Origin of the sequence: Vibrio sp. V23_P3S9T160, assembly GCF_963886625.1 — a bacterium.
Classification (GTDB): Bacteria; Pseudomonadota; Gammaproteobacteria; order Enterobacterales; family Vibrionaceae; genus Vibrio; species Vibrio anguillarum.
In genome coordinates, this window is sequence record NZ_CAWPDB010000171.1 from 1 (window position 1) to 56,279 (window position 56,279).

General features: G+C 45.9%; 60 protein-coding genes and 1 other RNA gene (1 of these 61 running past the window's edge). 23 read left to right on the top strand and 38 right to left on the bottom strand.

The features are described from left to right. The 4 genes from AACU59_RS16060 to AACU59_RS16075 all read right to left on the bottom strand — a co-directional run. The coding region (locus AACU59_RS16060; RefSeq protein WP_237666622.1) for an MCP four helix bundle domain-containing protein at positions 1-337 on the bottom strand (337 nt) is incomplete at its 3' end. 437 nt (positions 338-774) lie between these two features. Beyond that, positions 775-1,638 carry a DMT family transporter gene (locus AACU59_RS16065; protein ID WP_094145135.1) on the bottom strand — a complete coding sequence of 288 codons (864 nt, stop codon included), beginning with the start codon at positions 1,636-1,638 and terminating at the stop codon, positions 775-777. A gap of 159 nt (positions 1,639-1,797) precedes the next feature. Continuing rightward, positions 1,798-2,406 carry a bifunctional 4-hydroxy-2-oxoglutarate aldolase/2-dehydro-3-deoxy-phosphogluconate aldolase gene (locus tag AACU59_RS16070; RefSeq protein ID WP_094145134.1) on the bottom strand — a complete coding sequence of 203 codons (609 nt, stop codon included), beginning with the start codon at positions 2,404-2,406 and terminating at the stop codon, positions 1,798-1,800. A gap of 26 nt (positions 2,407-2,432) precedes the next feature. After that, complete coding sequence (locus tag AACU59_RS16075; protein ID WP_161437730.1) at positions 2,433-3,809, bottom strand: GntP family permease; 1,377 nt, start codon at positions 3,807-3,809, stop codon at positions 2,433-2,435. A gap of 160 nt (positions 3,810-3,969) precedes the next feature. Here AACU59_RS16075 and AACU59_RS16080 point away from each other — a divergent pair, with 160 nt between their 5' ends. Continuing rightward, positions 3,970-4,503, top strand: coding sequence for a gluconokinase (locus AACU59_RS16080; protein WP_013856467.1), 534 nt, complete (start codon positions 3,970-3,972; stop codon positions 4,501-4,503). Next, the gene (edd, locus tag AACU59_RS16085; protein WP_094145484.1) at positions 4,500-6,311 is read left to right on the top strand and encodes a phosphogluconate dehydratase; all 1,812 of its coding nucleotides are present in this window, start codon (positions 4,500-4,502) and stop codon (positions 6,309-6,311) included. The genes AACU59_RS16080 and edd overlap by 4 nt, the downstream gene beginning before the upstream one ends. 70 nt (positions 6,312-6,381) lie before the next feature. Here edd and AACU59_RS16090 read toward each other — a convergent pair whose 3' ends face one another. Beyond that, positions 6,382-7,389 (bottom strand): substrate-binding domain-containing protein, encoded by a 1,008-nt coding sequence (locus AACU59_RS16090; protein ID WP_026027817.1) that lies wholly within the window; start codon positions 7,387-7,389, stop codon positions 6,382-6,384. 321 nt (positions 7,390-7,710) lie between these two features. Between AACU59_RS16090 and AACU59_RS16095 the strand changes: the two genes are divergently transcribed. Beyond that, on the top strand, positions 7,711-8,199 hold the full coding sequence (locus tag AACU59_RS16095; protein ID WP_010319103.1) for a hypothetical protein: 489 nt from the start codon (positions 7,711-7,713) through the stop codon (positions 8,197-8,199). 69 nt (positions 8,200-8,268) lie between these two features. On the opposite strand, the gene AACU59_RS16100 is transcribed toward AACU59_RS16095, so the two are convergent. Continuing rightward, positions 8,269-8,835: a phosphoribosyl-AMP cyclohydrolase gene (locus AACU59_RS16100; protein ID WP_094145483.1), complete on the bottom strand. Its 567-nt coding sequence runs from the start codon at positions 8,833-8,835 to the stop codon at positions 8,269-8,271. A gap of 176 nt (positions 8,836-9,011) precedes the next feature. On the opposite strand from AACU59_RS16100, the gene AACU59_RS16105 reads away from it, so the two are divergent. The 3 genes from AACU59_RS16105 (at position 9,012) to AACU59_RS16115 (ending at position 13,250) form a co-directional block, all read left to right on the top strand. Continuing rightward, positions 9,012-10,607 (top strand): sensor histidine kinase, encoded by a 1,596-nt coding sequence (locus AACU59_RS16105; RefSeq protein WP_094145482.1) that lies wholly within the window; start codon positions 9,012-9,014, stop codon positions 10,605-10,607. Next, positions 10,604-11,305 (top strand): response regulator transcription factor, encoded by a 702-nt coding sequence (locus AACU59_RS16110; protein ID WP_094143215.1) that lies wholly within the window; start codon positions 10,604-10,606, stop codon positions 11,303-11,305. Before AACU59_RS16105 ends, AACU59_RS16110 begins: the two co-directional genes overlap by 4 nt. A gap of 286 nt (positions 11,306-11,591) precedes the next feature. Further along, positions 11,592-13,250: a putative transporter gene (locus tag AACU59_RS16115; protein WP_094125281.1), complete on the top strand. Its 1,659-nt coding sequence runs from the start codon at positions 11,592-11,594 to the stop codon at positions 13,248-13,250. 107 nt (positions 13,251-13,357) lie between these two features. Here AACU59_RS16115 and AACU59_RS16120 read toward each other — a convergent pair whose 3' ends face one another. Then, on the bottom strand, positions 13,358-13,942 hold the full coding sequence (locus tag AACU59_RS16120; protein ID WP_013856459.1) for a LysE family translocator: 585 nt from the start codon (positions 13,940-13,942) through the stop codon (positions 13,358-13,360). Between the two features lie 105 nt (positions 13,943-14,047). Here AACU59_RS16120 and AACU59_RS16125 point away from each other — a divergent pair, with 105 nt between their 5' ends. Together AACU59_RS16125 and AACU59_RS16130 are read left to right on the top strand one after the other, a co-directional pair. After that, positions 14,048-14,491: an Lrp/AsnC family transcriptional regulator gene (locus tag AACU59_RS16125; protein ID WP_094125280.1), complete on the top strand. Its 444-nt coding sequence runs from the start codon at positions 14,048-14,050 to the stop codon at positions 14,489-14,491. A 158-nt stretch (positions 14,492-14,649) separates the two neighbouring features. Next, entirely contained in the window at positions 14,650-16,287 is a 1,638-nt protein-coding gene (locus tag AACU59_RS16130) for a phosphoethanolamine transferase (protein ID WP_094145481.1), read from the top strand. Between the two features lie 29 nt (positions 16,288-16,316). Here AACU59_RS16130 and AACU59_RS16135 read toward each other — a convergent pair whose 3' ends face one another. Genes AACU59_RS16135 through AACU59_RS16165 form a run of 7 tightly spaced genes read right to left on the bottom strand, consistent with a single transcriptional unit; the run spans position 16,317 to position 22,677 of the window. After that, the gene (locus tag AACU59_RS16135; RefSeq protein ID WP_094145480.1) at positions 16,317-17,729 is read right to left on the bottom strand and encodes a sensor histidine kinase; all 1,413 of its coding nucleotides are present in this window, start codon (positions 17,727-17,729) and stop codon (positions 16,317-16,319) included. Beyond that, on the bottom strand, positions 17,719-18,375 hold the full coding sequence (locus tag AACU59_RS16140) for a response regulator (protein ID WP_013856454.1): 657 nt from the start codon (positions 18,373-18,375) through the stop codon (positions 17,719-17,721). Before AACU59_RS16140 ends, AACU59_RS16135 begins: the two co-directional genes overlap by 11 nt. 3 nt (positions 18,376-18,378) lie before the next feature. Next, complete coding sequence (locus AACU59_RS16145; RefSeq protein WP_176212345.1) at positions 18,379-19,008, bottom strand: tetratricopeptide repeat protein; 630 nt, start codon at positions 19,006-19,008, stop codon at positions 18,379-18,381. Between the two features lie 27 nt (positions 19,009-19,035). Beyond that, entirely contained in the window at positions 19,036-19,833 is a 798-nt protein-coding gene (locus AACU59_RS16150; RefSeq protein ID WP_094145479.1) for an SDR family oxidoreductase, read from the bottom strand. Continuing rightward, positions 19,823-20,557, bottom strand: a complete 735-nt coding sequence (locus AACU59_RS16155) for a TenA family transcriptional regulator (RefSeq protein WP_094145478.1) — start codon at positions 20,555-20,557, stop codon at positions 19,823-19,825. Before AACU59_RS16155 ends, AACU59_RS16150 begins: the two co-directional genes overlap by 11 nt. Before the next feature lies 1 nt (position 20,558). Then, the gene (locus tag AACU59_RS16160) at positions 20,559-22,058 is read right to left on the bottom strand and encodes an AMP-binding protein (RefSeq protein ID WP_081245310.1); all 1,500 of its coding nucleotides are present in this window, start codon (positions 22,056-22,058) and stop codon (positions 20,559-20,561) included. A 10-nt stretch (positions 22,059-22,068) separates the two neighbouring features. Further along, positions 22,069-22,677, bottom strand: a complete 609-nt coding sequence (locus AACU59_RS16165) for a thermostable hemolysin (RefSeq protein ID WP_094145477.1) — start codon at positions 22,675-22,677, stop codon at positions 22,069-22,071. A gap of 377 nt (positions 22,678-23,054) precedes the next feature. On the opposite strand from AACU59_RS16165, the gene AACU59_RS16170 reads away from it, so the two are divergent. After that, on the top strand, positions 23,055-23,540 hold the full coding sequence (locus tag AACU59_RS16170) for a VOC family protein (protein ID WP_013856448.1): 486 nt from the start codon (positions 23,055-23,057) through the stop codon (positions 23,538-23,540). Between the two features lie 127 nt (positions 23,541-23,667). Here the strand turns inward: AACU59_RS16170 and AACU59_RS16175 are convergent, their stop codons facing one another. The 4 genes from AACU59_RS16175 to AACU59_RS16190 form a co-directional block, all read right to left on the bottom strand. Next, the gene (locus tag AACU59_RS16175) at positions 23,668-24,567 is read right to left on the bottom strand and encodes a LysR family transcriptional regulator (protein WP_161437731.1); all 900 of its coding nucleotides are present in this window, start codon (positions 24,565-24,567) and stop codon (positions 23,668-23,670) included. 177 nt (positions 24,568-24,744) lie between these two features. Further along, an RNA gene (gene ffs / locus AACU59_RS16180) (signal recognition particle sRNA small type) lies at positions 24,745-24,841 on the bottom strand. 173 nt (positions 24,842-25,014) lie between these two features. Beyond that, on the bottom strand, positions 25,015-27,081 hold the full coding sequence (locus AACU59_RS16185) for a GGDEF domain-containing protein (protein WP_094145255.1): 2,067 nt from the start codon (positions 27,079-27,081) through the stop codon (positions 25,015-25,017). Positions 27,082-27,164: 83 nt separating this feature from the next. Continuing rightward, positions 27,165-27,908, bottom strand: a complete 744-nt coding sequence (locus AACU59_RS16190) for a hypothetical protein (RefSeq protein ID WP_013856445.1) — start codon at positions 27,906-27,908, stop codon at positions 27,165-27,167. A gap of 69 nt (positions 27,909-27,977) precedes the next feature. Here AACU59_RS16190 and AACU59_RS16195 point away from each other — a divergent pair, with 69 nt between their 5' ends. Then, a complete protein-coding gene (locus tag AACU59_RS16195) occupies positions 27,978-28,280 on the top strand; it encodes an MGMT family protein (RefSeq protein WP_013856444.1) in 303 nt (100 codons plus the stop codon). Positions 28,281-28,391: 111 nt separating this feature from the next. On the opposite strand, the gene AACU59_RS16200 is transcribed toward AACU59_RS16195, so the two are convergent. Beyond that, positions 28,392-28,823 carry a YbaY family lipoprotein gene (locus AACU59_RS16200; RefSeq protein WP_047687881.1) on the bottom strand — a complete coding sequence of 144 codons (432 nt, stop codon included), beginning with the start codon at positions 28,821-28,823 and terminating at the stop codon, positions 28,392-28,394. A 146-nt stretch (positions 28,824-28,969) separates the two neighbouring features. On the opposite strand from AACU59_RS16200, the gene tesB reads away from it, so the two are divergent. Continuing rightward, positions 28,970-29,830: an acyl-CoA thioesterase II gene (gene tesB, locus AACU59_RS16205; protein WP_013856442.1), complete on the top strand. Its 861-nt coding sequence runs from the start codon at positions 28,970-28,972 to the stop codon at positions 29,828-29,830. A 19-nt stretch (positions 29,831-29,849) separates the two neighbouring features. Here the strand turns inward: tesB and AACU59_RS16210 are convergent, their stop codons facing one another. Next, positions 29,850-30,311: an Lrp/AsnC family transcriptional regulator gene (locus AACU59_RS16210; RefSeq protein WP_010319994.1), complete on the bottom strand. Its 462-nt coding sequence runs from the start codon at positions 30,309-30,311 to the stop codon at positions 29,850-29,852. A 119-nt stretch (positions 30,312-30,430) separates the two neighbouring features. On the opposite strand from AACU59_RS16210, the gene AACU59_RS16215 reads away from it, so the two are divergent. Further along, the gene (locus AACU59_RS16215; RefSeq protein WP_094145256.1) at positions 30,431-31,498 is read left to right on the top strand and encodes a PLP-dependent cysteine synthase family protein; all 1,068 of its coding nucleotides are present in this window, start codon (positions 30,431-30,433) and stop codon (positions 31,496-31,498) included. Positions 31,499-31,555: 57 nt separating this feature from the next. On the opposite strand, the gene AACU59_RS16220 is transcribed toward AACU59_RS16215, so the two are convergent. Further along, a complete protein-coding gene (locus AACU59_RS16220; protein WP_013856439.1) occupies positions 31,556-32,425 on the bottom strand; it encodes a Tim44 domain-containing protein in 870 nt (289 codons plus the stop codon). A 178-nt stretch (positions 32,426-32,603) separates the two neighbouring features. On the opposite strand from AACU59_RS16220, the gene AACU59_RS16225 reads away from it, so the two are divergent. From AACU59_RS16225 to AACU59_RS16240, 4 genes are all read left to right on the top strand, one after another. After that, on the top strand, positions 32,604-33,200 hold the full coding sequence (locus AACU59_RS16225) for a TetR/AcrR family transcriptional regulator (protein ID WP_013856438.1): 597 nt from the start codon (positions 32,604-32,606) through the stop codon (positions 33,198-33,200). A gap of 9 nt (positions 33,201-33,209) precedes the next feature. After that, complete coding sequence (locus AACU59_RS16230) at positions 33,210-35,081, top strand: MFS transporter (RefSeq protein WP_094145257.1); 1,872 nt, start codon at positions 33,210-33,212, stop codon at positions 35,079-35,081. 98 nt (positions 35,082-35,179) lie between these two features. Further along, complete coding sequence (locus AACU59_RS16235; RefSeq protein ID WP_094145258.1) at positions 35,180-35,578, top strand: thiol-disulfide oxidoreductase DCC family protein; 399 nt, start codon at positions 35,180-35,182, stop codon at positions 35,576-35,578. Positions 35,579-35,583: 5 nt separating this feature from the next. Continuing rightward, positions 35,584-35,799, top strand: coding sequence for a hypothetical protein (locus AACU59_RS16240; RefSeq protein ID WP_237666623.1), 216 nt, complete (start codon positions 35,584-35,586; stop codon positions 35,797-35,799). Between the two features lie 171 nt (positions 35,800-35,970). Here the strand turns inward: AACU59_RS16240 and AACU59_RS16245 are convergent, their stop codons facing one another. Genes AACU59_RS16245 through AACU59_RS16255 form a run of 3 tightly spaced genes read right to left on the bottom strand, consistent with a single transcriptional unit; the run spans position 35,971 to position 38,544 of the window. Next, a complete protein-coding gene (locus AACU59_RS16245) occupies positions 35,971-36,891 on the bottom strand; it encodes a hypothetical protein (protein ID WP_094143067.1) in 921 nt (306 codons plus the stop codon). Beyond that, positions 36,891-37,997: a phage tail protein gene (locus AACU59_RS16250; protein ID WP_094143069.1), complete on the bottom strand. Its 1,107-nt coding sequence runs from the start codon at positions 37,995-37,997 to the stop codon at positions 36,891-36,893. The genes AACU59_RS16245 and AACU59_RS16250 overlap by 1 nt, the downstream gene beginning before the upstream one ends. Positions 37,998-38,001: 4 nt before the next feature. Further along, complete coding sequence (locus AACU59_RS16255) at positions 38,002-38,544, bottom strand: phage tail protein I (protein WP_237666624.1); 543 nt, start codon at positions 38,542-38,544, stop codon at positions 38,002-38,004. Between the two features lie 124 nt (positions 38,545-38,668). Between AACU59_RS16255 and AACU59_RS16260 the strand changes: the two genes are divergently transcribed. From AACU59_RS16260 to AACU59_RS16280, 5 genes are all read left to right on the top strand, one after another. Beyond that, positions 38,669-39,097 (top strand): hypothetical protein, encoded by a 429-nt coding sequence (locus AACU59_RS16260; RefSeq protein WP_094143071.1) that lies wholly within the window; start codon positions 38,669-38,671, stop codon positions 39,095-39,097. A 138-nt stretch (positions 39,098-39,235) separates the two neighbouring features. Continuing rightward, complete coding sequence (locus AACU59_RS16265; protein WP_094143073.1) at positions 39,236-41,446, top strand: phage tail tape measure protein; 2,211 nt, start codon at positions 39,236-39,238, stop codon at positions 41,444-41,446. A 50-nt stretch (positions 41,447-41,496) separates the two neighbouring features. Continuing rightward, on the top strand, positions 41,497-41,730 hold the full coding sequence (locus AACU59_RS16270; protein ID WP_064626351.1) for a DinI-like family protein: 234 nt from the start codon (positions 41,497-41,499) through the stop codon (positions 41,728-41,730). A 58-nt stretch (positions 41,731-41,788) separates the two neighbouring features. Next, positions 41,789-42,019 (top strand): hypothetical protein, encoded by a 231-nt coding sequence (locus AACU59_RS16275; protein WP_044144328.1) that lies wholly within the window; start codon positions 41,789-41,791, stop codon positions 42,017-42,019. A gap of 14 nt (positions 42,020-42,033) precedes the next feature. After that, positions 42,034-42,381: a hypothetical protein gene (locus AACU59_RS16280; protein WP_001900867.1), complete on the top strand. Its 348-nt coding sequence runs from the start codon at positions 42,034-42,036 to the stop codon at positions 42,379-42,381. Between the two features lie 56 nt (positions 42,382-42,437). Here the strand turns inward: AACU59_RS16280 and AACU59_RS16285 are convergent, their stop codons facing one another. Together AACU59_RS16285 and AACU59_RS16290 are read right to left on the bottom strand one after the other, a co-directional pair. Further along, complete coding sequence (locus tag AACU59_RS16285; RefSeq protein WP_064626350.1) at positions 42,438-43,493, bottom strand: DNA-methyltransferase; 1,056 nt, start codon at positions 43,491-43,493, stop codon at positions 42,438-42,440. 178 nt (positions 43,494-43,671) lie between these two features. Continuing rightward, positions 43,672-43,875, bottom strand: coding sequence for a hypothetical protein (locus tag AACU59_RS16290; protein ID WP_094143075.1), 204 nt, complete (start codon positions 43,873-43,875; stop codon positions 43,672-43,674). Positions 43,876-44,049: 174 nt separating this feature from the next. On the opposite strand from AACU59_RS16290, the gene AACU59_RS16295 reads away from it, so the two are divergent. Beyond that, positions 44,050-45,075 (top strand): hypothetical protein, encoded by a 1,026-nt coding sequence (locus AACU59_RS16295; protein WP_237666625.1) that lies wholly within the window; start codon positions 44,050-44,052, stop codon positions 45,073-45,075. Further along, positions 45,072-45,479 (top strand): hypothetical protein, encoded by a 408-nt coding sequence (locus tag AACU59_RS16300; RefSeq protein WP_064626347.1) that lies wholly within the window; start codon positions 45,072-45,074, stop codon positions 45,477-45,479. The genes AACU59_RS16295 and AACU59_RS16300 overlap by 4 nt, the downstream gene beginning before the upstream one ends. A 40-nt stretch (positions 45,480-45,519) precedes the next feature. Here AACU59_RS16300 and AACU59_RS16305 read toward each other — a convergent pair whose 3' ends face one another. From AACU59_RS16305 to terL, 12 genes are all read right to left on the bottom strand, one after another. Continuing rightward, positions 45,520-46,860, bottom strand: a complete 1,341-nt coding sequence (locus AACU59_RS16305; RefSeq protein WP_094143077.1) for a phage head morphogenesis protein — start codon at positions 46,858-46,860, stop codon at positions 45,520-45,522. Further along, the gene (locus AACU59_RS16310; protein WP_254917421.1) at positions 46,848-47,972 is read right to left on the bottom strand and encodes a phage portal protein family protein; all 1,125 of its coding nucleotides are present in this window, start codon (positions 47,970-47,972) and stop codon (positions 46,848-46,850) included. Before AACU59_RS16310 ends, AACU59_RS16305 begins: the two co-directional genes overlap by 13 nt. Then, on the bottom strand, positions 47,911-48,342 hold the full coding sequence (locus tag AACU59_RS16315) for a hypothetical protein (protein WP_094130215.1): 432 nt from the start codon (positions 48,340-48,342) through the stop codon (positions 47,911-47,913). Before AACU59_RS16315 ends, AACU59_RS16310 begins: the two co-directional genes overlap by 62 nt. A gap of 9 nt (positions 48,343-48,351) precedes the next feature. Further along, entirely contained in the window at positions 48,352-49,353 is a 1,002-nt protein-coding gene (locus AACU59_RS16320; protein ID WP_064626345.1) for a major capsid protein, read from the bottom strand. Positions 49,354-49,411: 58 nt separating this feature from the next. Further along, a complete protein-coding gene (locus tag AACU59_RS16325) occupies positions 49,412-50,041 on the bottom strand; it encodes a hypothetical protein (RefSeq protein WP_094143079.1) in 630 nt (209 codons plus the stop codon). Next, positions 50,038-50,421: a hypothetical protein gene (locus AACU59_RS16330; RefSeq protein ID WP_094143110.1), complete on the bottom strand. Its 384-nt coding sequence runs from the start codon at positions 50,419-50,421 to the stop codon at positions 50,038-50,040. The genes AACU59_RS16325 and AACU59_RS16330 overlap by 4 nt, the downstream gene beginning before the upstream one ends. An 11-nt stretch (positions 50,422-50,432) precedes the next feature. Continuing rightward, positions 50,433-51,401: a hypothetical protein gene (locus tag AACU59_RS16335; RefSeq protein WP_094143081.1), complete on the bottom strand. Its 969-nt coding sequence runs from the start codon at positions 51,399-51,401 to the stop codon at positions 50,433-50,435. A 9-nt stretch (positions 51,402-51,410) separates the two neighbouring features. Further along, positions 51,411-51,923, bottom strand: coding sequence for a phage major tail tube protein (locus tag AACU59_RS16340; RefSeq protein ID WP_094143083.1), 513 nt, complete (start codon positions 51,921-51,923; stop codon positions 51,411-51,413). Between the two features lie 8 nt (positions 51,924-51,931). Beyond that, positions 51,932-53,725: an Ig-like domain-containing protein gene (locus tag AACU59_RS16345; RefSeq protein ID WP_094130227.1), complete on the bottom strand. Its 1,794-nt coding sequence runs from the start codon at positions 53,723-53,725 to the stop codon at positions 51,932-51,934. A gap of 72 nt (positions 53,726-53,797) precedes the next feature. Continuing rightward, positions 53,798-54,139 (bottom strand): GPW/gp25 family protein, encoded by a 342-nt coding sequence (locus tag AACU59_RS16350; protein ID WP_094130230.1) that lies wholly within the window; start codon positions 54,137-54,139, stop codon positions 53,798-53,800. Positions 54,140-54,260: 121 nt separating this feature from the next. Beyond that, entirely contained in the window at positions 54,261-54,983 is a 723-nt protein-coding gene (locus AACU59_RS16355; RefSeq protein WP_094130233.1) for a phage baseplate assembly protein V, read from the bottom strand. 8 nt (positions 54,984-54,991) lie between these two features. Then, positions 54,992-56,279, bottom strand: partial view of a phage terminase large subunit gene (terL, locus tag AACU59_RS16360; RefSeq protein ID WP_094130236.1) — the 3' portion only. The gene runs 365 nt beyond the window's last position; the window shows 1,288 of its 1,653 coding nt (coding positions 366-1,653); the start codon falls outside the window, past its right edge; it ends in the stop codon at positions 54,992-54,994.

Here is a 56,279-nt window from a genome sequence, read left to right on the forward strand (position 1 = left end):
GCGTTTGAGCGGTTTGACTTTTAACTATTAGGCTAATATCGGCTTCATTCTTATTATATTCTTTTGTTAAACTATTAATCGTGTTTTTGACATTTAGCTGCTGCTCGGCCGATTTGGCGTCAGATAATTCTGCTATAGAAATTTGTGAAAGTAGAACCATGCGCCGCATTTTTTCAGCAGTAACAATTGCTGGCATTCTTTGTAGGGCTAATTCATCTGTAACGTCATTCAATTTAGAAAGTTGTGCTATCGAAAAAAGGCCAAGCAATAAACATATAAATCCTAGTAAACCAAATGAAATGGTTGTTCGGGCAGTTATTTTGATATCCCTAATCATTTTTATTTCCACACTAAATCAAGTATCAACTATGAAAAAAGTTATACTCATAAATGGATGATTTTTAATCATCATCTGTCAATTAATTTTGATGTTATGAGCAAAGTCAAGTGTAGTTAAGGGAATGATGCTTGCAAGTAATAGTTTTAATATTTTAATAACCTTGTATTTACCTTTTTATCGTCTACGTAGTTGGCCTTTCTGAATCAACACATTGAGAGAAAAGGCATTTATCTGAAAATTCATCGATAGCAGTATCTTGTAAGGTTTAAGATCTAACTACTTCTGTTCAAACATCATTTATCAACCGAATCACTCATCATGTTCCCCGCGCTATCTACGAGCGCAAAATCAGTTCCCTCCCTCTAAAAGGCAAAGAAACTCAATACTTCTTAGAGCTCTCTAGCAACTTAATTTCGCTTCACGCTTTGGCTCTTTTAACGATGACGAAAATGGCCCATTCGATAGAAGAGAAGCGAACAGAGCAGCAAGCCGCAGCCGAAAATCTTATTCGCTGGCATCGATTCATCATAAATCAGCACGCTCAGAACCAGTGTCCAGATTGGCTCAAGCAGCATTAATATGGCCGCATTGGTGGGGTTGGCGTGCTTTTGACCTACGGTTTGCATCAAATACCGCAAACTGGTGGCGAGTAATACGCTCAGAGCAAGCCACTTCCATGTCATCAAACTTATTTGATCTGGCCATGACTCAAACAGTAAAGAGAGTAATACCCCAAGGCAGCCGCCGACAAACAGTTGTAATGTGGTGAGCAACATCGGCGGTAGATTAGCCGAAAAACGACTGTTAAAGTTAAAATGCAATGCCAAGCTAAAGGCCGCAGCAATAAACCACAGCTGGCTGGTCGCGACGACCCACTCCCCATTCCACGACAGTAAAAAGAGCCCAATCAGCGCAATGGGTAGCGACAACCAAAATGCGCGCACCGGTTTAGTGCCAAACAGCGGCCATGCTAATAACGGAACAAACAGCATAGAGAGACTCATGATGAATGCCCCCTCGCCTAGCGTGTCGCTAATGGAAATCGCGTGGATCCAGCAAAAAATCGAGCCACCTAGCAACACGCCCACACCCATCGATTTTAAACAATCGTGCAGTGAGGCTTGGCGCAGCGCTTTAAGACAAAATGGCAGTAGGCACAGCGACGCTAAAAGAAAGCGCACGCCAATAAAGCCAAAAGGCGGTAGGCCTTGAATGGCTTGTTTGGAAAACACCCAGCCCGCAGCGGCCAATAACGTTGTGATAACTAAAATTAATTCTGCGCGTCGGTTTGCGTACATAGCTTGGCTTATCGTGAAATGAGTAGGAGAACGATTGTAACGAGATTTTTGATCGCGCGTTACTCTCGATTATTTTTATCGTTAATGGTCGGAGGTGCGCACGGAATAAAAAGACGGCCTACCGAAGCAAGCCGTTGCTCTTAAAGAAAATAGAAAGGGTTATAGCGCTTTCACCAATTCCGCAATTCCCTGCCAATCACCTTTATCCATCAGATTTGTCGGTACCATCCACGTACCGCCACACGCCACTACAGATTTAATCGACAAATAATCTTGAACGTTACTTGGGCTAACGCCACCTGTTGGCATGAAATTGACCGGATAAACGGCCGTCAATGCTTTGAGCATTGCCACGCCACCTGAAGGCTCGGCTGGGAAGAATTTCAATGTGCGCAAACCCATTTCCATCGCTTGCTCAACCAAACTTGGGTTGTTGACACCCGGAACAATTGCCACATGACGTTGCTGACAATATCTCACCGTGTTTGGGTTAAAACCGGGGCTGACTACAAAGTCCACGCCCGCTTCAATGGCTTGGTCTACTTGCGCCGTGGTCAGTACTGTCCCTGCGCCAATCAGCATCTCTGGGTAGGCGGCGCGCATCAAACGAATCGATTCTGCAGCCGCTTCTGTTCTAAAGGTCACTTCCGCGCATGGCAACCCATTTTCAACCAATACTTTGGCCAAAGGGACCGCTTGGCTAGCATCATTAATCGCAATCACAGGGACGATTTTGATTTCTTTCAATCGTTGTTCAAGAGTTTTCATTTCATAACCTTATAGTAAAACGCTTTTTATAATAAGAAGCTTAGGACAGCGACAATCACAAACGCGATGCTACCAAGCAGTGTTTCCATCACAGTCCAAGTTTTGAGTGTGGTTTTCTCATCCATTTCCATCAAGCGAGAAACCAGCCAGAAGCCTGAGTCATTAAAGTGAGATAGTACCGTTGCACCACCAGCAATCGCAATCACGATAAAACATAAATCCAACTCACTCAAACCCGTGGTTTGTGCCACAATCGGCGCAATCAAAGCGGCGGTGGTGGTTAATGCCACGGTGGCAGAGCCTTGCGCTACACGTAAGCAAGTTGCGATAACAAACGCCGCGACTATGATAGGCATGCCGGCATCGGATAACACGTCAGCCAATGCTTGGCCAATGCCACTGGCGCGCAACACACCACCAAACATGCCGCCCGCACCCGTCACAAGAATTACCGCACAGATAGGCGCTAACGAGTCACTGCACAGTTTTTCCAGCTTGTTCATTCCAAAATCTTTGGCAAACACCAGTAAACAAGTTAGCAGAGTCAGCAACAGTGCCACAGGGGTTTTACCCAACATGCGTAAGAATTCAACCAATGGCGCTTTACCGTCAATCACGCCTGCTACCGCAAGGGTATTAAGACCTGTATCCATAAAAATGAGCAGCACTGGCATCACTAAAATCGCTAATACCGTGGCAAATTTTGGCAATTTATTTTCATCAATAATTTGCTCGGTATTAAAAAACGCTTTGGAGAGTGGAATATCAAATTTCTTACCCGCATACAGGCCAAAGAGGTAAGCGCCAAAATACCAAGTAGGAATCGCGACCAAGATACCAACAATCAGCAGCAGACCAAGATCAGCACCTAAAAGATCTGAAGCCGCAACTGGCCCAGGATGAGGCGGCACAAAGGCATGCATCACGGCAAAAGCACCAGCTGAAGGCAGCGCGTATTTCAATGGTGAGCCACCAAAGCGCTTCGCTACGCTAAAAATGATCGGCATCATCACGATCAATCCCGCATCAAAGAAGATGGGAAAACCAAACAATAATGAAGCAATACCCAGTGCAAACGGCGCTTTTTCTTCACCAAAGCGGCCTATCAAGGTATCGGCCAGCACTTTAGCACCGCCCGTCACTTCTAAAATTTTGCCAATCATCGCACCTAAGCCGACCAGCAAAGCAACGGACGCTAGGGTTCCACCAAAACCAGACATCATGGTTGGGACCACTTTTTCCGCCGCAACGCCGGTGGCAATTGCAGTGCCAAGGCTGACTAAGGTTAATGAAGCGAAGGCGTGTATCTTCAACTTCATGATTAAAATCAGTAGTGCTGCAATCGCACATCCCGCGATTGCTAATAGGTAAGCAGGGTTACTGCTTTGAGTCATCAATTCCATGTTCTTCACCTTATATCACGTATTGTTTTGTTTGTGTTTCAGTTCACAAATCTCTAAGTTACGGGTAACATGTTACCGATAACATGGATAAGATAAAGTCATATTTCCAAGTGAATTTAAAAAATGAGATCCAGCTCAGAATACCACTCAAGGAGTCCGTATGACTGGTAGTAGCATTATTGTAATGGGCGTATGCGCCTGCGGAAAAAGCACTGTAGGCGCGAAACTGGCCCAGAAATTAGGGGCGAAATTCATCGACGGTGACGACCTTCATCCAAAAGCCAATATTCTCAAAATGGCAGGCGGAGAGCCGCTAAATGATGACGATCGCAAACCTTGGTTAGAGCGCATCCGTGACGCGGCTTTTAGCTTAGAGAGTAAAAATGAGCACGGCGTGATTGTTTGCTCTGCGTTGAAAAAAACCTACCGCGATCAAATCCGTGACGGTAACCAAAATGTGACCTTTCTCTTTCTCGATGGCAGTTTTGATTTAATCATGAAGCGCATGCAAGCGCGTAAAGGCCACTTTATGAAAGCGAACATGGTGGAAAGCCAGTTCAATACGTTAGAGCGCCCCGACAACGAAGTGAAAGTCGCTATCGTTGATATCGATACGGATATTGATGAGGTTGTAGAGCGCGCCCTAGTGGCATTGCGCGAGCTCACTTTAGATGGTCAAAAGGTGTCAGCATGAGTACAGCCTTAAACCCAACCATCACAGCCGTCACCGAACGAATTATTCAGCGTAGCCGTACTTTGCGTGATGAGTTTCTCAACCGCGCCAAGGCACAGCAGCACAGTGGCAAGGGTAAAGCATCACTCTCTTGTGGTAATTTGGCTCACGCCGTCGCCGCCTCTTGCTCTCAAGAAAAAGCGCACATTCTCGATTTAACGCGTTCTAACTTAGCCATTATCACAGCATACAACGACATGCTTAGCGCGCACCAAGTGTATAAAGATTACCCTGAGCAAATCAAAAAAGTGCTCGCCCCATTTGGCCACACGGCACAAGTTGCTGGCGGCGTTCCTGCGATGTGTGATGGCGTAACGCAAGGCCAAGCGGGCATGGATATGTCGTTGTTCTCACGCGATTTGATTGCACAAGCCACGGCATTTTCACTCAGCCACAATATGTTTGATGGCACATTACTGCTCGGTATTTGCGACAAAATTGCGCCCGGGCAACTGATGGGCGCGCTGGCGTTTGCGCACCTACCAACGGCTTTTATTCCCGCAGGGCCAATGTCCACTGGCATTACTAATGATGAGAAGGTCGATGTTCGCCAAAAACACGCGGCAGGTTTGGTTGATGATAGCGCGCTGCTGAATATGGAGTGCGCTTCGTATCACTCCCCGGGCACTTGCACTTTCTACGGCACCGCCAATACCAACCAATTAGTGTTTGAGGCGATGGGTTTAATGCTGGCAGGGTCAGCGTTTGTCGCTCCCTTTTCCCCACTGCGCCATGCATTGACGCAACATGCCGCAATCCGCCTTGCCGCCATGAGCGATGGCACGGCGCATTTCCGTCCACTTTATGAGGTGGTGACCGAAAAAAGTGTGGTCAACGGCTTGGTGGCTCTGCTCGCCTCTGGTGGCAGTTCAAACCATACCATTCATTTACTGGCTGTTGCTCGCGCGGCGGGTATTGTGCTGACTTGGCAAGATATCAGTGATCTGTCTGACGTCGTTCCTCTTGTGGTGAATGTTTACCCCAATGGTTCGGCGGATATCAATGAATTTGAGCTCGCAGGCGGCGTACCCATGTTGATGACGCGTCTGCATCAAGCGCAGTTACTTCACAGCGACGTAAAACCCGTGTTTGGTGAATTTGCAGATCAGCTAAAATCACCGCAATTAGTGGGCCATACATTAGAATGGCAAGCCTGTACTCAAACTAAAAACCCCTCAGTAATCGCCCTGCCTGATAAGGTATTTCAGCGCTCTGGTGGTATTAAAGTGTTATCGGGTAACCTTGGGCAAGCGGTGATCAAAGTCTCTGCCGTGGCTGAGCAACATCGCATTGTTGAAGCGCCCGCCAAAGTGTTCGCTTGCCAACATCAGGTTGAGCAGGCGTATCAACGCGGCGAGCTCAATCAAGATTGCGTGGTTGTAGTCCGCTTCAATGGGCCAGCAGCCAATGGCATGCCTGAGCTGCATAAGTTAATGCCGATTTTAGGCAACTTACAAAAAGCGGGCTATCAGGTTGCGTTAGTGACCGATGGTCGTTTGTCCGGCGCTTCTGGTAAAATTCCTGCGGCTATTCACGTCTCACCGGAAGCATTAAGAGGCGGCGCAATTGCGCTTATTGAAGAGGGAGATAGGATCCGCGTCGATGCGGTGACAGGCCGATTAGAGAACTTAACGCCAACCGAAGGCCGCGATATCGCCACTTGTGATACTGAACTCACACAGCAAACTTGGGGGCGCGATCTGTTTAAAGTGTGCCGAGATAATGTCTCTGCCGCCAATCAAGGGGCTTCGTTCCTCTACCCTAATTGATACAACATGAGCTTAATGTAGCCATTGAAGTGAAAAACCCAACCACTTCAATGGCTGAATAACAAGCTGACTACAGGCTCTCGCCATCGGTGACACTAAAGCCTAAGTCGAACACTTTCTGCTCAATCACTTCACCAGCCAGTGCGGACAATAATAGCTCAGCGCTTTTCTTGCCAATCTCAAACCGAGGCGTTTCTACGCTGGTTAGCTTTGGCGAAATCGCTTGACCTATATCGAGCGCGTTATACCCCACGATTGCAATATCTTGAGGAATCTTCAGCCCTCGATGTGCACACTTCATCATGGCACCAATTGCAATGTCATCATTAGTACAGAAGATGCCGTTGATCTCTGGCCTCTCTTCTAAGGCTTGTTCGAGTAAATCACCGCCGAGAGTAAAACTTGAATGCTCTTGAGTTAGGATATGAACTGCGGTTAAGCCTGCATCTTGCATTGCACGATCATAGCCATTCATCCGCAACTGCGTTCGAGTATCAAGACGCGCACCGAGATAGGCAATATGCTGTTTGCCACTATCAATCATCTGCGTCACCACATGATACGAGGCCTGTTCGTGATCCAACCCCACAGCCATATTGATCGGCTTGTCTGGCAGCTCCATCGTTTCAACCACTGGCACACCCGCCGCTTTTAGCATTTGGATGGTACGTTCGGAGTGGTGCGTTTCGGTCAAAATAAGACCATCGACTTGATACGACAGCAACGAGGCAATTTTCTCCTCCTCTTCTTGCACGTTATAACCAAAGTGGGCAATAAGTGTATCGTAACCTCTTGCTTTGGTTACCGACTCAATCCCTTGAACTAAATTGGCAAACACTTGGTTTGACAAGGAAGGCAGAAGAATACCAATCGCCTTACTTGACGATTTCGACAACATCGCCGGGGCGCGATTTTGTATATAACCTAATTCTTCAATCACTGCGGCAATTTTTTCTTGGGTTGCCAATGCGACCGAATTGGGGTCGCGTAGAAAACGGGAAACGGTCATTTTCGTCACACCCACGCGGTCTGCGATATCTTGCAGGGTAGGCCTAGTTTTACGTTGCATACTGCTCATTTTTATTCTGTTTTCCAACTGAATGTTACCGTAACATTAAACCTCATGACGGCTGTGCATTTCAATCTTTATATCACCTCGCTAAGCTCATACACACAGAGGCAATCGCATAATTTGTGTGACCAACTCGCACAATTATCAACAAACTCATTAATAATCCCTAAAATGGGCTTGCTTTCTTGCCTCCTCACCCCAAAAAGAGAGTAATGTGAGGCAGAAGCTCTCCTTTTCATGGATCTTTGATTCATCGCAAGGCGCTTTTCCCCCTGCCAGATTAATTAATAGCTTCTGATTTTGAAGCTGCATTCTAAGGAAATAATAATGTCTGATACACCCACTACCGTTGAATATACCGTTGAAACCCTAAAGCCTGTTGTTGAATCTTCCGGTTCTATTTGGGGTTATGTGGCGGGCGGTGTCGTGCTTGCAGTCGTTCTTGGTTACTTTGCTTTTAAAAAGCTCAACAAACCGGCCTTTGTCATTAAGCAAATGCGTAAACGTAACCGCAAAGAGATGAAAAAACATGGTGTGGAAAGTGCCGAGGCGATGGTCGATCTCGATCTTCTACTCGATGCAGTACAAGAGTACGCCACCCAACAAGCGATGAGTGGCACAACCATGGTGCAACTGTTAGCACCATTAAATGACGCCAATAAAATGAAATCCGCAGGAGATTTCTATCATTCAATGGCCTACATTGCCAAAAGCATCAATAACCCAACGCTGGCTAAAACATTACAGAACAAATCAAAACAGGTTCGTTCAAGCTCGCCACTGATGGCTGGCCTACTCAAGCGTGCTGGCGTTTAACTGGCACAACAGAAAGGTCTGCGATGTGGGTGTATTACCATCACCCACATCTAAAAGTTTTCCCCTCAATTAAGGTTGAAAAGGCAGTGATGAATGGTGCAGAACAATTCGCAGTTGGCCCTGTTCATCTTTCTTAAATGCCCAGCTTTTATCCACCACGGTTTTCTTTCCTTTATTGTCGATGAGCTTAACGTGCCCCATGGTTAAGGCCACATCGCCGTTGATGTAGACTGCTGCGTTATCAAAGCTATACTCCTTCCAACCTTTTAGTGCAAAGCCAGAATCTTGTGGGTATTGCTTATCACTGCCGACAAAATACGATAGTGCTCCGTCCGCTTCTGTACGAAAGGTTTGCTCCCCACTGGCAAGCGTAGGTTTGAAAAGCACCGCACCTTGTTGATAGCCATACGCTTGGTCTAATACTTGCTTTGCCAACTTCTTCGCTTCAGCATGACCTTTTTGCTCATAAGTCTGGCTTATCTTGATTAACGCTTCTCCCCAAGCTTGCTGGGCATCAAGCACCTCTTGATGGCTAATATTGTTATTAACCAATAAGTCAGAAGCCTGAGCGGACAGCGGTAACAACCCGCAGAGTAATAATGCTGAAATAGAAATTCTTTTATGTGTACGTTGCATGATGAAGACCTTATCTAATTATCTAGTTGATGGGAGTAATGTGGTTGATGGGAGTAATTTACAGCCTCTCGATGAACCTAAAGCATGCGCTTAGATTAACTTCAGATGAATATTCTTTACCCAATACCAACGGATCGCTTACTCTGCTCATCTATTGAATTTATGCGGCGATCATTATGTTTCGTTATCAATTATCTCTCGTACTGGCTCTGTTACTCACCCTAATCTTAGCCCAAGCTGGCACCGCTTTATGGTCAAATAACGTCGCTAATGAGCACATTCAGCGCGGACAGATCTCCAATCAAATCTTGCAAAGCTTTATGCAGTTGAGCACGGAAAAACAGCAGTTGAAAATTTGGCTTGCCGAGTATTTATTGACGAAAGATGGCAGCACGCTCAAACGAGACATGCGCTTTTCAAAGATTGAAGATTTGCTCAGCGAGCTCTATTTGCTAACCGAGCAAGCACAACAACACGGTATCACCAACCAAGACTTTGCCGAGATCACTCAGCAAATCAAAGTCATTTCTCTCTTTGAAACTAACTTTGGACGATTAAAAACAGCGCTTCGATCCTGGGAAATCGCAAAAATCACAGACAATAATGATCGCTGGCTTTTACTCAGTGACACCTTTGATAAAGTGGATAATACCGACCTACGCCAGCTGCTGAATCAAGCTATTTCTCTACAGAAACAACGTACTGCACGCTATGAAGCCGCAGCGATGAAATCATTATCTGATGTAGAAAATGTCATTGTAACCTTATCATTACTAGGGGTAGTCTTTGGCTTGCTACTCGGAGGCTGGTTACTGCGCACCTTATCCAAACCGTTAGCGGAACTGCTAAAAAGCACTTCAGCTTTAGAACAAGGCCATCTTAACCATCGAGTATCGGTCAGCGGGCCAAGTGAGCTCAGAACCCTAGCGCAGCATTTTAATTACATGGCACAAAGCCTTGAAAATGCGCAGCAAAAAGAGATCGCTTCGCGTCAACTCATTGAGCGAGAAGTTACTGCACGCACCCAAGAACTCGCCAATGCACTCGAAACATTGGAGCAAGCTAAACGCCAGCAGAAAGAGTTTTTTGCGAACGTCAGCCATGAATTGCGTACTCCCGCAACGGCCATTTTAGGAGAAGCGCAAATTACCCTTCGCAGTCGTCAAAATAGTGATGAAGAGTATCGACAAACGCTACAGCGTATCAATGAATCGGCAACCCACCTTTCCTACCGGATCGACGATTTATTGCTGCTTATCCGTCAAGATGAAAAGCTGTTCCAACCGGCTCTTAGCCCCATCACCTTAGAGAACCTATGGCAATCGGTGACGAGACAGGCCACCCTTTTAACTCACGCGCATCAAGTGCAACTTGAATGTCTTCATCCACAACAGGCAAACTGGCAAGCTCGGATCTTTCATACTGATTTAGATAAGCTACTGATGACCGTGCGAATTATCGTCGATAATGCATTGCGCTATGATCCACATCACCAGCCTATTACGCTCACTCTGCTAGTTGAGCCCAAGCAATTTCATCTTCAATTACAAGATCACGGTATTGGCATTGACCAAGAGGACCTCGCACAGATTTTCCAACGCTATTTTCGGTCCGAAAACGGCAAACGCTATCGCCCTGATGGCTTAGGGATTGGTTTAACGCTGGCTTATAACATTGTGCAACAGCAACGCGGAACCATCGCATTCCAAAGCCAATTGGCTCAAGGCACAACCGTTACACTTACCTTTGAACTGGAAGAGGAAGAATCATGAGAATTCTTTTAATTGAAGATGATGCCAGAATTGCCAACTTTATTGAGCGAGGGCTCAAAGCAGAAGGTCACCACATTCAGCGACTAAATGATGGGCAATACGCACTTGAAACACTCATAAGCGGCGAGCCCGATCTTTTAATTTTAGATCGAATGCTTCCGCACACCGATGGATTAACTCTTTGTCAGCAAATACGTGAAGCCGGTATTGATGTGCGCATTTTGATGCTTTCTGCACTGGGCGAAGTTGAAGAACGGGTTCGGGGCCTACGCATTGGTGCGGATGATTATCTGGCAAAACCTTTTCATTTTGAAGAGTTACTGGCTCGCCTAGATGCGCTGCAACGTCGACATTCTGACTCTGCGCCAATGCCCACTCTGCACATTGCAGACTTAACGCTCTGCTTATCAACCATGACCGTAACACGGGCAGGGCAAGCCATTGAGTTAACCGCCAAAGAACTCTCAATATTAGAGCTATTGATGCATAAACCTGGTCATATTTTTAGCCGAGAACGGATTCTTGCTAATGTTTGGGGCCTCCATCAAGATCCCCTAACCAACGTAGTCGATGTGTATATGCGTCGTCTACGCAAAAAAATTGATGACCCTTTCTCATCAGCACTGATTAAAACTAAACGCGGTATGGGCTATTTTCTCGATAAAAATAGTGGTGAGCAACGCACAGGAAATGGATAAATTTAACTCTTATCTAACAATTAGTTATCTGAGAAATTTAATATTCGTTCCGGTGCACAAATTTGCATACCTATAGTTAACATTTGTAGTTCATTACAGTATTACTGGTCATAAGTTCAGGGCAACCACAAAACGACATCGAGAGTTCATTTCACTAGGTGACTTCTCAATGCCGTATTTGAACCCTCCAGCTGTAGACATAACCACTAACCGAGTTCTTACGCCTACCCCTGCCGTTCATTAAGCTTGCCCACCAGCCGTTTTTAAATTGTTCAGGAGACTCATCATGAGTGACATTGCACTTTCTATCAGCATTCTCTCGCTGGTAGCTGTGCTGGGTTTGTGGATAGGGAATTGGCGCGTCTACGGTGTTGGTTTAGGGATCGGCGGGGTGCTGTTTGGCGGCATTCTCGTCGGTCACTTTACAGGAATGTGGGGTGTGGTTCTTGACTACAATACGTTGCATTTTATTCAAGAGTTCGGCCTTATCCTATTTGTGTACACCATTGGTATACAAGTCGGACCCGGTTTTTTCTCTTCACTTCGAAGCTCAGGACTAAAACTCAACGCCTTTGCCGCACTGATTGTGTTGCTGGGCTGTGTGGTGACGGTCGCGCTTTACTATCTGTTTGATGTGCCTTTACCCGTTATTCTTGGTGTATTCTCCGGTGCAGTCACCAATACGCCATCATTAGGCGCAGGGCAACAAATCCTGACTGAGTTAGGTGGCCAAGAGAACATGCTTGACCTGACGGGTATGGGTTATGCGATTGCTTACCCCTTTGGCATATGCGGTATTTTGCTTACCATGTGGCTGCTCAGAATTGCCTTTCGTGTCAGTGTTGACGCCGAAGCCGAAGACTTTGAGATCCACAACGGCCACAAAAAAGAGAGCTTACACACCATCAACGTTGCGATTAAAAACCCCAACTTAAATGGCCTGCTCTTAAAAGACATTCCCGCGCTCAGTGATGGCGATATTGTGTGCTCGCGCCTCAAACGTGGTGAACACCTTTCAGTACCCAAACCCGATTCACGAGTTGAAGTGAATGATTTGCTTCATCTGGTCGGCGATAAAAAAGCGTTAGAAAAAGCACGCTTGGTGATTGGCGAAGAGGTCGATGCATCACTTTCGACACGCGGCACTGAGCTGCGAGTACAGCGCTTAGTCGTCACCAACGAGATTGTGCTTGGTAAAAAGCTGCGCGATCTGGATTTAAAAGAGAAATACGACGTCGTCGTTTCGCGTTTAAACCGTGCCGGGGTTGAGCTTATCCCAACCAGCCAATCTACCTTACAGTTTGGCGACATTCTCAATTTAGTCGGGCGTCAAGAAGCGATTGAAGCGGTAAGTGGCATGGTCGGCAACGCGCACCAAAAATTACAGCATGTGCAGATGCTACCAGTCTTCGTTGGGATTGGACTTGGGGTATTACTCGGATCTATTCCGTTTTATCTACCGGGATTCCCCGCCGCCATTAAGCTCGGCTTAGCTGGAGGACCGCTGATTGTCGCACTGGTTTTGGCGCGTATCGGCAGCATTGGCAAAATGTATTGGTTTATGCCGCCCAGCGCGAACCTTGCTCTACGAGAAATTGGTATTGTGCTGTTTTTAGCCGTAGTCGGGTTAAAATCTGGGGGTAATTTTGTTGAAACCTTAGTGCAAGGCGATGGCGTCAGTTGGATGGGCTACGGCATGTTAATCACGGGTATTCCATTGATCACTGTCGGAATACTGGCTCGTGTTTTAGGCCATATTAACTATCTCACCATCTGTGGCATGCTAGCAGGCTCGATGACCGATCCACCCGCTCTTGCTTTTGCAAATGCGCTGCACGAAAGCAGCGGCGCTTCTGCGTTAGCATACGCCACTGTCTATCCGCTAGTAATGTGCCTACGCATACTCTCACCGCAAATATTGGCGTTAATTTTATGGGCAATATAGCGAACGGTTAATATCAAGCAAACTAGAGAAACAAAGTGGGTCGCTCAGTACCCACTTTATTTTGCTGCGTTGATAATGCTCCCACACAGCAACGTCTCACCGAATCTCTACAGCATAGGAACAACGGACAGTAGCAGCAACGCGCCCATCGCGCCGTTAAACCAGCGGACATAACTTGGGTGATTCATCCAGTGGCTCAACTGTTTACCCGCCGCAGTCCAAACACTGACCGACGGAATGTTCACCAAAGCAAACACCAATGAAATCAGCATTAGCTGCGCCCAGCTCGCACTTTGGTTAAATACACTCACCGCAGTCAGCGCCATCGACCAACCTTTGGGGTTGACCCATTGAAACAGTACAGCCGAAACAAATGACATCGGTTGATACTGCTTCTCTCCCTGCGAAGGATTACTCAGCGCAATTTTTATCGCCAAATAGACCAAATAAATGGTGCAGGCAATTTGCAAGCCTTGTTGCAACATAGGATAACGATGGAATAAACCCGTTAACCCAACACCAACCAACAGCACCATAATGCTAAAACCAAACGTTACACCAAGCATATGCGGAATAGTGCGCATAAAGCCCACATTCGCACCAGATGTCATCAGCATGATGTTGTTTGGACCCGGTGAAAAGGTCGAAACAAAAGCAAAAGCCACCAGTGGCCACCATTGTGTGTAATCCATCTTCTTTCTCTATTTAATAATGATGAACAAATAATAATGGTATCGGCTGGCAATATTGTGCTTATATTGGTCAATACCACCAATATTGAGCAATAAAAATAAGCCATGGACAGATTTGACGAGAGAATATTGCAAGAGCTACAACTTGATGGCCGAGTCGCGAATGTAGAACTGGCTGAACGCATCGGCTTATCGCCCTCCGCCACGTTGCGCCGCGTGCAGGATCTCGAGCGTAAGCAGATCATTAAAGGCTATCGAGCGGTCTTAAATAAAACCCAACTTGATGTCGGGTTTGTCGCTTATGTGGCAATTGGCTTAAACAGCCACACGAAAAAAGCGCAGCTCAGTTTCGAAGAACATGTGCGCTACGCCAAGGAGGTGGTCGAATGCCACAATATTACCGGGATGAACGAATATTTGCTGCGCGTCGAAACCAAAGATCTCAGCGCCTATAAACGTTTTCACGCCGATGTGCTTGGTGAGTGCTTAACGGTGAAATCGATCACCACCATGGTGGTCATGGACTCTCCTAAAGACGAACGGCAATAGTATTTACGCCATCACTTTTAGCATTCGGCAAGGTGCGCAAGGTACTAAGATAAGTAACTACCAAAAACTCATCTCATTCTAACGATTGAATTTCTTAAGCCTTTATTAAGAAAAGATCTTTATAAGTTCCATAACGTCTTCTCATCACACGGTATGTTATGGAACCCACAATGAAAAATCCTCGCTTCTCATACGCAAGTATTACCTTGTTGCTTGCTCTCTATTTCAGCTTGGTACTCAACATCCCTATTTATGCCAAATTGGCACAGATTTTTTCGGCTACTGAGCAGTTCAATTGGGGGTTTGCGTTCTCAATACCGATTTTTTTCTTTTTGGCGCTGAACCTTATTTTCCAACTGTTTTCGTGGCCTTATTTTCTAAAACCTTTTTTTGCGGTCTTACTCATCCTTTCTGCTGTGGTGAGTTATGCGAGTTACAATTACGGCACGATTGTCGACCGAGACATGTTGCTCAATGTCGTTGAAACCAATAGCAGTGAGGCAGGCTCTTATGTCAGTCTCTATTCCATTGTCTGGATCTCAGCGTTGGGCATCCTCCCTGCTGCTCTATTACTGCTTTCGCCACTTAAAGTAGAAAAATCCATTTCCCGCTTTTTAGGCTATAAAGCGCTATCAATATTGCTCTCTTTACTCGGCATCGTCATTATTGCGGCGCTGTATTATCAGAACTATTCGTCGGTTGGACGCAACAATAGTTACCTCAAGAAAATGATCATCCCCACTCACTTTGTCTATAGCGCTTATGGTCTTGTGAAAGATCGCTATTTTACCGAGCCCGTGGTGTATCAAATTATCGGCGCTGATGCGCAGCAGCAACCGAAAATTACCCATAGCCGTGATGCAGAAAAACCAACCTTAGTCTTATTTGTGCTAGGAGAAACGGCTCGCGCACAAAATTACCAATACTATGGCTACACACGTGATACCAATGCTTATACCGCGCCTTATCAGCCTATATTTTTCAGTGATGTCGCCTCTTGTGGTACTGCGACAGCGGTCTCTGTACCTTGTTTATTTTCCAATATGAATCGTGATAATTTTGATCGTACCAAAGCGGATAACCAAGACAACGTCCTCGATATTTTGCAGCGCGCAAGCGTCGACCTCTTATGGAAAGAGAATGATGGAGGCGATAAAGGCGTCGCGAAAAATATTCCGCAGAAAGAGTTGGATAAAACTGCGCGAGAAGGCCGATGTGACGGCAGTACTTGTTATGACATCACAATGCTAGACAATTTAGATGAAGAAATTGCCAACCAAACTGGTAACCGAATGATTTTCATGCACATCATTGGAAGTCACGGACCAACCTACTTTAAGCGCTATCCTAAAGACATGGCTAAATATCAACCTGATTACCCAAGAGCGGATATTGAAAATTGCAGCGTTGAGCAGATAGTGAATACTTACGACAACACTATTCGTTATACAGATTTTGTTTTGGCGCAGCTGATTGAAAAGCTAAAATCACTGCAAGCGCAATACAACACCGCATTGATTTATGTCTCCGACCATGGGGAATCGCTGGGAGAAAATGGACTGTTCTTACATGGCATGCCGTACAGCCTAGCACCCGATGATCAAACTCAAGTACCGCTTTTAGTCTGGTTATCTGACGGATTCGCCCGTACGAAAGGCGTGAATAAAACCTGTTTACGTCAAACAGCCACTCAGCCCTATGCTCACAGTAATCTCTTTCACTCTTTACTTGGCATTATGGATATATCAACCAATGCATACGAGAAAGCGCAAGATATTTTTGCGCCATGCCGCTAAAGAGTATGGATAAAAACAGAAGAGACCCGTTAACTTAGATGAAAACAAACCCTGAAGATGTTGCTGTCGTTGTGTCTCGGCAGCAACTCGACAGTGGCATTATGCAGCGCGGCGATATCACGGCAAATCGACATTCCAAGCCCTGCCCCATCGCCTTTTTCACTGTTAGCTCGATAAAAGTTATCAAATATTTTTTCTCGGGCTTCGTTCGTGATGTTGGGGCCGCTATCAGTCACATTCACTTGAATAAACTGATCATCGCCATGCAACGTAATATCAATGTGGCTGTGTACGCCAGAATAGCGCATCGCATTATCGATTAAGTTTTTAAACAACACGCCGAGTAATAGCTCGTCGCCTTGAACCGACAAACTCTGCCCTTCAAAGCTCAATTGTTGGTCGTGCTTTAACGCTAACGGCGCAAGGTCTGCGATAACTTGCTTAATAGAGACTGAGAGATCGACCGTTTGTGATGACAATTCCATAGTGCTTTCGACTTTGGCTAACATCAACAACTGATGAATAAGGCGGTCAGTACGCTCAATACCCTTAAGAATCATGTCCAGATCATATTTCAGTTGCTGCTCATTCTGGCTGAGCATGGCGTTTTCGGCATTTAATCTCAATACCGTCAGTGGCGTTTTAAGTTCATGAGCAGCCATACGCGTAAAGCGCTTCTCTCGCTGCCAAGCCAATTCTAATTGAGCCAACAGTTGGTTGAGTGTCTCTACTAATGGTGAAAGTTCGGTGGTTTGTTCTGTAACGTAAATGCGATCCAACTTGTGGACACTGCGAATGGCAATCGCCGATTTTAGCTCTTGCAGTGGTTTGAAACTTCGTCCAATAAGCATCACCAGCACCAAAATAACGCATGGGATCAGGATCAATTGCGGCAACGCGGTCGACAGTGCAATTTCATTGACCATTTCATCACGAATACTCTGTTTTTCCGCAACGAGAATGTATTCCGAACCGTGATCAGGATGAGGTTGCGACAACTGAAAATAGCGCCATGTTTGGCCATCAATGGTGACGCTGCCAAATCCATTATTGCTGGCATTGCTGCTAAAAGCGGGTTGCTGGCTATCGGAGCTGTACATCAACTGACCATCTCGATAAAACTGAAACAGAATGTACCGCTCATAAGGGTGACCATACTGCGTTGCCATCTCCTTGTTGGCTTGCGAAAGACGTTCAATGCTTTGCATCCACTGATCAAACTGTTGATGAAGATCGGCATTGTCTCCTTCTTTTATAGAGACAGAAGTCGCCATCAACAGTAATTTTGCCGATTGACCTAAGCGCGCATCGTACACCTCCTCAACTTCATGTTGAGCAGTAGAAAAACTGAAATAAAGAGAAATGAGCAGTAAGCCACCGCTTAACCATACCGCCGACTGTGTTAAACGACGTTTAATCGAAAAGATTTTTTTATTTTTCAATCATATACCCCACACCACGGATATTTTTGATGACATTTTCTGGCATTTTTTTACGCAAGTTATGAATGTGAACTTCGATAGCGTTGTCACTGCTGCCTTCGTCCCAGCCATGAAGCGCTTGTTGCAATAGCTCTTTGCTCATCACTCGCCCTGCTTGAGTGATCAAACTGGCGAGAATTTTATATTCATTGCGCGTCAGTTTAAGGGGTTGCTGACGATATTCAATCTCCTGTTTGGAAAGAGAGAGGCTCAGATCACCAATCGAAATCAGAGCCTCGGCGCTGCCCGAGCTGCGACGAATGATAAGCCGTAAACGTGCCAGTAGCTCTTCTAGCGCAAAGGGTTTACCTATGTATTCATCGGCTCCTCCATCTAACCCTTTGACGCGATCGCTAATATCATCACGCGCCGTTAGGATCATCACAGGCAGCGAATAACCGGCGTTTCTAATGCCACGCAACACCTCAAGACCATCCATATCCGGTAAGGTTAAATCCAAGATCACCGCCGAAAACTGTTCAGTTTTGAGCGCACACGCCACGCCGCCACCTTTTTCTAGCCAATCCACCGTATAACCTTGGCGAGTCAACGCCACCTGCATTGACTCGCCCAGTTGTTTGTCATCTTCGACTAATAATAAACGCATACGTTATTTTAAATTCTCCAACAAAAGGGCAATTTCTTGCTGACGCCCAGCATCGGCAATCGCTCTTTGTGGCCTTGCTGGTGCTTGTTGTGCTTGTAACAGGTACTTTCTTGCTTCATCGGTTCTGCCTTGCTCGGCAAGAAAATCACCGTAAAAATAGTTGGCATCAATTCCTGTCGGGTTAATCAGCAGTGCTCTTTGCAGCAACTCTTCCGCTTTAACGTCGTCGCCAAAAGCCACTGGCCAGCCGGGCACTTTGTAATATAAGGTGCCTAAACTCGTGAAAGCCGAGCCATCTAAGGTATTAGGCGCTTGATCGATAACCTCTTCGTACAATAATTTCGCCTCTTTCACTAAAGATAGCGCACCCAACCCACCTTTTACGCCCGCTAATGAGGATTTATTGATGGCAAGCCACACTTTGAGTTCTGGGCTGTTGCTTGATTGCATCTCTAAGGTGTTACGCATAATGACACGCTCAAAACAACGTTCTTGATCATCGCTCGACTTCATTTTGTATTGGCATTTGGCCCAATCAGATTGAACCTGAGCTAAAGGAGTGATCGCAAAAGCGGGTGTCGTGCTTACCGCAAAGATGACCAATGCACTGGCCCATTTAAACACAGTTTTCATATGTTGTTCTCCTTGAATTATCACGCTTTAACGGTTCAAAAAGGCAAGAATGGTCGCTTGCTGCTTTTTAATTGCCGACGAAATCACTGCTGGCCATAGTTGATTTAATCGCACCAACACTTTTTCAGGCCAGCCAATCCAGCGAGTTGTTGATTCGCTTTCGAGCATACTAAGCACATGTTGGGCAACAACCTCTGGCTCATCACAGTGGTTGCCTACGGCTTGGTTGAACTGGTTCACCGTGTCATTATTCAGCTCGGTATTGGTCGCTCGCGGCGCTAGGTAAAGTACCTTGATACCCGTCCCCTCAAGCTCACGCTGCATCGCTTCACTAAAACGGTGCAACCCTGCTTTGGTCGCGCAGTACGTGGCATAACCCGGGTAACCAATAGCCCCTAAACTTGAGCCAATATTTAAAATAATCCCCGGTTTATTCAACCAATGTATCGCCGATTGAGTCAGTTGCATCGGAGCAAGTAAATTCAAATGCAGCTCCTGCTGCACTGAAACTGCGGTTCGTCTGGCTAATAAGCGAAACTGGTTAATGCCCGCATTATTGATCACCACACTGATTCGTTTCTGGCCCATAAAAAAGCGCTGAATGAAGGTGTTGATCTGCTCTATTCCTGACTCTGTGCTTAAATCTGCACTCAAAATCAGATGCTTCTCAGGCATGGGTAGCGTTTGCCGAAGTTGCTCGAGTTTTTGACCATCACGAGCCACCAGAACTAGACTGGATCCTTGCTTAGCAAGCAGCAATGCGATGCGTTGCCCGATACCACCGGAAGCGCCGGTGAGTAAAACATGTCGATGATTAAGATCCATATTGCGACCTTACACCTTGCGAAGCTAAATCTTGCGAACCTGCATGCACCATTGACTCGCAAGGAAGCGGTAGTTCTCGCAACATCTGCCCATACAGATCAAACACCATGTTTGCAGAGCGGATGATGGCCGCTTGATCGGATACACACTGAATGTTGTTCATTAACGATTCAAAAAAACGGATGTGCCCTTGGTCAAGTTCACTGTGCGAAGTGAGATAAGTCATCGCCGCATCAGGAAGCTCCAAACGCTGTTTGACTAACCGTGCGATATTCCCACCGACACCCACACTGGTTCCTTCAAGTACCCACACCATACCAAATAAGCTCAATGGGTTGGCGCGATCAATCTGGTGATAAAGATACGCCACCATGAGTTCGATGGAAGCGCTGACGCGCCCAGCGCCCTCATTATGACGCACTGCGTCCACATCACCACCGCACGCTTTAATATCGTTCAAGATCCACTCTTGGTGGCCTTTTTCTTCATCGATGTACTCGGCAATCGCCGTTCGTACCCACTCATATTCATCGCCTAAGCGGCTGCCGCATGCCATCAGCAGTGGCACCGTATGTTTAACATGGTGATAAGCTTGAGTGAGAAAACGAATATACATCTCTAGGCTGATCTCTCCTCTTGCGCAGGCATCAAATACCGGAGCTTGCAACATCTGCTGCTGTGCTGGCTCAGTTTGTGTTTTTAAAATATGGAAAAATTTGCTCATTTTAAAGCTCCTCAGCCATTGAATAGAAGGAAGGAATAGAGATAAAAACCGTCTGTGGATTAGTGGTGTGGCGCGCCAAGCGAGCCTCTTGCAGTGCGTTTTCAATAGCTAAGCGTTTTGGGCGACCATTAGCGGTCAGCCACTTTTGCCAGCAGTGAATATCGCTCACCAACCAAAGCTGCGTGATGTGTGCGTAATCGGGCAACACGCTATTGAGCTGTTGCACGCGCGTAACGAGATCAGGTAAAGGACTGTCACTGACGGCCGTGAGGCCTGCCTGCCCGTCGCCCACCACCACAAATCGATGGTGCGCAATCAAAGCCAATGCTTGAGATTCAATCCATTCAGGGGCCACGTTACGCCCAAAACTGGTGATGATGAGGTTCTTTTTACGCCCGATGATGGTTAAAAAACCCTCATCATCGATTGTGGCCATATCGCCAGTTGACAACCACTCGTGGCTAAACGGCTCACCTAAATACCCCAAAGCCGTGTTGCCTTTAACTAACAATTCGCCATCTTGTGCCAGCGAAACCTGAAGATGAGACAGCACCTGTCCGCACGACCCCGGCTGATTTTGTTGGGGTGTATTCATACTCACGACCGAAGCACTTTCAGACAAACCATACCCTTCAAAAGCGGGAATGCCGAGCTGGCGAGCTGCGTCAATTAATTGGGGAGCCACTCGCGCCCCGCCCACGGCAACCCAGCGTAAAGGCAGCGCAAGAGCTGGGCTCTGCTTGACGACTTCAATTAATGCCAGCAATAACGCAGGCGTTAACACCAAGCTTGACGGCTGAAACTGTTGCAGTGCAAGTGCGAACGTTGCACCACAGAACTGGCTAGAACCGGTCAAGCCTACTTCGCTGCCAAAGACAACTGTCGATGTCACACCCAGAATCAAAGGAACATACACACCCGTAATATTTTCCAACAAGGTTGAGAGAGGCAGCATCACGAGGTGACGCTCAACTTGCGCGGACATTTTCTCTGCGATCGCCAGCGTGACCGCTTGCATGTTTTCGTCACTCAAACACACCCCTTTCGGCGTTCCGGTGGACCCAGACGTAAAGGTGATTTTTTGCGTCAAAGGCAACACCTGTGCTGATGGATTCGCCAAATAGACAAAAGCAGGTAGATGGCTGAGCGTTGAGAAAGGTTCACCTAGCGTTGGCCAATCACCTAAGCAAACATCAACCCCTGATTCATACAGTAAGTGTTCAACCTGTGCCTTGCTAAAGAAAGTAGGTACAGGAACGAGCACTATTTTTGCGTGCATGGCCGCAAGGTCGATGATCACCCAATCCAAACTATTTTCAGCTTTTAATGCAATACGCTGAACCTGCCACTGGCACAATGTGCGTGCTGTGGCTTCCACCTTCTCTAAGAGCTGTTGATAGCTCAGCGCTATCTTTTCTTGTTTGGCATTGTGCCCAATGAAGGCAATGCTATCTGGCTTTTGCTGCGCATGTTGATGAAGCGCCGATAAAATTCGGTTCATAGCAAAGGCCTCACGCTTGTTTCTGGTTTAAATGAAATCGGTTGAGCAACGCCAGCCCCTGCGCCAAATTTCCCGCTAAAATTCGAGGGCTGTGTTGGTAATAACTGCCCCAAATTTGGTTGGCGTTAGGAATGCAAGATGCTGACGCTTTCGCGATCAATGTCGGTTGTAAACCAAATCGACGCATCAAAGCATGCAGTGGATCCGTTGCTGTAAAAACGCACCATTCATACCCTAAATCAACCAGCTGTTGAGCGATCAAAGTAAAGTGCAGTGCCGATAAACCACGACCGAAAGAGGCCAGTTGGCCAAATTCAATCAAAGCACTTCGGGATACTCGGCAATCAAAACGCTGCGATAAAATTTCATCGGCAGGTTGGTCAAGGTATTGTTCGAGAAATAGAGGCTCTTGCTGCGCTACGCGAAAACCACATACGGATTTCATTTCGTCATGATCAAGCAAAGCTAAATAAGCCGGCATAAAAGTAATAAGGCGTGCATCAAACGCTTGCTGATAACGCTCGCGCACAAGGTGTATGGCTTCCAACCAGCGAGGATGAGAAGGATCAATTACGTCCAATTGCAGATCAGATGCTGAGCGTATGGTTTTCATCGGCATTTCCTTTTTGCTTACTCTGTAAACAAAAATAACGGACGTAACTTAAGAATCCCTTAATAAGAGATTTTTTCTTCAACTCAATGGATGAGGCGCCGTTGAATATCCGATACCACTTAGCTCACTCGCAAATGTGTGGCCAAATCTGAACGGAACGATTTTTCTAAATTAGCCTGTCACGGATTGGCTTAGATACGGAAAATTATCATTTTCTACTATCGCCATTTGTATTGGTTCTAACACGAAGACATCTTGCGTTTCGCTTATAATTATAATTTATCATTTTTATAATTACTGATAATTTTATTTAATTCATCAATCTCCATATACTCCCATCTATCGAAACGAAGCCAAAAAATCAAAGGTATTAGGAGCGAATTATGAAAATGAATCACGTCGGTATTATGGTTGGCGATATGGATAAAGCTGTTGAGTTCTACACTCAAGCTTTAGGTTTAAAAATCGTTATGAATAATACACAAGTTATTGAAGAGCGAGAGTCAGCGATTGGCCGCATGTGTATTGCTGTTTTTGGTGAGGGTTTCAAAGGTTTCAATATTGCACATCTAGTAACAACTGATGGTATTGGCGTTGAATTGTTTGAAATGAAAGAGCGCGAAGAGCGTCACGAAGTAGACTTCTCTCGCCTTGGTATCTTCCACTTCTGTCTACAAACCGACGACTTTGAAGGCGCGATTAAGCGCATTGAACAATATGGCGGTAAAGCGCGTATGGATATCATGCGTTACCACCCAGAAGATGATAACAAGCTCGCTAAAATGATTTATCTAGAAGACCCATTTGGTAACCTATTTGAGCTTTACTCGCACTCATACGAAGAAACTTATGCCTCTGATTACGAATAGTCGATCTGTGATGTATTAATAAAATTTCAAGGGCAGGTAGCACAACCAGCCCTTTTGGGTTTCTATTGCAAGGTCAGCTATGAAGCTTTAATGCCAATATCATCTGCTTATGTGAGGTTCAATCAAGTCAAACAACCTTAAAAGAGTGATCAATAACATCAATGACTTGCTCATAACGCCTAGCAAGAGGTGAGTTAAGTTTGCTAACCAAGTAAACAGGTTCTTGTATATCTGCAGTAATGTTGAATATTTTTAGCTGCTCTTTATCCGCGAACAAGTTAACGCACCATCGAGGAACTACTGTAAAACCAATCCCTTTAGCTATAGGAACTAATATTTGGTGCACTTGGTTAATATAGCTTTGCGTCGGAACATCTTCCAAATCGACTAGACGAAGCAAATCATTATTCGCTTGATTGACATATGTTTGGAAGTAGTGAGCAAAATCTGGATGACGAACGACTCCCAATTCTATTAACAAGTCATTTATAGGCAAGCTTTCGTCTGCGGACAGTGGCAATACAAGAGCAAGACACTCCGCACCAACAATACGGCTCGCGAAATATTTAGGGTTAGGTTCTTTTGTCACTAGACCTATATCCAGTTTCCCCTGCAATATCTGCTCAAATATACGATGGTTGGGCGTTGCTTCTAACTCAATGGATAAGCCTGGATAGCTCACTTGCAAAGAAAGTAATTGTGAATAAATCAGCCACGCGAAAGTCCCCGAACAGCCTATAGTACAGCGACCACGGAAAGGTTCGTCGTGTGCTAGATTCTGTAATAACTCAAACTCTTCTTCAAAGTGTTTGACAGCATAATCGTAAACTTTCCGCCCATAGATTGTTAACTCAAATTTCTTGTTAAATCTCTTTATCAAAGGATAACCGCAGGCAGCTTCTAGTTTATTTATGTGCTGGCTTACCCCAGGTTGCGTCATATGGAGTAACTCAGCCGTTTTAGTAAAGTGCCCAATATCGACTAATGTTTTAAAAGTGTTTAACCAAATAGGATTGAGCATAGTCATAAACCAATAGTTATTAATAAATCAACTTTCAATAATAATTGATTATAAATGAATCAGCATGTCTTTGGACAAAATGTATGTTTCAGATTGCAATATGATAAAACATCATTGCATTAGCTTTTGAAACGAAGAAATCGGGAGTGTACGGATAAAGTTTGTCAGCGACAAAAAGGGTGGAGGCCCCAGCCACATCCCGGCACACACGTCGCCTGCTGCGGCTGCTCCCTTCCGGGCCTGACCGAGTTCACAAGTTAGTGTTGCGGGAGGACCAGAGCCTCCATTGATTTGTTTTCTTGGCTTGCTGGCCAAAGAGTGCGGCGATTATCAAGCATCATAGTAATGATTGCAAGCCGAAATCCCAATGGATGGAAGCTTTTTGTTTTAAGTGAACACCATTTGAACAAATCTTCTATTTTCTCTTCTACTCAATAAAATAGGTGGACTATTTTAGCTCTTGTTTGAACTTCTGATTATCTTGAGAAGAGGTTTTGTATTATCTCGTTGACCGCTACCGTGGTGCTTACTTTGGTACATGGCAATATCAGTTTGGTGCAATACTTCTTCCAGGCTCATGAAATGATCTCTGTAATTCGACACACCAATCGCCACATTGACTTTTATGTTTAAATTTCGAGCAGAATCGCTGTAGGTAAAGGACTCTAACTGCATTAACACAGGCTCAAGCTCCTCATCACTATATTGCCCAATCAGGATAAATTCATCACCCCCGATTCGGTAACTACGACCACGCCAAATAGAATCGATACGGCTGGCAAGTGCTTTCAACACTTCATCCCCCACTTCATGACCATAGTTATCGTTTATCGGCTTAAAGTTATTCACATCTAAATAAATCAAGGTTAGATCGCTGTTTAAGCCTCTCGAATAACGGCGATATAAAGCTCGGCGATTACGCAGCTTGGTTAAATTATCGGTAACAGATTGTGAGTGTAGATAGAAAGCGACCACTAACAAGAAGCCAAATACCAACGTAAACAGCCATTGAGTGTGGCGTGAAAAAGTTTTCTCGGCCGCTAACGTTGCTCGCCAATTCGGTTGATAATCATAGGTGTTGATGATTTTCTGCGTATCAATCATCTTAATAGCACGAGTAAATAAAGGAGCCAGCGAAGCGCCCATGCTATTTTTGGGAAAGCCCATTGCAATCTCAGACGAGTAAAAACTACCGATAAATAGATCTTCCTCCAACGGCAATAAGTTATCCGCTTCGCGCAATATTTGGTTAAAGTTAGCACGGTTTAGAACGATGTAATCGACCTCCTTACCGAGCAAGGCTTTGACCAATTCATTTTGAGTTTTATAAACATGTAGCACTTTATTGGGCAGCATTTTTCCTAACAGCTCTTCAAAGAAATCTTCTTTAATCACGCCGATGCGCTCAACAATTAATTCCGACACATTGCTGTAAACATTGTCTTTGTAATTTTCACGCTTAATCAAGACGGCTTCAGGCTGGTAATACGTGTCACTGAAATAAACGTCGGATTTTCGTTGTTGAGAGACGGTAACTGGTACTAGGATATCAATGCGTTTATTGACCAAATCGGCATACATACTCTCCCACGTTTCGTCTGGCTGACTGGCCAGTTCGCATTTGAGTAACAGAATGTCACATGCTTTAAAAACAATGTCCGCGTTTATTCCTTTCACTTTACCATCGTGCTGATACTGAGCAAATTGGCTGATGTTCTCCAATTTTACTTTTAACGGTCGCTGCACGTTTAAGCCGCTATCGATGACGGATTGACGCAACGCCTGCTTGCGGATATCAAATTGGTATTTTTGTACTGATTCTCTAAGCAGTTTTTGTACCGACGCTGAGTGTACATATTCTTGAATTTTGTTGAGTAATAAAGTGTTGTGCCCTTTTGGCGTAATAATGGCAACCGGCTGAATAGGCAGTTGGTCATTAAGCAATTGCGCATCGAGCCCTGCCATCAACATCGGCTTTAATTGATTAATCGCGTCTACGACCACATCGACTTCAGCCGTGCTTAAAAGTTCTTTGGCACGCCGAGCACCATCATACTCAACCTGTATAATATGAGGAAAATAAGCGGCAATCAGCTCACCATAAATCGTTCCTTTGGGAACCCCGACCCTCGCCAGATCGGTTAACTGTACGTTGCTGTGGCTAAATGCATAGGTGTATTCAATATTGGTAGGACTTGAGAAATCAAAGCGTTGAGCACGCTGTTCGGTGTAAGTCACATTGGCTGCAAAATCGCTCTCCCCTTGTTCGATAGCGGTCAAGATCGCATCAAAGCTGGGGTAATTAACATAGTCAATCTCAAGGCGAAATTGGTAAGCAATGGCATCAAACAAAATACGCGTGACAACATCGTCCGCTTCTGTCGCTACTCGATATGTTTTAGCGTTGATTATGGGAGCACTGATGACGCTGTGTGCCGCCGTTGCTAGCCATAAAAGACCTATTAGCCGAAATGCACGAACCATGACGTTTATATTATTGTAATGAGAGGTGAGCATCATATACTAATGCTCTATATATGCATAAGAATGAAGTCACAACTTCACCCACAACATGCTCTAATCTACATTCAGTTGTGTTCTGGTCATTCGGTATTCTCTTCGGTGCTCTTGAGTAGATAATCAGTCATCCAAGCGGTAGCCAGCAAACAGATCCAAACCACGAATACGGGGTTTGGTACATCACTTGTGGGCGAGACGACTAAGCTTGCAAAGCCTACCGTTGGAAGTGTCCAGCATAACAAACCATTCCAATTCACCGCGACTGGTTTGGATTGGGTTAAACTTTCCATCGACGCCATAATGCCAGTAATGCTTAACGCAACTAACACCGCATACGAGAAATCGGCCATCCATAGCGGTAGCAGTAACCCTAGCGCCCACCAACGGTGCTTATTAGATGGCTTCCAGTGCGCAACCGACCACCAAACAACGATAACAGAAAGAGTCTGAATAACAGTCAGCCAGCCTGTACCGCCTAATTTCCCAGCCGATTGAGTAACGATGATACCGACTTGCAACGTCAGTACGATCAACGTGCTCACTAAGATAACGCCCATGCTACTGCGTTTAGAAAAGGCCACCGTCAACAAAGGCAGCAGCACCCAAACACTGACAGAAAGAGCGATTGGCTGATAAGATAAAGTGAAACCATAAGCGGTCATTGCAGCCAATAACAACACACCCGCGACGCCCCCTTGCGGTAAAATCCACAGCGCAGGGATCACGATGGCCAGCACAGGGATGTCCCCTTCGCTTAAACCTATGGCTCTTGCACAAACCACAGCCAACACGGTTGTGATTAGAAATTGAAAGGTAGAAAATAGCATGCCCTCTCCTTATACCGTTCCTTGGTAACTATCGAACTAGGACACTGCTAGTATGGACGAATTGTCAGCATGAACCAATTTTTAGCGCAGATTTTTGCAGTTATACATCAAATTCCCGCAGGAAAAGTGACAACCTATGGGGAAATTGCTCGTTTAGCAGGATACCCCGGCTACGCACGCCATGTTGGAAAAGCATTAGGTAACCTACCTCAAAACAGCCGATTACCTTGGTTTCGTGTGATCAACAGCAAAGGAGAGATTTCGCTAAAAGGAGAGGATTTATTACGTCAACGACAGAAATTGATCGCCGAAGGCGTCGAAGTGAACGAGCATGGCAAAATAAAACTTCGATTATACCAGTGGCGCCCCTAAGCCCCTTTCGGTCAAGCGCCTTTCCCGCTTATCTAGCACGGGAAAGGGCTGTTTTACTATTTCTTGTTTTACTGTTTTTATAGTATTGCGTCTATTTTATTGCTTCTGTTTTTACTGTTTAACACCAACCAAACGCAAATCAACCCGTTTAGTGTTATTCTCATCAGTAATCACGGCGTAATGGGTATCCGTAATGAAGCGCAGTTTTCCATCTACTTCGATGCGAGCACTGACGCTGTAACGGTGGCGAGCATCAATTTTTCGGTTGTCGAATGCCAAGTCAAACTGAAGCGGCACTTGCATTCCGTTAGTTTCAAAGCGGTGTTTTGCGATCACTTTAGCGGGTGCATCAGCCAATGAAACATCTTGCAAAGTGATAGTGACAAGCGCCTTATCCGGCAGTGCAATACGCTCACGGTACGAAACCGTACCCATGATAGATTGAATATTGCTCTCGGAAGAGGTTGGTTTTTGCGCTGACTGGCAACCCACAAGCATTAGACCCAAAACAGACGACATAATCAGCAACAGTGCCTTTTTCATAAGGATAAAACCTCAGTTATGATGTTAGATAGGTGATGATTATAGGTTCGGTTTTATCTGCTGTCATGGTCGTCCATTTGGTATTAACAAGATATTGACTTAGTCAACAATGATAATAATTACATTAAGAATCTCGGTGAGGGTCTATGAGTAAACCATTAAATGAACTATTGGATTTGCTGCAACTGGAAAAGCTAGAAGAAGGTTTATACCGAGGTGAGAGCGAGAACTTAGGTCTGCCACAAGTGTATGGTGGGCAAGTGATTGGCCAAGCACTCTCGGCGGCTCGCTATACGGTTGATTCCGACCGCACTGTTCACTCATTTCATAGCTATTTTCTTTACCCCGGGGATCCTGAAAAACCAATCATTTATGATGTTGAGAATTTAAGGGACGGACGCAGTTTCAGTACCAGACGAGTCAAAGCCATTCAGAATGGTCGGCCGATTTTCTATCTCACTGCTTCTTATCACGGTGAAGCGCCCGGTTTTGAACATCAAAACACCATGCCTGACATCCCTGGTCCTGAAAATTTTGCCTCTGAATCTGAACTGGCAGCCCAGATTGCACACTTATTACCTGAAAAAATAAAAAAGGTTTTTTGTGGCGAAAAAGCGATTGAGATGCGTCCAGTGACCGTAATTAACCCGCTCAAACCACAAAAAGCGGAGCCAAAACAGTACCTGTGGATACGCGCTAATGGTGAGTTGCCAAACAACCAACTCATCCATCAATATTTGCTCGGTTACGCGTCTGATTGGGGGTTTTTAGTTACAGCGTTGCATCCTCATAAAGTCTCTTTGATGACACCTAACTTTCAAGTCGCGACGATTGATCATTCGATTTGGTTCCACCGCCCATTCAAAATGGATGAATGGTTGCTCTACGCAATAGAAAGCCCTACGGCCAGCAATACCCGTGGTTTAGTGCGTGGCGAGATTTACAACCGCCAAGGAGATTTAGTCGCAACAGCAGTGCAAGAAGGTGTGATGCGCTTCACCAAATAAAAAGACTCGGACGAGCAGGCTATGCCAGAGGCAATTGGGTAGTGTACTTCAATGACTCCATTGCAAAGGTTGAAGTCACGTTATTAATCCCTTTCACGCCATTGACCAGTTTTTTATAAAACTGGTCAAAACACTTCATGTCTTTGACCAACACTTTCATCATGTAATCGTACTCACCCGCCATACGATAGAACTCCATCACCTCAGGGTACTCAGACACAGTCACGACAAAATGGCTGTACCATTCGTGCGAGTGATCGCTGGTCTTAATCAACACAAACGCGGTAAAACTCAAATCTAATTTTTCTGGGTCAAGCAGGGCAACTCGCTGCGCAATCACGCCAGATTCTTCGAGCTTTTTCAATCGCTTCCAGCAAGGCGTGGTGGTTAAGTTCACCGCTTCAGCCAAATCATTTAGCGACAAAGTGCTGTCTTGTTGCAGTAATGAGAGGATCATGCGATCAATTCTATCAAGCTCCATAGCTCCCCCAGAATAAGAGAATAATTTTCTCTAAAACTACAAAATGACAGGCAACATAGCAAAGCTTTTCTCTCAAATTAAGGGTAAATTACCCTCATAATAACGATGGAGAGAGAACCATGTGCACCGATCATCAATGGATTAACAACGCAATTCGAAAAATAGAAGCGGACTACCAACGTTCGGCCGATACTCATCTGATCAAGCTCGATTTGCCTTGTGTCGCTGGAGTCGATATTTATCTCAAAGATGAAAGTACGCATCCTACGGGTTCACTCAAACACCGCCTAGCCCGTTCTCTTTTTCTGTATGCCATCTGTAACGGCTGGGTTGGCCCTGAAACTACTATCATTGAATCTTCATCGGGCAGTACTGCGGTATCAGAAGCTTATTTTGCCCGTTTACTAGGCTTGCCTTTTATTGCTGTAATGCCCAAATGTACTGCACGAAAAAAAATTGAGCAGATTGAGCTTTATGGCGGCCAAGCGTATTTAGTCGATCGCTCTGATCAAATTTATGCCGAATCACACCGCTTAGCCAAAGAACTGAATGGCCATTATATGGACCAGTTCACTTATGCTGAACGTGCGACCGACTGGCGTGGTAATAGCAATATTGCCGACAGTATTTTTAACCAAATGCAAATGGAAGATCACCCCGTTCCAACATGGATTGTAATGAGCCCGGGCACAGGCGGAACCTCAGCAACTATAGGCCGCTTTATTCGCTACCAAAAACACAATACCAAACTGTGCGTCGTCGACCCTGAAAACTCGGTATTTCATGATTATTTCAAAAGCCGAGACCCAAGCTTAACCTTGCAGTGTGGTAGCAAAATTGAAGGAATTGGTCGTCCACGAGTTGAACCAAGTTTTATTCCCGGCGTAGTCGATGAAATGCGTACCGTTGCGGATGCCGCCAGTGTCGCTACGATCTATTGGTTGGAAAAACTACTCGGCCGCAAAGCAGGCCCTTCTACCGGAACCAATCTTTATGGGGTTTTGCAAATTGCCAGTGAGATGAAACAACGAGGTGAAACAGGCTCCATCGTGACGCTGTTATGCGACAGCGGCGAACGTTATTTAGATACCTATTACTGTGCCGATTGGGTGAAAAGCAATATTGGTGATTTAACACCTTATCTTTCAAAATTAGAAGCCTTTGAAACAACGGCTAAATTAGCTTAGTGACCTAGCAAAACGCCCAAGACAAACTTGGGCGTTTTGGATCCATCGTGAAAAGTCTTAGCCTTGAATGCCGACAATCAACCAAGGTGCATTAGGTACGGTTAAATCACGCTCTAAATGCCACACATCATTAATATCTTCTTCAATGCCTTCCACGGAATCGCGGTAGCGGCCAGTAAACTGCAAACTCAACTGCGCTTTACTTGCATCGTAATCGGCGCGAACGACTTCAGCGTCTACGTACATCACATCTGTGTGCTGTTCACCGTTTAGCTTTGCGCGCTCTTGTTTTAAATCTTCAAACAAGCTCGCCGATACATATTCTTCAACAGTTTCAAGTTGGTTATGGTTCCAAGCACCTTGCAAAATACGGTAGTGCTCACGCGCACCATTAATGAAAGCGGCCTTATCAAAACCGGCTGGATAGTTATGTGGGATATCGCTGTGTGCATTCGCTCCAAAACCACCCGTGGCTTGAGGCTGTTGTTCAAAATTGTGCACGTTCGGCTGTTCAAACTCCGTTCGGTTATTCACGCCACCAAACGCAGGCTGCTGCCGATTCATGCTACCCTGCTTCGCACCAAGCATACCGCGCATCAGTTTAAAGAGCACAAAAGCAATCAGGCCGAAGATCAGAATATCCATAAATTGAATACCCTCAAACGCGCCGCCAAAGAAAGCCGCTAGTAGACCACCAGCGAGTAAACCACCCAGTAATCCGCCCATCAGACCTTTTTTGGTCGAACCAGCTTTACCTGCTTGATCTTGCTTAATGGTGTCATTTTTTTGAGTCTGCTGTTTGGGAGCTGGAGCCGTTTTATAGCTTTTACCAAACGATTTACCACCACCAAATTTCTTTGCTTCTGCTATCGGTGTGATCGCAACAGCAACCATCAGCAGTGCTACAAGGGAAAAAAAACGTTTCATGTTTTTCCTTAGGGTTATAATTATTGAGGCTTACTCATCATAACCACTTCGGATAGACAAGAAAACCGTTGCTTCTCGCAGACATGTATCAGAATATTGCAAATTAACCGTCCATAAGTTGACGCTTATACACCACCCCACTAGAATATCGAACGTTGTTCATAATTGATACGTAACCATGGCCAGACGAAACGATCACACCCGAGAAGAACTGATTGCATTGACACTCAAGACCGCGAAGCATTTTCTTCAAAATCACACTTATCACGAGCTTAGCCTGCGTAAAATCGCAACCATGATTGGCTACGTACCTAGCACTTTGGTCAATGTCTTCGGCAGTTACAATCTTTTATTGTTGCATGTGGTAGCTCAAACCTTAGATGAACTCTCTTCGCAAGCGAAAAAAGTGGTGGGTAAGTGTAGCGATCCAAAAGAAGCGTTGTATAAATTAGCCTATTGCTACCACGATTTTGCTCAGTTGCACCCCAATCGCTGGCAACTTATTTTTGAACATAATATGAATGGTGAACTACTTCCCCAGTGGCAAGCAGAGCGCATCGACAACATGACCGCCATGCTTGAAGGTTTATTGACCATCCTTGCTCCACAACACTCGCAACAAGAAGTGCTGCAAGCAAGCCGAGTCCTGTGGTCTGGCGTACATGGTATTACCTTATTAAGCGTAGATGATAAATTTTTCGCCGCCGAACCCATCGATGGGAAAGAGCTGATTGAAAACCTACTCTCAAACTATCTTAATCACTGGGCGCGATAAGGACCATCAATGAGTCAATCTCAATCTTCATTGCTGACTCAGCAACGATTTCTTCCGTATTTCATCACCCAGTTTTTTGGCGCATTTAACGATAACATCTTTAAAAATGTCTTGCTGCTATTGGTCGCGTTTGCTGGAGCGAACGTGTTACCGGTTTCCAGTAATTTATTTATTAACCTTGCTGCAGGGCTATTCATTCTTCCTTTTTTCCTTTTTTCTGCCTCTGCTGGTGTGCTTGCTGACAAGTACGAAAAATCCGCTTTCATTCGTAAAGTGAAATTGGCTGAAATTGGCATCATGTGTCTTGGCGCGATCGGTTTTATGACCGAGAGTTACGCCATTTTACTGTTATTACTGTTTTTAATGGGGACACAATCGGCCTTTTTTGGTCCAGTCAAATACGCTTTACTGCCGCAACAACTCAAGCCGAATGAATTGGTTCCGGGCAATGCGTTAGTAGAAACAGGCACATTTTTAGCGATTTTATTAGGCACATTGGGCGCAGGGCTCATTGCCTCGATGCCCCACACTAAATACGTGGCTGCTGGCGCGGTGGTTCTATTTGCGTTATTAGGCTATTTAGCCAGCCGTCATATTCCTAAAGCTCCTGCTTGCGCACCCGATCTCGTTTTTCGCTGGCAGCCCATTAAGCAAACCAAGCAGACCATTGCGATTGCCAAACAAGACCGTACTATTTTCCAATGCGTAATGGCGATCAGTTGGTTCTGGTTTTTAGGTGCTGCCTACTTAACTCAATTTCCAAATTTCACGCATCACTATTTATATGGCACAGAGAGCGCCGTTTCTTTTTTGCTAGCACTGTTTTCTGTTGGCATTGCCACTGGCTCATTGACCTGTGACAAATTATCGCATCATAGAATAGAGATCGGCATCGTGCCTATCGGCAGTTTTGGCATTACATTATTTGGCTATTTAATGGCAACCTCCGTGCCAGACAAATTACCTCAATTTACTGATTTTTATCAATTTATCAGCTACCAATCACTATGGCCGATGTTTCTTTTCCTATTGTTGATTGGCGTCTGCGGTGGCATCTTCATTGTGCCTTTATATGCGCTAATGCAGCAGCGTGCTAAAGTCACTCAACGCGCACAAGTCATTGCCGCTTTGAATATCTACAACTCACTATTTATGGTGGCGAGCGCACTATTAGGGATTGTCTGTTTGAGCTTTCTTGAGCTTACGATCCCTCAGTTCTTCATTATATTAGCTTTGCTTAATGGCTTTGTTGCACTCTATTTATGCTACCAAGTCCCGGTCTTTTTGGTGCGATTTCTAATGTGGATGCTCACGCATACCATGTATCGAGTCAGCCACAAAAATCTTCATCACTTACCTGAAAAGGGCGGAGCACTGCTGGTGTGCAATCATGTTAGCTATATGGATGCACTGTTGCTGAGCGCGGTTTGTCCTCGCTTAATTCGTTTTGTGATGGAAGAGGATTACGCCAATTTGCCGCCACTTCGTCGCTTTTTGAAACGTGCAGGCGTGATACCTATTTCCGCAACGCGTCGCGGTTCTATCCGCCAAGCCTTTAACGATGTAGAACAAGCATTGGCAGAGGGGCATATCGTCTGCATTTTCCCAGAGGGACGGTTAACCGCGGATGGCGAAATCAGCGATTTCATGCGCGGGATGGATATTATTTTAAAACGCAGCTCTGTGCCTGCCATCCCCATGGCATTGAAGGGATTGTGGGGAAGCTATTTTAGCCGTGCCAAAGGGCGTGCCTGCTGTGGGCTACCGACTCGTTTTTGGTCACATATAGAAATTGAAGCTGGCGAGCCCGTCCCACCAAAAGAGGCAACAACACAAGTGATGCAACAAAAAGTCGCCGAACTCAGGGGGGATTGGCGTTAGATTGGAATTGAGTGCAAACCAAACACTAGCTTGATCTTACACTGAAGACTGAACGTACAAATATGTTATTAACGGGCTTTTAGGCTGACGACATACATATGAGTATCCCATCTTTAGTGATTTTTTTCGATGCGCAGTGTCCTTTATGCTGCAATGAAATGCGTTCATTAAAAACCTTCGATCACCATGGTCGGGTTCAGCTTATCGACATAAATGACGGCGATGCTATGCGTAGCTTTCCTTCTATCGACAAAAGCAAGGCGTTATCGATACTGCATGGCTTAGATCAACAAGGCAATCTGCTTTATGGGCTGGATGTAACCGTTCTAGCTTGGCGTTTAGTCAACAAACATCGCTGGTTATTCATCACGCGCTTGCCCATCCTAAAATGGATTAGCGACCAAATTTATCTCCTTTTTGCAAAACATCGCATGTCGATATCTCGCTGGTTTAGCCATGCTCAATGCCGTAATGGCGTTTGTAAAAACAGAGAGTGATAACAATGAAATACCTCATTATTGGCGCCTCAAGCATCATCGCCCAAGCTTTTATAAGGGAGCTCAAAGCGCAGACTTTAGCGCCAGAAATCGTTACCGTCTCAAGACAAAAATATCTCGCCCAATCCTCAAGCGAACATTTTCCAACCGACTACAGTATCGAATCAACGGCCTTGATTGCCAAAACATTGGCCGACATGACAGCGGCGAGCGAGCATTAAAACATTCTAAACGTAATAGTTAAAACACTTTTCAATGCGAGATTAAGCGGAACAAAGCGAAATTTAACGAAATATAGCCACATTAAAATTGAATAATGTGAGTGCGTAACGAAAATAAAAAAGACGCGATAGTTTCGCGCCTTCAAGCTATGTTTCTCCCTCGTTTGATATTTATTTCAATGTAAACAACATTGGACGTTCGCCAAATGGGAAATCAATCGACTCTGGGTAATCACTTAGAGCTTTTCTGTCCTGAAGTAATCTTAAATAATCTGCTTCTGCTTTAATTGGTGAGGTGCGGAGCTCAACAGGATAAGCTTGGTCTTTTTCGTACTGGTCAATACGATCCAATACGTTAGCTAATTCACTATTACGCCATTGTCTTTCTTCTGACGCTTTAAATGGGTAGTGGCGTTTAACGTCGTATTGCCAAATGCCATCAAGCCAAGAATCATAGAGTTCAGGCTCTATCAGAGTGTGCGTTTCAGGTAGTTCTCCAAGCTCTTCAATCAGGTAGTTTTCATCCTCATCACGATCTTTGGCATAAGCGACTTTGTTGCGATGATCGATAAAGGACTGCCATTGCCCATTAATGAGTTTTACCGCATAACCATCTTCAGCCTGTAGCGGCTCTTCCCACGTATGCTTATCTGGTAACTCAAAATTATAATCTGAGACTATAAATTGTTGTCCATATTCGTCGTAAAACTTCTGGCCAATGAGGATATCGTAAATTACCCACTGCTCATTTTGATACAAAACGGTTTGAATATCTGCATCATATTCCGGCGGAGCCAGAAGAATCGCGCTTTCTGGATACTGCCCATTGGGAGAGCCAACGACAAATCGTTGGCCATTCTCGTTGTAATACTCTTTCCAGGTCATATCTTCTATCTCATCAGACCATGCATCTAATTCACGGTCGTAACGAGCAATCATGCTGGGCGTTGATGGTGTGTATATATTTTGAGTAAAATCAGAGCCTAACGCAGTGCCTTTTACTACGTGCTCTACGGTGTTCTCAATCCACCAACCGTCTCGAGTCATGCGTGAAACGTTAACGGTTTTAGATGTACTAAAGAAGGTTTCCATTATGCGAGCCTTACAATCCAGTTAATTTTGCGATGGTTGATCGTATTTTTCAATGCACCAAACAGTGCAATTGTGACAGCATGGGCGTGAGATCCCATTGGGATAGAGTGGTAGTGATTACCTGCAGCGCTAGTATTAATATTTCCACCAGATCCATTTACGTCAGTTTGGTAACGGTGAGAACCACCACCAAAAGCCGCGATGCCTGAGAAGTGGGTGTGATTACCACCATTCGCGGTATTTTTAGATCCTAAATCAATACTGCTTACCGTTGAATTTGGGTGCCCGTGGTTTTTCACTTGACCCTCTTCATAAGCACCTACTGCTTCTCCGTCCTCTTTACCAATTACACCACAACCACGCATGTCCGGGATAATGCCGTTAGGAAATACCTTAGCCAATTCGGTATACACATTGACGTCAAATGCCTGACCTTTAAACATACCAAATCCTTCGGGTGCGACATCGGTAAACCATGGAATAGCCCCACCTACTGGAAAGATTTTCGCCGCAAACTTAAGCCACAAGTTGTTAACCAACCTGTCCATAACGTGAGCAACATCGAGCGCGTAAAGAAACTTCTTAATGGTTAAGAACGTATTATCATTCGTGCCCTCAACAACTTGAGCGTTCGTTGCGATTTTAGCGATTCCCCGCTCTAGCTCTGTAGCTTGAGGATAAATGGGGGTGACTTCAATAGTGACCACGGATGCATTATACAAATCAACGGAGCACTCGATTTCAAGCTGGATGTAAGCCTGCTCAAGTGATGGCACTAAACTTGGAGTGTAGGAACTGTAGACAATCAAGTCTCCTTCATCATCATACAAGCCAAACTCAAGAATGGTCTCTCCTGCAAATCGTACGCTGTCTACATAGACAAGGGCATTGATCCAGCTCTCCGTTGTATTACCCTCATTGATAACCTGACGGCCAAATTCATTGACCAGTTGTGTAAACGTTGGGTCGGGTATCACGTACTCAAGATTCGAGTTTCCCAAAGCCATCTCAACGATATTCACTTTCGTACCCGCTTGGTATGCAGCGTCTAATTTTGCCATCCCTACATGCGTGAGCACCGCTGATTTTAAAGCTTCATTGGTCATATAATTAATCCATTAGAGTTACGGTTATTCTTTTACGGCTGCGAGTCCGTATACCTGCATAGAGTCCACCACGGCTTATGGGATTTCGCACAATCATGTTCCAGTGTTGGGAGCCTTGTTTATTACTTTCTACTAAAGTAACTACATTTTCGTAATCCTTTTGAGTCAGACCGCCTTGCTCTTGAGTTGCTTCAACCAAGAACGTGCCTTTTGTACCCAGAGGCTGCATTTTGTGCCATACCGTCAGTTTAGGGTCAAAGCCTGTCAGGCTTAGTGCTCGCTCTACTGCCCAAATCGTGCCTTTGTACTTGTAGAGAGCCAGAGCATCTTTAACGATTTCCCGTTTTCTTTCGACGCTCCAAGCATCATCCCAGGTATCAACACGAAACCACCAAGCTAGCCATGGCAGATATGACTCATGCACATGGTCAATATCAAGCACCTGCAACCCTTTAATAGCTGAGCGAAGATCGTTCATTTCCTCGGTAGTCAGGCAGCTTAATGTTCTTAGTCGAATGTCTTGCTTTAAGATTTTGGGAAGCATCATCACGTCTCGTTTATCCAGTGGTTACAGGATATCGAGCATCGAGAACTTAATTTCCGTTCGGCAGATGACAGTGTTATATAAAGACACAATGCAGGCTCTGAATAACTCACATCGAGACTGAGTCATGAGCACTGAAAATAAAACTAAAAACACCGTTGAAACCGCCTTGAAACCGGAAGCTAAGGTTTTTACGTTGGAAGACATTGCACGAGCAATGATGGAATTTGAACTCTGTATTTTGAATACCCCAATCCACTTTGGCGGCATGGAACTCAATTGTGCGAAACGGGTTCGTAAAGCGCTGGTGAAAGACCGAATTGAAGCAGTACGCTTCACCAAAGAGCAATACGGGTTTGAGTCAAACGATGCCATCACCGCGCACATTGCATCGAGCATTTTGGTGTTTGGTGAGCGTACTGATGAGAAGCGAGATGAACACGGAAAGCTTACGAACCTCAGCATGAAAAGTGAAGTGGTCGTTCCTGTCGATATGCTCATTAACCTGCCGTACGAAGAGCACATCAATCTGGCTCACTTGATGGGAAAGAGCTGAATCTCGCTCGAATCAAATCGAGAATCTTTGACCAATCCTTTCACCTACTGACGAATAAGAAAATAGGCATTGTCTCTGTCGGAGAGCTAATGAATACCGATTGGGCGCAATACAACTACTTCATAGAGGTCTTTAACCATGGCAACAAGTAATAACAGCGGGTACGCATTAGAACTCATTGTTGGGGTTAAAGACGCCTTTACGCAGCAGTCAAAGAAGATTGAGAATGAGTCGAAAAAGCTGGAGCGAGAGTTTAAGCAGCTACAGAAAACCACCGCTGATGTTGATGCATTTAAGAAAGCCGAAAACGCTCTGAAGGAATTGAATCAACAAGAAACCAAAAACAAAAAAGCAATCACAGCCCAAGAGCGTGAGCTGGAGCGGCTTGGACGAACACTTAAAAATACGGGCGTCGATGTTAATAACATCGCTCAGGAAGAAAGACGACTGCAAGCTGAAATCCAAAAAACGAACCAAGGACTAAAGCAACAAGGGAGTGCTCTACAGCATATAGAGAAGATAGGCACGATTGCTGGCGGCGCTATGGCTTCAGCAGGACTTGCTTGGGCAGGCAACGATAAGGCAAGAAATGAGCGCCTTCTCGCTGCTCGCAGTAGCTATTCACTTGAGGAGGTACAATCAGCATCCCAACGTCAATTCCGTACAGACTTAATTCGCATGTATGGAGCAGACCAGGAGAGCATATTTGCAGCTCAAGCGTTAGCCAAGCAGCAGAACTTGGGCGAAGAAGACACTCAGGCACTAACGAAAGCGACTATCCAGTTGCAAAAGATCTTCCCTGACTATTCATCCCCTGAAACCGTTCGAGCACTTGCCAATATTTCAAAAGGCTTTGGTATCAGCATTGAGGAAGCGGCGAATAAACTCTACGCCACCAGCTCAATGGTTGGTGATGCTAACGGGGATTTACTCGACACCTTTGCTGAATACTCACCTTTGCTTGGCGATAAGATTTCATTCGACCAATTTGCAGCTTCCATCGTTCGGGCACGTCAAGCAGGCGTTTGGAACACTGATAAGGTTGGGGACTCATTCAAAGAATCTTTTATGGCTCGTTTCAGTGATGAAGGTGAGTTTGCCAAGCTTGTTGGTGAAGGTGACAAAGCAGGAACCGTTGATGCAATTGAGGATGTCGATTTACGCAACCGTATAAAGGAGGCCGCTTACCGAGTTCGCAATGACGTGGCAACTGGAACCGCTCCTGGTAATAACTATGCTGCATTGTTGGCATTGGTCAATAGTGTAAGCCAAACAGATGCCGCCGCAGTTAAACCAATTCTTGAAGCGATTGGTGGCACCATTATGTCTGAGGATATTGGCACCAAAGGCTTAAATGCAATGCAGCAAGGGATGCAAGAAGGCGCTAAAGTATTTGAAGGTGTGGACTCACTTGATGATGCTGCGAAAGGCATATCCACATCCATAGACAAAGCCACACAATCATTCAATTCAATGACTGATACCGTATCTAACAGTGCAGCCAAATTAATTGATAAGTTTGATGGCTTAGGGAATGCGGTTTCTAATGTAACAGGCTCTACTACTGGAGCGATGAACGATAACTCCGCATTAGGTTACGCTGGTCTTGCTGGAGCTGTTGGAACCGCTGCATTTGGCGGCTTACTTTTAAGCCGGTTAGGTAAAAAAGCTGTCGGTAAAATTCTCGGCACGGCAATGGGATCTCAAGGTGCTTTCAAACCTGCGGGTATGTTTAGTGGGCTGTTTACCAAATCTGCAGCAGAGCCTGTGGCGAACGTTGCCAAAGGACCGAGCTTTTGGTCTACAGCAGGCCAAAAGGCATTAGGTGGTGGTAAAGGTGTTCTCAAAAAGCTTCCTGTTATTGGTACAGCGCTCAACGCTGCATCCATCGGAATGAGTGCAATGGATGGTGATACCGAAGGCGTTTGGCGTAGTATCGGCTCTACCGTAGGCGGTGGACTTGGTGGACTGACTGGTGCCTTATTTGGTGGTGTGGGCGCACTCCCTGGAACAATAGGTGGCTCGATTGCAGGTGATGAAATTGCAGGCTGGCTGTATGACGTTTTCAATGGTGGAGACGATAAAGTTAACCAGCAAGCCGTTGCCCAGGTTGAACAAACCGTACAGTCAGCAAGCGCTCAATCAAGAGCCATCATCAATCAACCACCAGCGACCGTTGAGGTCAGTTTTGCTCCCGTCATTCAGATTGAATCCGCCAGTACCGAACCGGATGTGATGGCTCAAACTTTAGTGGCAGCACTTCGAGATATGACCCCACAACTCAAACAAACCCTCCACGATGTGATGGATGATCTATGGAAGGATATGGATCATGTTGACCTCGGCTAAAAATAATTATACTGTTTATCTATACAGTATAATTCGAGGCGAGGTTTGTTATGCGTGTTGAAATGATCGTTAAAGCGGATGGTTTACCAAAAGACAAGTTCTCTTTGATTGAACCGGAAATTCAAAGGCGCTTATCGGTACTTAATCCTGATGTTCGGATTCGTATACGTAAGGGTGAAAATAATCACCTTGAGATTATGGACAAGAATAAAGACAACAAGGAGAAAGCCCACGAGATTTTAGAAGAAATGTTCAACGAAGCGGACGAATGGTTGTACAACTAGAAACCAGAAGTGATGTATTGTTTAATGGCTATATCTTTATGAATTGAGGGAAAATTAAATGGCGCGAAGAACACTTTTACTACCACCCGAACACGGTTGCAGTCTTGTTCTTGTCGAAGAGCTTGACGCCAATGGAATGGTATTATCTATCTCATACGAAGTGATTGATGTCGATGGAAATACCAAATCTTATCCTAGCAAAGCTGCGGCTAAGGCAGCATATGCGAATAGGGTTTACGAAGCAGAACAGCGCTTAGGGATTTCAAACTCACCACGTATGTGGATGTAATTTTCAGGGGAATTATGAAATACAACAATGAACTGTATCGTAACCTAGTTGATACGTTATCCGAGTTTATTGATCACACATGTAATGGTAAACACGCAACGGATACCAGCCGAGATGTATTTTGCCATCTCGCCATACTGAGTGAAGTCATTGAACACGACTCAATGAAAACGACCGATTTAGTTGGTCGATTCATTAACTTGATTTCTGTTGGTGGCCATTTGATGTGCCGCTTGGAACCTTCATATCTTGAGTCAGATACCCACCAACTTTGCTGTACAGTTATCAAGCATCTGAGTGAGTTATGCGAAGTTCAGGAATATCAGGTCTCGTATTGGCTAAAATATGCCAGTGGCAATTAGATGACTATTGAAGGTAACAAAGGCGCAATCAAGCGCCTTTTCTTTTAAGTTGCGGACTAACATTTAATATTTTTTATCGACGCCAACGCTTGTTCAAATGTTTCCTCTTCCATTTCAATACCGATAAAACGTCGATTCAAACTCAAACAAGCCTTACCGGTTGAGCCACTGCCCATAAATGCATCGAGCACCACATCGTTCTCACGACTGCTGGCGGTGATGATATGTTGCAGTAAGTCTTGCGGTTTCTCACAAGGATGTTTACCAGGATAATATTGCACAGGAGCAAACTGCCATACATCCGTATAAGGCACCTCACTGGTGACAGAGAACGGGCGGCGTAAATGTTCGTATTGGGCTTTTAGATCATCGTATTCCAAAACCAAACTTTGATAGCTGTTTTTTAAGGCATCATACTCTTCTACCAGTTCGCCATGTGTTTTGGCCAACAGCCCTTTTTTGTTGGCAAAGAGCCGTTGCAGCTTCTGGTACTGCTCTTTGCTTGGTAATGTCCACTGGCTTTCACTAAACCAGTGTGAACACATTTGAGTGCCTGTAGCCTCATTGATTTCTTTCGCTGTCACTCCGAGCTGTTGACGAGCCTCAATAAAATAATCCATCAATGGTTTGAACACTTGTTTCTTTAACTCGCTGCACTGAGAGGCATAACCTGAGCAGCCTTTTGCATAACCTTCAGCATTATAGTGGCCAGCAAACAAGATACGCTCGGTTGCCGGGAAGAACATACGCAAATCAGGCTTGTGCATTCTGCGCCATGGGCCTGATGGTTTAGCCCAGATGATATGGTTAAACATTTCAAAACGATTTCTGATGAGAAGTTCCGTGTCACTGGCAAGTTTTGAACCACAGAACAAATAAAGGCTTCCTGAAGGTTTAAGTACTCGCCAGAATTCGAGTAGTACCTCATCTAGCCACGCTAAAAATGAAGTGACATCTGGCCACTGGTTATCCCAGGCTTGACGTTTAACTTGGAAGTATGGCGGGTCGGTTAAAATCAGATCCACAGAATTGTCTTCAAGTTTTTTAAGGTAAGTTAAACAGTCGGCATGAATGAGGGTTGCACGACCATCGTGCAGAGTGTGTTGGTGCATTCTAATCTCCTGTTGCAAGAGCCTTGAATACAAAGAGCGAGTGAAGCCGCCAGCCATAACGAATTAAAGCTGGCGGCGTTTTGCTGCTTCCTCTCCAATTCCTTTATTAAAAGGCTCTGGGTCTCAGGTACTCAAGGCATCAAAACACCAAGAGAGTTTATCACCATTAATACTGTCATTATATACAGTTGTTAGTGTTTTTAATCAGGTGGTGTAAATCGGCGAATGGCACTTGTGCGAGCTGCTCCAGTACAAAAGCAATATGATGTTCACTGTATTCGGGGTGTTGCGCGGCAATGATGTGTGGTTTTACCGCGCCATAACGCGAATAGGTTGCGATCGTTTGTACAAGCTTTTGTGCCCCAGGTGCAATCGTTAACATGTTGTATCCCCTGCAATGAACGAGACCACGACACTAACTCTGGCACACCATACCATCCAGTCTTATTTATTGAGGACACATAAATAATAAAGTGGGCAGCGGGCAAATTTTTGCCTGTCGATTTTTAAGGTTATCATGCGAAAATGGAATTCAATGTCAGTCAGGAGATCTTCAATGCCTATATACGATATGTTTGATAAAAATAAACTGTACAAATGTCCTGTGGGTCAAAATCCAGAGCTCTGTAAATGCGGCTCTTGCCAAATGCAGAGAGATTGGGACAAGAGTGCTGCCGCTCTAAGAATGGCTGAAGCCAAAAATTTTGCATCATTGGGATCTGCTATGCCCATGACTCGGAGTGTTACACCACCTGAGCCTTCGAGAAAAACCACCAAAGAAAGGCTGGAAGCACAGCGAAAAGCGAATCTGGAGGCCAATGATAGAGCGTTTGCCGAGGTGCAAGCACGCAATAAACCACAGATCGCCGCAGAAAATATGTATTGGCCACCTTATAACCCTTTAGCGCCAGAAGGTAAGAAAGACATCCAGATAGAGTATGTGAAACCGATAGTGAGTATCGCGGTGCTGTCGTTGGAGGAAGCCCAAGAGCTATACAGCAATTTAGGTGGGAAAGAAACGATAGGCACCACTAAGTCTTATAGTGATTTAGCTAAAGGAACAGCGGAAGCTTACGCTACTGCAAAAGGGCTGGGTGGGCTCGGTGTTAAATCATCAACGAAAAACATTCATGGTCAAGACTGGGTGATTATTCGTGATTTTCGTCGTCATCAACAAACCTTAATGCAAGGAAATAAGTGGGGAGCAAGTAATCCAAAAGTGGTTCAAGCTGGACTCGGTTTGAACGATCTCAAAGGTGCAGTTCGGTATGTTCGGTTTAACGCAGGTATTGAAATCGCGTTTGCGGTGGGAATTAATGCTGCCGATTACATTTTACGTGATGAGGCGACGTTGGCAGAGCTTGGAGTCAATACGGCTAGCGATTTAGCTAAAGGATTTATATCACTGGTAGGAGCTGCGTTGTTCACCGCTGTTGTAGTACCAACAACAGTTGGTGTTTTATTCAGTGGAATGACGTTTGCGGCAGCGTCATTTATACTTGGCAACGCATTAGATGTAGTTGATGAAAGTAACGGTTATTCAGAAACGATTACTGAAGCAGTTAAGGAATATTTTCAATGAACTACTTAAGAGTCATCTTTTTGGGGTTGCTGGGGGGGCTAGCTTATTTTCAGATTTATGAACAAATAGGTTCAGCATTCTCAACCAATTCAGTGATAAAGGTGGACGGCTTGTTGAATGTTTGGGCGAGTTATAGTGGTTTACTTATCTGTACTTATCTGACGATTTATTACTTAAAAGACATGTTTCACCTTTCAATAAATATCGGCAATGTCAACAAAGTGGGGATACTGATATTTGTTGTTATTGCGCCTCTACTAACGATCGTAACATTCGGCCAAACTAAATCTAATGTTTCTAGTTATGTCGAATGTAAAAGTGAACGAAAGATTTCCAGTCGTTATTCAAGCCGAACGTATGCGATCAATGAAGAGTTGTGTTCGGCTTTAAGTCAGCATGATTAGTTATCCAGTTTGGGGGCTCCTTTCTGCGAGGAGACCTCTGCTACATTTTTAGTGTTACAAATGTCTGTTGCTCTAATTCGGATGTCGTCATGCTGACAAGCCGGTAAATTTGGCTACTATCGTATGCACTTGCAAAGGCTACGGCTCTGAGTGAGTCATCAAGCTCAAGCATAAACTGCAAGCTAGGTAAAAAGTTTCCATCCTTGAGGTCATCAAAAACCAACCACACTTCATCGGGAGATCTGATTAGCTTATCCTGTATCATCTCGCGGAACGGCTCTAGTTCGGGTGATTGTGTTATCGCTTTGCTGAGTGTTGCCGCAGACAAGCCTTGCTTGGTCACCGTTTTGGCTTGTTCCTTTAATACGCTTTTACTCTGCGCCTGAGAGTAATTCAAGATGCTTTGCGTCAGTCCATACTCTTGCGCTCGCTCCATCATCGATGCAGGCAATGTTTTCATTGATACCAATGGCGAACTGGTGAACTGATGCTCTTTACCTGTAACCGCATCTTTATCTAAGGCTTTACCACTAACTTGTTCTGAGGCTTGTCGCATCGATGCAGGCAGTGCTTCATACTGCTTACGTGAAAGTACAGACACAGTGGCTCGGCATTTATGGTGGTTTGGTGGATAGAAGCTTTCCCAAAACGGGTCGTCCTTAGGTTTGATCACGCCATCGAGCTTTCTGCACAGCTCTGTTGTTCCCGAGTCCAGCACGGACGAATAAACCAGGAACTCAACCAAGTCGTTATTCGCAATCTGGGTCCAGCGGCCAGAGTTGTACGCCGTCATCATATTGTTGCGATAATGCAACTCTAGCCAGTACGGGCTGGCTTCAGATATTCCTTCTTGCTCGAGAAGCTGACGGATATTGCCCAAGGTTTCAGAGCGAGATGCACCGCTTTCTAATGCAGCTTCATAGCGCTTTTTCACTCTGTTTACCGCATCAATACTGGAGACGTTCGCAACCGTAAAAGCACGAAGTTTCATCGCCGCTTCCATTTGACGATACTCTTTGGTATCGGTCGGTATCATCGCTTTGAGTGAATCAATCGCTTCCTGAAAAGGTACATCATCCACGGCAAGATAAATGGGGGCATAGGTCAGCTCGATGGGCTTATCTTCAGCTTCAGTGATGGCATTATTAATATGCGCCTGACCAAGTAACCAACTCACCATCATCGATGCGGCGTAGAGATTGGTGTACTGATTGGTGGCTTGGGTAATATCGATATCGTCAGGGTTTGAATGGGCTTTGAAAGCCGCTTCTAATTCTCTTGAAAGGCTCTTAATCGTCATCGATAACGCCTCATTTTCGAGGCGCTGTAATTTGGTGAGGTTACTGGTCTCTTTCTTGTCGAGACTCTTTAAAGCAGACATAGATGCTTTCCTGGTACGTCTGAAAACTCCAGACTTGGACGTTGATTAAAACCTTGTACGGGTTCAACCCCTGAGCCATTCGCCAGAGCCGATTCCAACATGGCTTTGTAGGCCTCCTCATCCACTCGGATTTTGATATTACCCTCACGACCGTTGGCTAAGAAAATCCACTTAAACAGCGTATCGTTAAGCGTCTTATGCACCATTCGAGCATCACGCTTGGAGACGCGCATGGCTGCGCGCTCGTGAACTTCACCCAAAGAGCGAGAGCCGTACTTTTGGTTACCGCCTGTGAGAGTCTGCCCAGTGATGCGCTTGGAGATTTTATTGTCGATGTATTCAATGGTGCGCAGCAGTTCGTCCACCTTGCCGTTCGCATCGAGCGCAACAATCTCTTTCACGCCAGACAGGGCAACCGCATCGCCGTTCATCACAGGAGCCAATGAGTTTGCAATCGCTTGCAAGTCAGTTTCGCCATTGGCATTCTCCGCCAATGCAATGGCAGTCGGAATGGCATACTTCTCACCCAAGCGCTCGATGTTAGCCCAGCTAATCCACTTACTTTGCCAGATTGGCCAGACCGATTCTAAGATGGTCTCACCGTATGGACGCTCAGTGGTCGCATTGCGCAGAACGGGAATGACTTTACCTGTCACCGGTGTTCTTGCGGTGTAGTCCACCGCGCTGTACACCAAGGTGCCATCTTTTAATAGACGAAAGTCTTCAGGACGTTTTTGCTCAGAATTGGTAAGAACAAGCTGAGAGCCGTCTTTCTCCCAAATCAGCTCCACCGGCATAAAGCCAAACTCGGTGGCACTGAGCATCTGCTCCATCAGCATTTCTAAATCAAAGTCCGCCATCACATCGTTGTAAAACGCAATGTCATTGGCTGAGCCTTCAATCACATAAGGCACTGTCATTGCTGTGGCATGTCGCATTTCAATGTCTGAGGCGACCTCTTCATCGAGTAACATGGCACGAATGGCACCAAAATAGTAGTTACTGCTTTGGTATCGCGCATTGCCCAGCTCAGTTGGCAATGGGTAGTGATTAACGATAACGTCGGTGGGAAGCCGAGCGATAAGGGACGATAATGTGAGATTCTTTATCACGGGCAATCGCAGCTCCTGTGTATTGAGCGCCACTGTCAGCGCCGTTATTAAGACCAAGCAACGAATTGATTAATGCGATGGCTTCATCTTTGCGATCGTCAAAATCAAACTCACTGATTTCACCCAACTCATAGATAGCCATTTGAGTCATGGCTTCAGCCAGCACTTCGTTATCATCATCGCTGTAGAATCGAGCGAGTGCATTCTTTTGACCAAGGTAGGCATAGCACCAACGGGCCGCTGATTGGCAGGCCGTTTGAGCGCTATTGCCATCGTTGTAAGTTAACGATTGATAGATTTGCTCCTCCAGGGAGTCAGATACTCCCTGGGGGGTGACCATCGCTCTTAACTGGGTAAGGGTAACAGCCATTATCGCTCCTTACGCCAGAGCGTTATCCGCCCAGCAAATGGCATCAACGACAACCGCAGGCAAAGGTTTAGACATGGTGTAGACATCGGCTCCACTTGGATCATCCACTTTTTTCACTTTCGAGAAGAACGGCAACGCCTGAAGACCCGCATCTAAATCATCCAGTGCGGCGTAGTAAAGGTTGTGACCTGCATCGAGGTCAACCATCACCATCTTGTCGTCATCAACGGTTTTTACGCGCGTTTTGAGACCGCCTGCCATGGTTTCGTACGAACCATTTTCAAGGTTAATAATGTAGCCACCCACATTCACCTGACCTTTACTCACTTTGACATCCAACACGTTAGATTGATTTTTACCTGCCAGCGTGACAATACGAGCAAACAACGTTTTACCACACAAGGTTTCTACGTTAATGCCATAGCCTTTTGCCTGAATGGCTTCATCCATTTCTTGCAGTGCGGTATAGACCATTTCAATCGTCGCATCTGCGGCATTCAATGAGGTTGCAAAGTTGTGGCGCAGCGTCTCGCCATAGTCAACGTCAAACGTCTCTAGGGCACCTTCAGCGGTTTTCATTGGGTAAGAAATTTTACCTGTCAATGACTGAGCACACAGCGCTTCGGTGGAGAACTCAATCTTGCGCATCACGCCAAACTGAAGCATGTCGAAGAACTTTTGAATGTTCTGTAAACCTAACGCTTTCATGTTGTTCAGCTCTGCCGCTGAAATATATGACACGGTTGAGAAACCTTGAGGCTCGATGGCTTGTGTCTCTACATCATCACCACCTAGCTGATAAGCCTTGGTGCCACGACGCACCACCGGAATATTCGAAAGGGTTTCTTTCAACACACTCCAAGGGATACGCACACTTGGGTAAAAGATGGCTTGGCCAAACACTTTATTACGGATGCGCATTGGCACCGGTTTACGTTTTTTGTACTTATTCAGCAGCTCTGCCCATTCTTGTGGCGCTAACAGGCCGCGTAAAATATCAATAATATCCATACTTTTTTCTCTTTATAACAGCCGCCTATTGAACGGCTGTGTGCATTAATGGGAGTGGTTACTTCTCTGAGCTTGACTCAGGCGCATCGACGCTGGGTTGTGGTGAGCCATCCGTTGATGGGGCGTTCTCGTTTGGTGATGCATCTTCAATCACTAAGCCGAAACTGTCCTCAACACGTGGGTAGTCACCTTTTTTGGTAAACGCCACTTGAATGGAGACTTCACCATTACCCACTGGGGTGATGACGCCTGTCTTCTCATCCACAGCGGCCACCGAAGTGTCACTGGATGAATACTTCACAACTTGCTCGTATGGGTTGTTGATGCCCAAACTGAACTTGCCTTCGTTATCACCATCAGAAAACACAAGAGTGGTGTAAGGCACTGGCACATCATCCACTTTCACAAAGCCGACGTGCCCCAACGTTGAATCATCTTCAAGGCTTTTATCTTGGATAGATTCAGTGGAGGCTTTCACTGCAGGCTGACCCAGTTGGTGATACGCATCGCCTTCACGTTTTAGGATTTGCAATTTCGCAATGGCTTGCTCAATCAAATCGTTTCGACGTGAGTGATGCAGCAAGGTACGCGGGTGTGCTCCTATCTGAACAAAGGCGTTGGAGGCTTCACGCAGCGCTTTTGAAAAAACGCCATCTTGCTTGGCTTTTTGTTGCTCTAACGGACTCATAGCCAAGCCCCTTCAGTGAATAGATGAGATAGTGACAACGTGAACTCATTGGAAGCGGAAAGCGCACTGCCATCGGCAAGCACAACGCGATCGCGAAGGTAAGCGCCAAGGCGAAGTGTAGAAACCGATGCATCACCTTCCATTTGTTTGGTGGTCACAATACCCAGCGTAACTTGAGTAACAGTTAGGTTTCCTGCGCCATCATCCTGCGCGGTTATTAAAGGGGAACCGTTCCAACGCGCCGTAATGACACCATCTGCAATAACGACTACATGACCAGGCTCTAAATCGGCTACGCCATTAACCATCATTTGTTGGATGACGTTACCACCGCTGTAACTACCGACAATTGCAGGTGCGCCTTTGATGGTCTTTTTCATTCCAAAATCCATTACCAACCCTCCGGATCAAAGTTGTCTTTTTTAGCGCCGCCGTTATCAGCCAGCTCTAAGTTTTGGGTTAACTGGTCCCACGTCGATGGTTTCGCTGGAGCCGCTTTCTTCTCTGGCATGGCTGTCAGCATGCCTTTGAGTTGGCTGTAGCGGTTGCCATCACCCGAGGCGCAAAGCTCAATAGCAGAAGCGCTATCAATCATGGCTTTCACGCTCTTGCGCAGCTCATCGCTCATCTCACGAGAGTCCGCGAGTTCAGTCAGCGTTTCTTTGCGATCGCCAGCTAACGTGTCTTGCATAGCGGTGACCGCAACGTTTGACTTATCGCCATCGGTGGTGACTTCACCATCCTTATTTGGTTCGCCGTCTTTTTTAGCCGGTGCAGGCGTATTGGGTTTTATACCCATCGCTTCGAGCTGCTCTTTGACGGCATCGCCTAACAGCGCTTTCAGTTCGTCTTTCTTCATCGTTATTCCTGTTTCATTGTCATCAGAGCCAGACTGAGTGCCGACTTCTGCACTGAGATAGATAGCGCCATCGCAAAAGTCGCTATCGCTTAGGTTCACCACATCACGGGTTTTGGTTTCAGCCGCCGGAGGAAGTTGACCCAAGAACGCGGTGTGATGCATGTACCATTCACCGTCTTTGTCCGGCACCGGATGGATACCGGCGCTGAAGCCTTCAAACTTGCCCGAATCCTCCAGAGCTTCCATTTCAGGGGTGTAAATAATTTCCCCAACCAGCACGGTCTTTCCGGCTTTATCGCCACTGCCAGCTTCGGTTCGAAGGTTGGACACTCGCCCCAACGCGGCAATCTGATCGCTGCCTTTGGTTGGGTGACCTGGGGTCACCGGTGGACGAGCGTCCGGTTTGTAGTTGCGAACCACCGATTCCAACTGCGCTTTAGTGACAGGCTGACCATTCTTTTGAATGCCATCAGCCACTATCTCTAACTTACGAACTCGCATAACTGCTCCTTACAAAGTGACTGTGACACCAAATTGACCAGGGTCATCTGGCGGATATTTCGTGCCCGTTTGCATGTCGAGCATGAACACACGGCCCGAGGTATTGCTGATTTCAATAAAGTGCACAGCAATGTTGGCGGTGTACGGTGAGCCTTCATCGCTGTATCCAGGCACTGGCGGATTCTTCACATAGCCATGAATACGAGTGATACCGGCATCAATGATTTTTGTGCCCGTGTCAGAATCCAGCATTCTGACTTGGCCCGTCATGCGCAGCTTTATCCAACCGTCGTTATTGGTCAGTTGTTTCACATCGCCTAATGCGACCGACTGAAACTCGATGGTTGCCGTTGGCGCTTCGTATTTGCCAGTGGGTACTTCCACATCACCCAGACCACCTAAGCCGCCCACGGTGGCCATCTTACGTTGCAAATCCGCGCTCGCACTTTTCACACGTCCAACGTATTGGGTCTCATTGATGAACGTCATCTGGTCACGCCAGACTACACTTTTCTCTGCCATGACTTACCTCACGCAATCAGTTTGCTAAAGGCGCTTTCCAAGCCTTCAACGTAAATTTCAGCGACAAACTCGACGCTCTGCATGGGTACAGGCGGCGTCATTCGATAGCGGTACTTAATTTTGCCCAGCATCAGATTGGTGAGCGGGTTATCACCGGCATCAATCGACACACTGCTGTACACCAAAGCGGTACCTTCTTTCGAACGCAGATAGTCGTTCACCGTATCTTTCACGCGGCCACACGTGGTGTTGGCAATATCGGTGGGACTGGTGAACATTGGAAAGTCCAAGAACTGACGAGTGACATCTTCAATGCTCTCTTCAATGATGTCCGCAGTGCGGCGCACCGAAAGAAACGACAGGTAATCACTTTTGGCTGGGAACGCGGTTGAGTAGTTACCAAAGTTCTTCCAACCGCCGTGGTTCATCAGCGTCGTAATGCCATTCACGTTGAGATAGTTCACATCACACGATGGGTCGCTTGGGATGTAATCCAACTCAATCGATGGGCCAATCACATCCGCCATTACATAGTTCGATGGTGAACACCAGTAACCCGTCTCCGGCACAATGTTCTGCTCGGTTTGGTCACGGTCTACCTGAGCAATCAATCCGCACAGACTTGGCGCGTACCAATCCACAACTGTTGCGCCATCTTCAGCCAGCACTTTCGGACGCGGCCAACCAACATACGCTCGTTGTGAGGTGTACTTTTGTTTCCACGCGTAAGCTTCTTCTGGGGTTGAAATATGCTCAGGCATATCACCCACCCAAATACCGCGAAGGGTGCTGATAGCCGCAACCGCAAGCCCCATCGCGCCATCCTTGTGCAAGATGCCCGGAGCCATGTTGATTTTGGATGAGAAGCCATAAGTCTGTTTTGCTTTGCGAAGCAGCGGCAGCGCTTCCATGAATTTCGCGAGCAGCGCATCGGTCACGCGAGAAACTGTCAGTACATAAGTCAGCTCAACGCCTGCTACGTCACCCACATTGATGGTGACATCGTTATCGTTGGTGTAGCTGTAGTTACTCTTCGGTGCGAGCGTCACCGTGACCACGGCTTGTCCTTCAGACAAAGGCGTAATGGTGCCGTCACTGCTATCGACCAAAGCAATGGCTTCATCAACAATCGACCAAACAGCGGTTTGCTCGTACGGGTTGATTAACGCGTTTGGTTGAGAGTCAGCACCTAAGAACGCGGTCGCTACAGAATCGCCCAACGTTGCTGGACTCATCACCTTGCCTGCGCTCGGGTTGGTTTGAGCGACCGTCACGCCATAGACATGCGCTTCGTCTACATCATTCTCGCCATCGTTAAAGGTGACTAATGCGGTAATGTTGGCAACGCCTGCTTGCACGGGAGTGACAACACCCGTTACCGCATCAACGGTCGCAATCGCTTCATTGTCTGAGCTGTACGCAATGTCATAGGCGTGAGGGTTTGAAATTGAGATAGGCAAGCTTGCACCATCATCAATATAGATTGAGGTGCTAGACGTGCTCATCGTTACGCCAGAGACAGCAGGCTCTTCGACTTCAGGGAAGTCGCTGTCTTTACCTAGAGGGATGGCAATAATGGAGTTGCTTGGCACATAATTGTGAACACGACGAATGGCATTTTTCAACGTGCCTTCACCGAAGACTTTTTTCGCGTCGTCGTAATTGGTGGTGTGGTAGAGCTTTAATGGCTCTGCCAACTCAGAGGTTCCGAACACACCAATCACACTGGACGACACTTCGATGACCGAAATGGGACCTGTGAGCGATTCGATGGTTCGGATGCCGTGAAGTAATTCGGCCATGGATACTGTCTCCTGTTAATCAGTGGAGTCAGTATCTGAGATTTCTATAGGGATAATTTCCGTTCGGCAGGGTTAGGCGTTGGTGAAATCGAAGACTTCACTTTGACCCGTGGCGAGAATTTGGCAAGAAAGTTTAATGCCAATGATGCCTTGTGGCAAATCGGTTTGGTATACGATGATGCTTTCCAGCCTAACGCGAGGCTCGTACTTTGCCACAGCTTCGGCAATCGAGACTTTCAGACCTTGCACTTCCCATTGAGGCTTATCAACATACTCTAATGCATCGGCCGCGTAGTCCGGCATGTAAATCCGTTCACCTTTCCCCGTGTACACAATCATAAAAAGCGACTGCTTAATATCGGACACCAAATCGATATTTCGCCCGCTTGCTGCAAATTTGAGTGAGTAGGTCATGCGTACCCCGTTTGAATTCGTTTGAAATCCGGTTTGAATGAGTTTGAATAAAAATATTCGAACATTCACACCAGATTGAAATTAAACGCCCTTAGAATCGCTCTGAGAGCGTTTTGTTATTTTATTGATTTGCACCGGAGGTTGGTCTGCCTTCAGCGTCATTGTGGGTATGGCTAATCACAGCGACCGTTACCCCATTAATGGTGACTGAGCCTTGCATGATTGCGCCGCTGCTCATCACTGCCGCTCCTCCAGTGGTACTGCCGTAACCCGCCGCGCCCACCAAACCGGTGAAGGTGGCCGTTTTCATTCCCGTCAACGTATCCATCAAGGTGGTGGCTTTGACGACCTTGAGCGTATCAAGAAGCTCGGTGGCTCCAGTTACTTCCAGTTTGGCATCAATCAATACTTTGTCGGGATTGACGGTGATGGCTGGTGTTCCACCGCCAATCTTGAGCACACCCGTTTGGGTTGACTGGTCATATTCTAAAAGCGTGCCGTCTTTAAACTGAACCCCAAACTTATCGATGTTCGCGATATAAGGCTTTGCTGATTTGTTGGCCATTGAGCCAAGCACAAAGCCGGACATCATCGAGCCACTGGGAATGAACAGGCACAGCACTTGCTCACCAACCTCAAAGTTGCACGAAATGCTGACGCTTTTACTGCGCATCCCCAGAACAGGAAGCCAATCTGATTCGGGATATCGCAGCCCAGGGAAAGTGACCTTCACGCGCCGCAGATGCGCGTCAACGATGCTGACCTCCCCAATGCACACCAGTTTACGCAGCATTGAGAGTACATCACTCAGTTTGGCTTTTATCTCTGCCAGTTTATTGAACATATTGGCTCCTAACGCAATATCCGGCTTAACGCACCACCGCCGAATCGAGACAGCGCCTGCGCGGCAGTGCGGATAGGCCTTGGTGTTTGTGGCACTGCGCCACCAACAAAACCGGATTCAAATCCACTGATGGCCATCTCTACCGCATCAGGGCCATCATCATGACCACGTGGAAACTCTAGGAACATTTGACGCAGCAGTGTTTGGGTTTCTAAGAACTGAATGAGGCCATTCTCCACCTGTGAAGACAGAGACTTGATCCGTACCTGCTTGTTGCCGCCTTTGAACTCACGAACCGGAAGACGCACACCTTTCTTCTTGGCGTAACGCATCACTTCTTTTTTGTAGATCTTCTGGAAGGCGACCGTTTCAAACATCACAAAAGACGGTCGATGTTGCAGATACACATCCACAATGCGCTGAGCAAACTGCAAGTCCGATTCCTTCCAACCTTTGGCAAAGAGGACATGATCCACCATGGTAATTTTGTGGCGAGCCACGACCGCAATAAATGACCAGTCGCCTTTCTTCAAACCCGTAGCAGGGTCAACTGCCATGCCAATGGTGCAGTCTCGAAGGTCAAGTTCGTAAGGCTTGAAGTAGATAAACCAATCTTCTTTAAAGTCCGCATCTTCATCGGCAATGGGTCGGTTCATCCATTCCGTCCACCACGCACTGCCGGAGGCTATCCGCTTATTCTCTAAGTCTTGCAAACTCCAGCGAGACGGGAACAGTGGACGCCCTGAAGGCGTAATGGCACTAAAGCGCAGACCTAACCAGTTTGGAAGACGACCGTCTTCAATCTGATTTAACAAGCGTGACGGCAAGTCGTCAGGGTGCATGATGGTATTGGCAATGATGGTCAGTGCGCCTTTACCCAAGTTCATGATCACGCGCTTAAACCAACGTTCAGCCTGACGACGTAGTGTGGGCGATTCCACCTCTTTATCATCGAGTAAGTCATCACAGATGATGTGGGTCGGACGCTGGTATTTGTTCTTGATACCACGAAGACGTTGACCACGACCCACCGCAACAATGGATGAACCATTCGCGAGCTTTATCTTACGTTTGGTCCAGGTGTTGCCTCGCTGCTCGCCGTAGTCGTCCAGGATAAGTTCGTTATCTTCTAAGTCGTCTTTGATGGCGTCCATCATCTCTTTGGCGCTATCAGCCGATGCACCACAAATCACAATGAACGAACCAGGGTGATTGAGCGCAAGCCATAACGGCATCGCCTGAGTATTACGAGTGGTCTTACCGTGGTCACGTGGCTCGATGTCAAGAATCCCTTCG

What these genes read in the sequence shown, in the direction of transcription:
- AACU59_RS16065 (WP_094145135.1), bottom strand. Translation starts at nt 1,638, where the DNA reads ATGTACGCAAACCGACGCGCAGAATTAATTTTAGTTATCACAACGTTA.
- AACU59_RS16070 (WP_094145134.1), bottom strand. Translation starts at nt 2,406, where the DNA reads ATGAAAACTCTTGAACAACGATTGAAAGAAATCAAAATCGTCCCTGTG.
- AACU59_RS16075 (WP_161437730.1), bottom strand. Translation starts at nt 3,809, where the DNA reads ATGGAATTGATGACTCAAAGCAGTAACCCTGCTTACCTATTAGCAATC.
- AACU59_RS16080 (WP_013856467.1), top strand. Translation starts at nt 3,970, where the DNA reads ATGACTGGTAGTAGCATTATTGTAATGGGCGTATGCGCCTGCGGAAAA.
- edd (WP_094145484.1), top strand. Translation starts at nt 4,500, where the DNA reads ATGAGTACAGCCTTAAACCCAACCATCACAGCCGTCACCGAACGAATT.
- AACU59_RS16090 (WP_026027817.1), bottom strand. Translation starts at nt 7,389, where the DNA reads ATGAGCAGTATGCAACGTAAAACTAGGCCTACCCTGCAAGATATCGCA.
- AACU59_RS16095 (WP_010319103.1), top strand. Translation starts at nt 7,711, where the DNA reads ATGTCTGATACACCCACTACCGTTGAATATACCGTTGAAACCCTAAAG.
- AACU59_RS16100 (WP_094145483.1), bottom strand. Translation starts at nt 8,835, where the DNA reads ATGCAACGTACACATAAAAGAATTTCTATTTCAGCATTATTACTCTGC.
- AACU59_RS16105 (WP_094145482.1), top strand. Translation starts at nt 9,012, where the DNA reads ATGTTTCGTTATCAATTATCTCTCGTACTGGCTCTGTTACTCACCCTA.
- AACU59_RS16110 (WP_094143215.1), top strand. Translation starts at nt 10,604, where the DNA reads ATGAGAATTCTTTTAATTGAAGATGATGCCAGAATTGCCAACTTTATT.
- AACU59_RS16115 (WP_094125281.1), top strand. Translation starts at nt 11,592, where the DNA reads ATGAGTGACATTGCACTTTCTATCAGCATTCTCTCGCTGGTAGCTGTG.
- AACU59_RS16120 (WP_013856459.1), bottom strand. Translation starts at nt 13,942, where the DNA reads ATGGATTACACACAATGGTGGCCACTGGTGGCTTTTGCTTTTGTTTCG.
- AACU59_RS16125 (WP_094125280.1), top strand. Translation starts at nt 14,048, where the DNA reads ATGGACAGATTTGACGAGAGAATATTGCAAGAGCTACAACTTGATGGC.
- AACU59_RS16130 (WP_094145481.1), top strand. Translation starts at nt 14,650, where the DNA reads ATGGAACCCACAATGAAAAATCCTCGCTTCTCATACGCAAGTATTACC.
- AACU59_RS16140 (WP_013856454.1), bottom strand. Translation starts at nt 18,375, where the DNA reads ATGCGTTTATTATTAGTCGAAGATGACAAACAACTGGGCGAGTCAATG.
- AACU59_RS16145 (WP_176212345.1), bottom strand. Translation starts at nt 19,008, where the DNA reads ATGAAAACTGTGTTTAAATGGGCCAGTGCATTGGTCATCTTTGCGGTA.
- AACU59_RS16150 (WP_094145479.1), bottom strand. Translation starts at nt 19,833, where the DNA reads ATGGATCTTAATCATCGACATGTTTTACTCACCGGCGCTTCCGGTGGT.
- AACU59_RS16155 (WP_094145478.1), bottom strand. Translation starts at nt 20,557, where the DNA reads ATGAGCAAATTTTTCCATATTTTAAAAACACAAACTGAGCCAGCACAG.
- AACU59_RS16160 (WP_081245310.1), bottom strand. Translation starts at nt 22,058, where the DNA reads ATGAACCGAATTTTATCGGCGCTTCATCAACATGCGCAGCAAAAGCCA.
- AACU59_RS16165 (WP_094145477.1), bottom strand. Translation starts at nt 22,677, where the DNA reads ATGCCGATGAAAACCATACGCTCAGCATCTGATCTGCAATTGGACGTA.
- AACU59_RS16170 (WP_013856448.1), top strand. Translation starts at nt 23,055, where the DNA reads ATGAAAATGAATCACGTCGGTATTATGGTTGGCGATATGGATAAAGCT.
- AACU59_RS16175 (WP_161437731.1), bottom strand. Translation starts at nt 24,567, where the DNA reads ATGACTATGCTCAATCCTATTTGGTTAAACACTTTTAAAACATTAGTC.
- AACU59_RS16185 (WP_094145255.1), bottom strand. Translation starts at nt 27,081, where the DNA reads ATGATGCTCACCTCTCATTACAATAATATAAACGTCATGGTTCGTGCA.
- AACU59_RS16190 (WP_013856445.1), bottom strand. Translation starts at nt 27,908, where the DNA reads ATGCTATTTTCTACCTTTCAATTTCTAATCACAACCGTGTTGGCTGTG.
- AACU59_RS16195 (WP_013856444.1), top strand. Translation starts at nt 27,978, where the DNA reads ATGAACCAATTTTTAGCGCAGATTTTTGCAGTTATACATCAAATTCCC.
- AACU59_RS16200 (WP_047687881.1), bottom strand. Translation starts at nt 28,823, where the DNA reads ATGAAAAAGGCACTGTTGCTGATTATGTCGTCTGTTTTGGGTCTAATG.
- tesB (WP_013856442.1), top strand. Translation starts at nt 28,970, where the DNA reads ATGAGTAAACCATTAAATGAACTATTGGATTTGCTGCAACTGGAAAAG.
- AACU59_RS16210 (WP_010319994.1), bottom strand. Translation starts at nt 30,311, where the DNA reads ATGGAGCTTGATAGAATTGATCGCATGATCCTCTCATTACTGCAACAA.
- AACU59_RS16215 (WP_094145256.1), top strand. Translation starts at nt 30,431, where the DNA reads ATGTGCACCGATCATCAATGGATTAACAACGCAATTCGAAAAATAGAA.
- AACU59_RS16220 (WP_013856439.1), bottom strand. Translation starts at nt 32,425, where the DNA reads ATGAAACGTTTTTTTTCCCTTGTAGCACTGCTGATGGTTGCTGTTGCG.
- AACU59_RS16225 (WP_013856438.1), top strand. Translation starts at nt 32,604, where the DNA reads ATGGCCAGACGAAACGATCACACCCGAGAAGAACTGATTGCATTGACA.
- AACU59_RS16230 (WP_094145257.1), top strand. Translation starts at nt 33,210, where the DNA reads ATGAGTCAATCTCAATCTTCATTGCTGACTCAGCAACGATTTCTTCCG.
- AACU59_RS16235 (WP_094145258.1), top strand. Translation starts at nt 35,180, where the DNA reads ATGAGTATCCCATCTTTAGTGATTTTTTTCGATGCGCAGTGTCCTTTA.
- AACU59_RS16240 (WP_237666623.1), top strand. Translation starts at nt 35,584, where the DNA reads ATGAAATACCTCATTATTGGCGCCTCAAGCATCATCGCCCAAGCTTTT.
- AACU59_RS16245 (WP_094143067.1), bottom strand. Translation starts at nt 36,891, where the DNA reads ATGGAAACCTTCTTTAGTACATCTAAAACCGTTAACGTTTCACGCATG.
- AACU59_RS16250 (WP_094143069.1), bottom strand. Translation starts at nt 37,997, where the DNA reads ATGACCAATGAAGCTTTAAAATCAGCGGTGCTCACGCATGTAGGGATG.
- AACU59_RS16255 (WP_237666624.1), bottom strand. Translation starts at nt 38,544, where the DNA reads ATGATGCTTCCCAAAATCTTAAAGCAAGACATTCGACTAAGAACATTA.
- AACU59_RS16260 (WP_094143071.1), top strand. Translation starts at nt 38,669, where the DNA reads ATGAGCACTGAAAATAAAACTAAAAACACCGTTGAAACCGCCTTGAAA.
- AACU59_RS16265 (WP_094143073.1), top strand. Translation starts at nt 39,236, where the DNA reads ATGGCAACAAGTAATAACAGCGGGTACGCATTAGAACTCATTGTTGGG.
- AACU59_RS16270 (WP_064626351.1), top strand. Translation starts at nt 41,497, where the DNA reads ATGCGTGTTGAAATGATCGTTAAAGCGGATGGTTTACCAAAAGACAAG.
- AACU59_RS16275 (WP_044144328.1), top strand. Translation starts at nt 41,789, where the DNA reads ATGGCGCGAAGAACACTTTTACTACCACCCGAACACGGTTGCAGTCTT.
- AACU59_RS16280 (WP_001900867.1), top strand. Translation starts at nt 42,034, where the DNA reads ATGAAATACAACAATGAACTGTATCGTAACCTAGTTGATACGTTATCC.
- AACU59_RS16285 (WP_064626350.1), bottom strand. Translation starts at nt 43,493, where the DNA reads ATGCACCAACACACTCTGCACGATGGTCGTGCAACCCTCATTCATGCC.
- AACU59_RS16290 (WP_094143075.1), bottom strand. Translation starts at nt 43,875, where the DNA reads ATGTTAACGATTGCACCTGGGGCACAAAAGCTTGTACAAACGATCGCA.
- AACU59_RS16295 (WP_237666625.1), top strand. Translation starts at nt 44,050, where the DNA reads ATGCCTATATACGATATGTTTGATAAAAATAAACTGTACAAATGTCCT.
- AACU59_RS16300 (WP_064626347.1), top strand. Translation starts at nt 45,072, where the DNA reads ATGAACTACTTAAGAGTCATCTTTTTGGGGTTGCTGGGGGGGCTAGCT.
- AACU59_RS16305 (WP_094143077.1), bottom strand. Translation starts at nt 46,860, where the DNA reads ATGTCTGCTTTAAAGAGTCTCGACAAGAAAGAGACCAGTAACCTCACC.
- AACU59_RS16315 (WP_094130215.1), bottom strand. Translation starts at nt 48,342, where the DNA reads ATGGCTGTTACCCTTACCCAGTTAAGAGCGATGGTCACCCCCCAGGGA.
- AACU59_RS16320 (WP_064626345.1), bottom strand. Translation starts at nt 49,353, where the DNA reads ATGGATATTATTGATATTTTACGCGGCCTGTTAGCGCCACAAGAATGG.
- AACU59_RS16325 (WP_094143079.1), bottom strand. Translation starts at nt 50,041, where the DNA reads ATGAGTCCGTTAGAGCAACAAAAAGCCAAGCAAGATGGCGTTTTTTCA.
- AACU59_RS16330 (WP_094143110.1), bottom strand. Translation starts at nt 50,421, where the DNA reads ATGAAAAAGACCATCAAAGGCGCACCTGCAATTGTCGGTAGTTACAGC.
- AACU59_RS16335 (WP_094143081.1), bottom strand. Translation starts at nt 51,401, where the DNA reads ATGCGAGTTCGTAAGTTAGAGATAGTGGCTGATGGCATTCAAAAGAAT.
- AACU59_RS16340 (WP_094143083.1), bottom strand. Translation starts at nt 51,923, where the DNA reads ATGGCAGAGAAAAGTGTAGTCTGGCGTGACCAGATGACGTTCATCAAT.
- AACU59_RS16345 (WP_094130227.1), bottom strand. Translation starts at nt 53,725, where the DNA reads ATGGCCGAATTACTTCACGGCATCCGAACCATCGAATCGCTCACAGGT.
- AACU59_RS16350 (WP_094130230.1), bottom strand. Translation starts at nt 54,139, where the DNA reads ATGACCTACTCACTCAAATTTGCAGCAAGCGGGCGAAATATCGATTTG.
- AACU59_RS16355 (WP_094130233.1), bottom strand. Translation starts at nt 54,983, where the DNA reads ATGTTCAATAAACTGGCAGAGATAAAAGCCAAACTGAGTGATGTACTC.